This window comes from Klebsiella sp. K5-306, from assembly GCF_051835185.1.
GTDB lineage: Bacteria > Pseudomonadota > Gammaproteobacteria > Enterobacterales > Enterobacteriaceae > Klebsiella > Klebsiella oxytoca.
Genome location: NZ_JAIFJY010000030.1, coordinates 1 through 43,553, shown reverse-complemented (window position 1 = coordinate 43,553; position 43,553 = coordinate 1). Strand labels below are relative to the sequence as shown.

Annotated in this window: 40 protein-coding genes, 1 tRNA gene and 2 rRNA genes; 18 read left to right on the top strand and 25 right to left on the bottom strand. The window is 53.4% G+C overall.

Annotation, left to right across the window (positions count from 1 at the left end; translation table 11 throughout):
* The 8 genes from oadA to mdh all read right to left on the bottom strand — a co-directional run.
* On the bottom strand, window positions 1-1,276 hold a 1,276-nt coding region (gene oadA, locus K2184_RS27625), incomplete at its 3' end, for a sodium-extruding oxaloacetate decarboxylase subunit alpha (protein ID WP_439237808.1).
* A gap of 15 nt (window positions 1,277-1,291) precedes the next feature.
* Window positions 1,292-1,546 (bottom strand): oxaloacetate decarboxylase subunit gamma, encoded by a 255-nt coding sequence (locus K2184_RS27620; protein ID WP_004106216.1) that lies wholly within the window; start codon window positions 1,544-1,546, stop codon window positions 1,292-1,294.
* Window positions 1,547-1,819: 273 nt separating this feature from the next.
* On the bottom strand, window positions 1,820-2,437 hold the full coding sequence (gene ttdB / locus K2184_RS27615) for a L(+)-tartrate dehydratase subunit beta (RefSeq protein WP_004106218.1): 618 nt from the start codon (window positions 2,435-2,437) through the stop codon (window positions 1,820-1,822).
* Window positions 2,437-3,336: a L(+)-tartrate dehydratase subunit alpha gene (ttdA, locus tag K2184_RS27610; RefSeq protein WP_004106220.1), complete on the bottom strand. Its 900-nt coding sequence runs from the start codon at window positions 3,334-3,336 to the stop codon at window positions 2,437-2,439. Before ttdA ends, ttdB begins: the two co-directional genes overlap by 1 nt.
* A 32-nt stretch (window positions 3,337-3,368) precedes the next feature.
* Window positions 3,369-4,637 (bottom strand): SLC13 family permease, encoded by a 1,269-nt coding sequence (locus tag K2184_RS27605; RefSeq protein WP_017145340.1) that lies wholly within the window; start codon window positions 4,635-4,637, stop codon window positions 3,369-3,371.
* Between the two features lie 207 nt (window positions 4,638-4,844).
* Complete coding sequence (locus tag K2184_RS27600) at window positions 4,845-5,510, bottom strand: GntR family transcriptional regulator (protein WP_004106222.1); 666 nt, start codon at window positions 5,508-5,510, stop codon at window positions 4,845-4,847.
* Window positions 5,482-6,126, bottom strand: coding sequence for a GntR family transcriptional regulator (locus K2184_RS27595; protein ID WP_004106223.1), 645 nt, complete (start codon window positions 6,124-6,126; stop codon window positions 5,482-5,484). The genes K2184_RS27600 and K2184_RS27595 overlap by 29 nt, the downstream gene beginning before the upstream one ends.
* A gap of 132 nt (window positions 6,127-6,258) precedes the next feature.
* The gene (gene mdh / locus K2184_RS27590; RefSeq protein ID WP_004106224.1) at window positions 6,259-7,197 is read right to left on the bottom strand and encodes a malate dehydrogenase; all 939 of its coding nucleotides are present in this window, start codon (window positions 7,195-7,197) and stop codon (window positions 6,259-6,261) included.
* Window positions 7,198-7,608: 411 nt separating this feature from the next.
* On the opposite strand from mdh, the gene argR reads away from it, so the two are divergent.
* The 3 genes from argR to yhcN-B all read left to right on the top strand — a co-directional run bounded on the left by argR (window position 7,609) and on the right by yhcN-B (window position 9,066).
* Window positions 7,609-8,079, top strand: coding sequence for a transcriptional regulator ArgR (gene argR, locus K2184_RS27585; protein ID WP_004106225.1), 471 nt, complete (start codon window positions 7,609-7,611; stop codon window positions 8,077-8,079).
* A gap of 354 nt (window positions 8,080-8,433) precedes the next feature.
* Entirely contained in the window at window positions 8,434-8,697 is a 264-nt protein-coding gene (gene yhcN, locus K2184_RS27580; RefSeq protein WP_004106226.1) for a peroxide/acid stress response protein YhcN, read from the top strand.
* A 102-nt stretch (window positions 8,698-8,799) separates the two neighbouring features.
* A complete protein-coding gene (yhcN-B, locus tag K2184_RS27575) occupies window positions 8,800-9,066 on the top strand; it encodes a DUF1471 family stress response protein YhcN-B (protein ID WP_004106229.1) in 267 nt (88 codons plus the stop codon).
* A 50-nt stretch (window positions 9,067-9,116) separates the two neighbouring features.
* On the opposite strand, the gene K2184_RS27570 is transcribed toward yhcN-B, so the two are convergent.
* The 4 genes from K2184_RS27570 to aaeX all read right to left on the bottom strand — a co-directional run bounded on the left by K2184_RS27570 (window position 9,117) and on the right by aaeX (window position 12,651).
* Window positions 9,117-9,395 carry a barstar family protein gene (locus tag K2184_RS27570; protein ID WP_004106231.1) on the bottom strand — a complete coding sequence of 93 codons (279 nt, stop codon included), beginning with the start codon at window positions 9,393-9,395 and terminating at the stop codon, window positions 9,117-9,119.
* Between the two features lie 139 nt (window positions 9,396-9,534).
* Window positions 9,535-11,502, bottom strand: a complete 1,968-nt coding sequence (aaeB, locus tag K2184_RS27565) for a p-hydroxybenzoic acid efflux pump subunit AaeB (RefSeq protein WP_004106233.1) — start codon at window positions 11,500-11,502, stop codon at window positions 9,535-9,537.
* Between the two features lie 5 nt (window positions 11,503-11,507).
* Window positions 11,508-12,440: a p-hydroxybenzoic acid efflux pump subunit AaeA gene (gene aaeA / locus K2184_RS27560; RefSeq protein WP_049591501.1), complete on the bottom strand. Its 933-nt coding sequence runs from the start codon at window positions 12,438-12,440 to the stop codon at window positions 11,508-11,510.
* Window positions 12,441-12,447: 7 nt separating this feature from the next.
* Window positions 12,448-12,651, bottom strand: a complete 204-nt coding sequence (gene aaeX, locus K2184_RS27555) for a p-hydroxybenzoic acid efflux pump operon protein AaeX (protein WP_016808195.1) — start codon at window positions 12,649-12,651, stop codon at window positions 12,448-12,450.
* Window positions 12,652-12,782: 131 nt separating this feature from the next.
* Between aaeX and aaeR the strand changes: the two genes are divergently transcribed.
* A complete protein-coding gene (aaeR, locus tag K2184_RS27550; RefSeq protein WP_004106239.1) occupies window positions 12,783-13,712 on the top strand; it encodes an HTH-type transcriptional activator AaeR in 930 nt (309 codons plus the stop codon).
* Here aaeR and fucR read toward each other — a convergent pair.
* The 9 genes from fucR to csrD form a co-directional block, all read right to left on the bottom strand.
* On the bottom strand, window positions 13,709-14,455 hold the full coding sequence (gene fucR / locus K2184_RS27545; RefSeq protein ID WP_049591500.1) for an L-fucose operon activator: 747 nt from the start codon (window positions 14,453-14,455) through the stop codon (window positions 13,709-13,711). The two genes, aaeR and fucR, sit on opposite strands and share 4 nt — an antisense overlap.
* Window positions 14,456-14,513: 58 nt before the next feature.
* On the bottom strand, window positions 14,514-15,959 hold the full coding sequence (gene tldD, locus K2184_RS27540; RefSeq protein WP_016808194.1) for a metalloprotease TldD: 1,446 nt from the start codon (window positions 15,957-15,959) through the stop codon (window positions 14,514-14,516).
* A gap of 88 nt (window positions 15,960-16,047) precedes the next feature.
* Window positions 16,048-19,845, bottom strand: coding sequence for an AsmA2 domain-containing protein YhdP (gene yhdP, locus K2184_RS27535; RefSeq protein ID WP_064356511.1), 3,798 nt, complete (start codon window positions 19,843-19,845; stop codon window positions 16,048-16,050).
* A gap of 78 nt (window positions 19,846-19,923) precedes the next feature.
* Window positions 19,924-21,393, bottom strand: a complete 1,470-nt coding sequence (gene rng / locus K2184_RS27530; protein ID WP_004106246.1) for a ribonuclease G — start codon at window positions 21,391-21,393, stop codon at window positions 19,924-19,926.
* A gap of 2 nt (window positions 21,394-21,395) precedes the next feature.
* On the bottom strand, window positions 21,396-21,977 hold the full coding sequence (locus tag K2184_RS27525; protein ID WP_004106247.1) for a Maf family protein: 582 nt from the start codon (window positions 21,975-21,977) through the stop codon (window positions 21,396-21,398).
* A 7-nt stretch (window positions 21,978-21,984) separates the two neighbouring features.
* A complete protein-coding gene (gene mreD, locus K2184_RS27520; RefSeq protein WP_004106250.1) occupies window positions 21,985-22,473 on the bottom strand; it encodes a rod shape-determining protein MreD in 489 nt (162 codons plus the stop codon).
* The gene (gene mreC, locus K2184_RS27515) at window positions 22,473-23,459 is read right to left on the bottom strand and encodes a rod shape-determining protein MreC (RefSeq protein ID WP_004106252.1); all 987 of its coding nucleotides are present in this window, start codon (window positions 23,457-23,459) and stop codon (window positions 22,473-22,475) included. Before mreC ends, mreD begins: the two co-directional genes overlap by 1 nt.
* Window positions 23,460-23,529: 70 nt before the next feature.
* Window positions 23,530-24,573 (bottom strand): rod shape-determining protein MreB, encoded by a 1,044-nt coding sequence (gene mreB / locus K2184_RS27510; protein ID WP_002918653.1) that lies wholly within the window; start codon window positions 24,571-24,573, stop codon window positions 23,530-23,532.
* Between the two features lie 305 nt (window positions 24,574-24,878).
* On the bottom strand, window positions 24,879-26,819 hold the full coding sequence (gene csrD, locus K2184_RS27505; RefSeq protein ID WP_024274767.1) for an RNase E specificity factor CsrD: 1,941 nt from the start codon (window positions 26,817-26,819) through the stop codon (window positions 24,879-24,881).
* Window positions 26,820-27,038: 219 nt separating this feature from the next.
* Between csrD and acuI the strand changes: the two genes are divergently transcribed.
* The 11 genes from acuI to fis all read left to right on the top strand — a co-directional run bounded on the left by acuI (window position 27,039) and on the right by fis (window position 37,100).
* Window positions 27,039-28,013 carry an acrylyl-CoA reductase (NADPH) gene (gene acuI / locus K2184_RS27500; protein ID WP_004106258.1) on the top strand — a complete coding sequence of 325 codons (975 nt, stop codon included), beginning with the start codon at window positions 27,039-27,041 and terminating at the stop codon, window positions 28,011-28,013.
* A 78-nt stretch (window positions 28,014-28,091) separates the two neighbouring features.
* A complete protein-coding gene (gene msrP / locus K2184_RS27495; protein ID WP_004106261.1) occupies window positions 28,092-29,093 on the top strand; it encodes a protein-methionine-sulfoxide reductase catalytic subunit MsrP in 1,002 nt (333 codons plus the stop codon).
* Window positions 29,093-29,692: a protein-methionine-sulfoxide reductase heme-binding subunit MsrQ gene (gene msrQ / locus K2184_RS27490; RefSeq protein WP_004106263.1), complete on the top strand. Its 600-nt coding sequence runs from the start codon at window positions 29,093-29,095 to the stop codon at window positions 29,690-29,692. Before msrP ends, msrQ begins: the two co-directional genes overlap by 1 nt.
* Before the next feature lie 393 nt (window positions 29,693-30,085).
* Window positions 30,086-30,559 carry an acetyl-CoA carboxylase biotin carboxyl carrier protein gene (gene accB / locus K2184_RS27485; RefSeq protein WP_004106265.1) on the top strand — a complete coding sequence of 158 codons (474 nt, stop codon included), beginning with the start codon at window positions 30,086-30,088 and terminating at the stop codon, window positions 30,557-30,559.
* A gap of 10 nt (window positions 30,560-30,569) precedes the next feature.
* Window positions 30,570-31,919: an acetyl-CoA carboxylase biotin carboxylase subunit gene (accC, locus tag K2184_RS27480; protein ID WP_163524808.1), complete on the top strand. Its 1,350-nt coding sequence runs from the start codon at window positions 30,570-30,572 to the stop codon at window positions 31,917-31,919.
* Window positions 31,920-32,029: 110 nt separating this feature from the next.
* On the top strand, window positions 32,030-32,272 hold the full coding sequence (locus tag K2184_RS27475; RefSeq protein WP_004106269.1) for a YhdT family protein: 243 nt from the start codon (window positions 32,030-32,032) through the stop codon (window positions 32,270-32,272).
* Window positions 32,262-33,713 (top strand): sodium/pantothenate symporter, encoded by a 1,452-nt coding sequence (panF, locus tag K2184_RS27470; RefSeq protein ID WP_064371336.1) that lies wholly within the window; start codon window positions 32,262-32,264, stop codon window positions 33,711-33,713. The genes K2184_RS27475 and panF overlap by 11 nt, the downstream gene beginning before the upstream one ends.
* Before the next feature lie 11 nt (window positions 33,714-33,724).
* Window positions 33,725-34,606 (top strand): 50S ribosomal protein L11 methyltransferase, encoded by an 882-nt coding sequence (gene prmA / locus K2184_RS27465; RefSeq protein WP_004115921.1) that lies wholly within the window; start codon window positions 33,725-33,727, stop codon window positions 34,604-34,606.
* 138 nt (window positions 34,607-34,744) lie between these two features.
* Window positions 34,745-35,485, top strand: coding sequence for a carbonic anhydrase (locus K2184_RS27460; protein WP_064371337.1), 741 nt, complete (start codon window positions 34,745-34,747; stop codon window positions 35,483-35,485).
* 328 nt (window positions 35,486-35,813) lie between these two features.
* A complete protein-coding gene (dusB, locus tag K2184_RS27455) occupies window positions 35,814-36,779 on the top strand; it encodes a tRNA dihydrouridine synthase DusB (RefSeq protein ID WP_017145334.1) in 966 nt (321 codons plus the stop codon).
* A gap of 24 nt (window positions 36,780-36,803) precedes the next feature.
* Entirely contained in the window at window positions 36,804-37,100 is a 297-nt protein-coding gene (gene fis / locus K2184_RS27450) for a DNA-binding transcriptional regulator Fis (protein WP_000462905.1), read from the top strand.
* Window positions 37,101-37,173: 73 nt separating this feature from the next.
* Here fis and envR read toward each other — a convergent pair whose 3' ends face one another.
* Window positions 37,174-37,815, bottom strand: coding sequence for an acrEF/envCD operon transcriptional regulator (envR, locus tag K2184_RS27445; protein ID WP_023321697.1), 642 nt, complete (start codon window positions 37,813-37,815; stop codon window positions 37,174-37,176).
* A 378-nt stretch (window positions 37,816-38,193) separates the two neighbouring features.
* Here envR and K2184_RS27440 point away from each other — a divergent pair, with 378 nt between their 5' ends.
* From K2184_RS27440 to K2184_RS27430, 3 genes are all read left to right on the top strand, one after another.
* Entirely contained in the window at window positions 38,194-39,333 is a 1,140-nt protein-coding gene (locus K2184_RS27440) for an efflux RND transporter periplasmic adaptor subunit (protein ID WP_196557186.1), read from the top strand.
* Window positions 39,334-39,346: 13 nt separating this feature from the next.
* Window positions 39,347-42,457, top strand: coding sequence for an efflux RND transporter permease subunit (locus K2184_RS27435; RefSeq protein WP_163524813.1), 3,111 nt, complete (start codon window positions 39,347-39,349; stop codon window positions 42,455-42,457).
* Between the two features lie 281 nt (window positions 42,458-42,738).
* Window positions 42,739-42,960 carry a membrane protein gene (locus K2184_RS27430; RefSeq protein WP_004106283.1) on the top strand — a complete coding sequence of 74 codons (222 nt, stop codon included), beginning with the start codon at window positions 42,739-42,741 and terminating at the stop codon, window positions 42,958-42,960.
* A 234-nt stretch (window positions 42,961-43,194) separates the two neighbouring features.
* Here K2184_RS27430 and rrf (K2184_RS27425) read toward each other — a convergent pair.
* The 3 genes from rrf (K2184_RS27425) to rrf (K2184_RS27415) all read right to left on the bottom strand — a co-directional run bounded on the left by rrf (K2184_RS27425) (window position 43,195) and on the right by rrf (K2184_RS27415) (window position 43,553).
* A 5S ribosomal RNA gene (gene rrf / locus K2184_RS27425) occupies window positions 43,195-43,310 on the bottom strand.
* Window positions 43,311-43,348: 38 nt separating this feature from the next.
* Window positions 43,349-43,424, bottom strand: a tRNA-Thr gene (locus tag K2184_RS27420).
* A 14-nt stretch (window positions 43,425-43,438) separates the two neighbouring features.
* Window positions 43,439-43,553: ribosomal RNA gene (gene rrf / locus K2184_RS27415) — 5S ribosomal RNA — on the bottom strand.

Below are 43,553 nucleotides of genomic sequence, written 5' to 3'. Positions count from 1 at the left end.
CCGCCAGAACGATGCCCTTCTCCTGCGCCTGACGTTTAACATCGGCTTCCAGCTGCGCCAGCTCCGGCTTCAGCAGGTCCGCCGGGCGGCAGGTGATGGCTTCTGCGCCGTCGAGCACGCGGGCCTGTAAGGCAGCGTTGACCGGGACCGGAGTGTGGCCGTATTCGCCCTTCAGAATCCCGGCAGTCTCCTTCGCGATGGTTTTGTAGCGCTCGCCGGTCAGCACGTTCAGCACCGCCTGGGTGCCGACAATCTGCGAGGTCGGGGTGACCAGCGGGATGAAGCCGAGGTCCTCGCGCACGCGGGGGATTTCCGCCAGCACCTCATCCAGACGGTGGGCGGCGTTCTGCTGCTTCAGCTGGCCCTCGAGGTTGGTGAGCATCCCGCCCGGCACCTGGGCCACGAGGATACGGCTGTCGGTGCCCTTCAGCTGGCCTTCAAAGGCGTGGTATTTCCTGCGCACCTCGCGGAAGTACGCCGCGATGCTTTCGAGCTTCAGGATATCCAGCCCGGTGTCGTGCTCAGTACCCGCCAGGGTGGCGACCAGCGCCTCGGTGGCCGGGTGGCCGTAGGTGGCGCTCATGGAAGAGATGGCGGTATCAACGCCGTCGACGCCCGCCTCGATGGCCTTCAGCAGGGCCATCTCCGCCATCCCGGTGGTGGCATGAGCATGCAGATGCAGGCGCACGTCATAGCGCTTCTTGATTTCGCTGACCAGCGCAAAGGCGGCCCCCGGGGTGAGAATGCCCGACATGTCTTTAATCGCGATGGAGTCGACGCCGGTCTCCAGCAGCTGTTCGGTCAGGTCAAGCCAGGTCTGCAGGGTGTGGGCCGGACTGGTGGTGTAGGAGAGCGTGCCCTGGGCATGAGCGCCGTGGCTGCGCACCGCCTGCAGGGCGGCTTTCATGTTGCGCGGGTCGTTCATGGCGTCGAAGACGCGGAACACGTCCATGCCGTTTTTGACGGCGCGCTCAGTGAAGCGCTCCACCACGTCATCGGCGTAGTGGCGGTAGCCGAGGAGGTTCTGGCCGCGGAGCAGCATCTGCAGGGGGGTCTTCGGCATGGCCTTTTTGAGCTCGCGCAGGCGGACCCAGGGGTCCTCGCCGAGGAAGCGGATGCAGGCGTCAAAGGTGGCGCCGCCCCAGCATTCAAGGGACCAGTAGCCCGCGTCGTCGAGCTGAGCGGCAACCGGCAGCATATCGTCGAGGCGCAGGCGGGTGGCGAAAAGGGACTGGTGGGCGTCGCGCAGGACGACCTCGGTAATGGCAACGGTCATGGATTCCTCCGAGAATTAAGGGTTAAGTCGGCGATGGTGGTGGAGAGCGGCGGCAATCACCGGCTTTAAGCGGGCGAAATCGTCAGCGTGCGCGGCGGCGGGCGCAGGTGCCGCCTTCGGCGCGACAGCCGGTTCGGGGAAAAAGCGGTTGACGGCGGCGGACATGCCCTGGATGGCGAAAATCAGCAGAAACAGAAACGCCAGCACGAACCCCATGCCGAGGAACATCAGGGTGAAGCCTTCGCCTAATAGCAGTGCTGCATCAGTCATAGAATAGCCTTCGAGCAGGAGGCACGATAATGATGTTATTTATCCCCGTCGTCTTTCAAGTTGCTTCTTTGTTGGCCAGGTTCATTCACCCCAGTCACTTACTTGAGTAAGCTCCTGGGATTCTCTCTTGCCACCTCAAAGCAACTCAAAATCCATGGGGTATATAACGAAAATAATAAGGGTGGATTTCCCTGAACCGCCCCGGTCAGAGTCCCTCTTTATTACCGTCATAAACATAACGCCATCATTATCGTGCGAATGATATAAATCAGATTATTTGATAAAACTTACGTTCTGGCATATTTCATCAGCGACAATCTCTTTACGTTGATTGAAAATAACTTTGTTCTGTTCAAACAGGTTATTACCATGCGTATCAATAGAAACAATTAACGGGCCAAACTCTTTCACCCGGCATACCCACAGCGTTTCCGGCATTCCCAGATCGCGCCACTGCGCATCTTCAATCTCTTCCACGCATACTGCCGCCACTACCGCACAGCCTGCCGGGAATACGCAGTGCAGCGCTTTATGCTCCGCACAGCCCTCTTCGGTGCCTTTCCCCATTCCGCCTTTACCAACGATTAATTTCACACCCGTTTTGGCAATGAATTCTTTTTCGAATTTTTCCATGCGCATACTGGTGGTTGGACCAACGGAGACCATTTCAAACTTATCGTCTTCGCCTTTAATTGGGCGGACGATTGGACCAGCGTGCAAAATAGCGCCACCGTTAACGTCTACGGGTAATTCGCGGCCACCTTCAATTAAGCGACGGTGCGCCACATCGCGACAGGTAACAATATGGCCATTGAGGTAAATAATATCGCCAGCTTTAATATCGGCTAAATCTTCATCTTTAATTGGCGTGGTAAGAATTTTTTTAGTCATCAGAAATTCACTCCGCTGTGAGACGTAATGGTGTAGTTCAAGTCTTTATCAAAAACGATATGCCCTTTACGGTGCGACCAGCAGCCGACGTTCACCGCCACTCCGATGGTGGATGGATGGCGCGCGGTGTTTTCAATATTCACGCCCATAACGGAAGTATTACCGGACATGCCCTGCGGCCCGAGGCCAATTTTATTGATGCCGTCTTCAAGCATTTTTTCCAGCGAAGCCGCACGCTCATTCTCATTATGCGAACCAATCGGACGCATCAGCGCTTTTTTCGACAGCAGCGCCGCCGTTTCAACGGAAGTCGCCACGCCCACGCCCACCAGCAGCGGCGGACACGCGTTCAGGCCATAGCTGGTCATCACATCGAGGACAAAGCGAGTGACGCCTTCATAACCCGCGCCCGGCATCAGCACCATCGCTTTCCCCGGCAGGGAGCAGCCGCCGCCCGCCATATAGGTATAAATGCTGCACTGGTCGGAATCCGGGACAATCTCCCAGAATACCGTCGGCGTCCCTTTACCCACGTTTTTGCCGGTATTGTATTCATCAAAAGTTTCGACGCTGTTATGGCGCAGCGGAGAATCGACGGTCGCTTTGATCACCGCTTCACGCAGCAGCGCTTCCAGTTCGCCGATCAGCGGGAAGTTCGCCCCGCACTCCACCAGAAACTGAATCACCCCGGTATCCTGGCAGGAAGGACGATCGAGCTCTTTCGCCAGGCGCTGGTTCTCAATCATGGTCGTAAAGATGACGTCGGCCAGTTTACTGGTCTCTTTTTTATGCAAATCTTCCAGTTTTGCAGTGACGTCATCGGGCAAGACTTTGCCGGTGTATCCCACAAACTTGGCCATAATATTGGTCATATGGGATATCTGTTCACTTTTGCTCATAAATGCTCCTTAGTCAGAACAGCTTCCGTGAGTTACGGATGAAACGGGAAAAGGATTGGCAGCAGAATCAGGCTGACAATAGTGGAAACGATAATCAGAGGGATGCCGGATTTGGCATAGTCGACAAACTTATATCCACCCGCCGACAGCACCATCATGTTGGCAGGCATACCGATTGGGGTGGCATAGGCGCAGGAACTGCCAATCACCGTGGCCATCAGCACGGCGCGCGGATCGGCCCCCATACCGGCAGCAATCGACAGGCTCACCGGTACCAAAAGCGCAACGGTCGCAGTATTGGACATAAAGTTGGTCATAACGACGGATAGTGCGAAAACCACCACCAGCAGCATGAATGGCGAAGAGTTGTTCCCCAGCATGCCGATAACCTGATCGGCAACCAGCTTTCCGGCACCGGTCATTTCCAGCGCTTTTGCTAACGCCAGGGTGCCGCCGAAGATAAAAATAGTTTGTGAATCAATGGCTTTATAGGCCTGCTTTTCGCTCAGCACCCCGGTGACTACCAGCACCAGCGCGCCAATACAGCCCGCTACCGCCAGGCTAATACCGGTCTGTTTTTCGAAAATCATGCCCAGGATCGTGGCAATCAAAACGACCAGCGACAGGATCTGCTTCCAGCGCGGAACGTGGCTGTAATCGCGCTGTTCACCGATGCTGCCGACTTCGCTGCTATTCGGGTTATTGGGCAGAAACTTATAGCCAATCGTCAGGAAATAAATGATGCCGCAAACCAGCATCGGTAGACCCACTTTGGCATATTCAAAAAATCCGAAACCGCTGCCGATATTCTGCAACGCCGATTGTGCAATCAGATTGCCCGGCGCGCCGATCAGCGACAGGTTGCCGCCAAGCGCTGCGGCAAAAACCAGCGGCATCAGCAGACGAGAACGGGTAAAGCCGGATTTCGCCGCCACGCCGATGACGACGGGGATCAATACTGCGGCAGTACCGGTATTTGAAAGAAAGCCGGACATCACGCCGACCACCACCATAATCGTGAAAATCAGCTGCTTTTCAGTTTTGGCGAAGTGCGTAATCACACCGCCAACTTTATTCGCCATCCCGGTTTCAAATAGCGCGCCGCCGACGATGAACATAGCGACGAAAAGAATAACGTTGGTGTCGATAAAGCCGGAAAAAGCCTGTTTGAGGTCAAGTACGCCGGTGAGAACCAGCGCTACGCAAACCACCATCGAAGTGACCGCAAGGGGTATTTTCTCCCACACGAACATGGCGATAGCAAACACCAGCAAACATAGAGTAATGGTAATCGGTTCCATATTTATAATTGCCCCATCAATGATATATGATATTGTATCCAATATTGACGAGAGGGAAATTATTCCCATGCAAAGAGTAAGTCAATGCGTTTTTCAGGAAAGCGTCAGGAGTGCGATCTTTATCAAAATATCGCAAAAGCAGTCACTTAGCGTAATTAATTGAGCAGATAAATAAGATGCCTGTAGCGATCGTACAGGCGGGGGGCGTCAAGCGCCGGGATCGTCAACGTAGCGCGTCAGCATATTCTCCATCGAACGGATAATATGTTCGCGCATTCGCAGGCGCGCCAGCTCTTCATCATGCTGCTCCAGGGCCTGTAAAATGCCCTTGTGCTCGCGTATCGAAATGGAAGCGTACTCTTCCTCAGTGACCTTATGTCCCATCGACAGCCCGTTCCACATATTGCTGAGCAAGAGCTTCATTTTAGCATTTCCGGCCGCATTCCATATCTCCATATGAAAGGCCTGATTCATGTCGGAATATTCAGCCGAGTTATTTTCGGCCAGCGCTTTTTCTGCTGAGTAGTGCACTTCGGCAATTCGCGAAATATCCGTCCCGGGACGAGAGGCTTTAGCGACCGCTTCACTCTCCAGCAGCGCGCGAATCTCATAATGCTCGCGAATCGTTTGTTCGTTAATCCCCAGCACAACCGCCCCTTTATTGGGCCGGACTTTAATCAGCCCATCCGCGGCCAGGATCTGAAATGCTTCACGCACGGGCATACTGGAGACGCCGACCATGCTGGCGATCCCTTCAAGGGTAATTTCTTGCCCTTCAACTAAATCGCGCGACAGTATAGCTTTACGTAATACTGCCGCGACCTGCTCTTTCGCTGAAAGAAGCTTAATTTTCCCTAATCGAGGCTTCTGCACTTTCCCAATCCTTCATGTGTTGACGCATTATTTCTGCCAGAGAGAGGAAATAACGCTGCGTTTCCTGCGCGATCTCATCACCATCGCCCCGACGGATAGCGTCCATCAGAGAGCTGAGTATCTGCGCCGACTCCTGATTATCCTCTTTCAGATACAGAATGACATAGCTGATATAGCCATCCAAAAACTGCTGATAAATCTTTTGCAGATAGCGGTTATCAATATATGAAATTAGCGTCTGGTGGAACGCCAACTCCCGCGACCGCTCACCCGGATGCGCCAGCGCGCGCGCGCGCGCAGCGAGCGATTCGCCTGCCGCCGCGGGCACCAATAAAAAAAGCTCCGTGGCCATCACCGCAATTGCCCGAAAAATGTGGCTGACATGGTCAGGCTCCAGTTTTGCGACCTGCATATGGCGGTTTGGCAAGCGCACCAGAAACCCTTCCTGCTCAAGGGCCTGTAGCGCTTCCCGAACCGGCATACGAGAGAGCCCCAGCTGTTCCGCAATACTTTCCTGCGCAAGCTCCTCTCCGGGTTTCATCCCACCGGAAAGGATCTCATAACGGATCATCTGAGTAATGTGGTCCCTGGTCTGCTTTCTTTCAATTTTTTTCACGATGTCCTCATTTGTTGCCGCTTAAGACGCGGGGGAGTTTAGCAGATTTACCAGGCGGGAGAGTCATTCAGAGGCAGGAGAAAACCATAAAAAAGCCGGAACCCAGGTCCCGGCTTCTCTTTTTATGCCAGATTATTTATTCACAAAATCTTCGCCAAGGGCGATATCTTTCTGCAACGTATCCAGCATCCCTTCAAGCGCCTGTTGCTCAAACGCACTGAGTTTGCCAATAGGCTGACGCTGCTCTACGCCATTTTTCCCCAGCAGTAGCGGCTGAGAGAAGAACCGGGCATATTGACCATCACCTTCCACGTAGGCGCATTCCACCACCCCTTTCTCTCCCTGCATGGCGCGAACTAAAGAGAGACCAAATCGGGCTGCGGCCTGACCCATCGACAGGGTTGCTGAGCCGCCGCCAGCTTTGGCTTCAACGACTTCAGTACCGGCGTTTTGAATACGTTTAGTCAGATCCGCCACTTCCTGCTCGCTGAAGCTCACGCCTGGAATTTGTGATAATAAAGGAAGAATAGTTACGCCTGAGTGGCCGCCGATTACCGGAACCTCAACATCGGATGAAGATTTGCCTTTCAGTTCCGCCACAAAGGTATTCGAGCGGATAATATCCAGCGTGGTTACGCCAAACAGCTTGTTCTTGTCGTAAACGCCGGCTTTTTTCAGCACTTCTGCGGCAATCGCCACGGTGGTATTCACCGGGTTGGTGATAATCCCGACGCAGGCCTGCGGGCAGGTTTTAGCAATTTGCTGAACCAGATTTTTCACAATACCGGCGTTAACGTTAAATAAATCGGAGCGATCCATACCGGGCTTACGCGCTACGCCCGCGGATATCAGCACCACATCCGCGCCTTCGAGTGCAGGGGTGGCGTCTTCGCCGGAAAAACCTTTGATTTTTACATCGGTAGGGATATGGCTAAGATCAACCGCCACGCCCGGAGTTACCGGAGCGATGTCGTACAACGAGAGTTCTGAACCTGAAGGCAGTTGGGTCTTAAGTAGTAGGGCAAGCGCCTGGCCAATTCCACCAGCGGCGCCGAGGACTGCAACTTTCATCCTAAACTCCTTATTATGGTTAAAATAATCTTTCGTTACTCCGTCGCCTGGACCTTAATTCACAAGATGAACAATTACAATAAGTATGGCTGAAGAATGCGTGGTCGTGCGCAGCGATGCAGCAGCTTCGCATTTTCCTCCCTGAGACTGACCATCCAGCAAAGTAGTACCGGATCGACTATTGGTTACAATACACCCAGCGTATTGAGCAGAACAACATCATTTAATAACATTTCATTTACTTTTGTAGCAACTCACACGCCGTGACGAAGGCATGTTCCTTATTAGAGTTTTTTGCTAAAATATGCGCCCTTCATAACATTATTTACGCTTCTCCCCTGTGGATTATTTGCATAAAAATGCATTGTTATGCATAATGATGTTGTTTTTACCACCATAATTGGGTGACTTATGCGAAGTTCGGCAAAACAAGAAGAACTGGTTAAAGCGTTTAAAGCGCTGCTTAAAGAAGAAAAATTCAGCTCTCAAGGTGAAATCGTCCAGGCACTACAGGAAGAAGGCTTCGATAATATCAACCAATCGAAAGTCTCACGTATGCTCACCAAATTTGGCGCTGTACGCACGCGCAACGCCAAAATGGAAATGGTTTACTGCCTGCCCGCCGAGCTTGGCGTCCCGACGACCTCCAGCCCGCTGAAAAATCTGGTGCTGGATATCGATTATAACGATTCAGTCGTGGTCATTCACACCAGCCCTGGCGCGGCACAGCTTATCGCCCGGCTTCTCGACTCGCTTGGCAAGGCTGAAGGCATCCTCGGGAGTATTGCTGGTGATGACACCATCTTTACCACCCCCGCCAGAGGTTTTACCGTTAAAGAGCTGCATGACGCCATTCTTGTTCTGTTTGAGCAAGAACTCTGATCCCCTCCCCTCAGGTTAACGCCAGAGGGGAACCCTTCAAAAAATTATCATTCCTTTAACATTTTGTGTGTTTTTCCGCTTCTATACATTCATTTACTTGATGAAATTAACGTAAGCGCACAAAAGATCAAATTATCCTATCTTCATGATTTAAAAAGCTATAAAAGCAATCCATGTCGAAAAAATGACATTTCTAATACTTATACGTTATAAAAACGACGTTTCTTTGTAATTATTTACACGAACAACAATTAGCAAGGTATTAATATTTTCAGTTATTAGTGTATACTTGATTTTGTGATGAGGGTCACGAAACAAAAGACCCCAACAAAAAGATTCGACGAGGTGAACATCATGAAAATCAAAACCACTGTAGCAGCATTGAGCATCCTTTCCGTTCTGTCCTTTGGCGCCTTTGCCGCTGACTCTATCAACAGCGAACAGGCTCAGGGCCGTCAGGCAATCGGCACCGTTTCCGTCGGCGCGGTAAGTTCTTCCCCGATGGATATGCATGAAATGCTGAACAAAAAAGCGCAGGAAGAAGGTGCTTCTTCTTATCGCATTATTGAAGCACGTACCGGTGACCACTGGCACGCAACGGCTGAACTGTATAAATAAGATTTAACGATTGTCGGTCATTAACTAAACAGAATCTCTTCAGCGGCCTCAAGTTGATTACAACTTTCCGCCGCTGAAAATATGAAGGTTGGAGAAAAGATTATGAAAAGCGCAATTATTATCGCATCCCTGGGTCTGGCTTCCGTTCTCTCTTTCGGTGCAAACGCCGCCGTTAACCAAGTGAACGCAGAACAGGCGCAAAATCTACAGTCCATGGGCACCGTTTCCGTTTCTCAGGTAGGCAGCGCACCGATGGATATGCGTCAGGAGCTGGCGGCTAAAGCTGAAAAAGAAGGCGCCAGCAGCTACCGCATCATTGAAGCCCGTACCGGCGATAACTGGCACGCTACGGCTGAACTGTACAAATAAACCCTCGTCGTCTTATCCGACGACTTGCCCCCGCTCTGTCGGGGGCTTTTTTATGAATGCCGCACATTAAAACGAAGCTCTCCTTCCAGCTCCTCTTCCGCCTCATCAAAAAGCAGAATTAATGCGCCGAATCGGCGTCGCTGATTATCGCTTAAATGAATAAATTCAATCTCCAGCGGTAGCGGCAGCAACCCGGCGATCACCGCATCCCATAATGAATCAAGGTTGTTCACTTTCTCACGCTCTAAGTGAAAAGTACGTGAAAACTCGCGATAAAAATCCTGCTGCTCAGCTATTTCGTCAAAATCAAAGGTATAGGTAGTCGTCATTGCCCGCATCCTGTCCACACCTGCAGCTCGTCTTAGCCCGATATTCCGGCGTATCGTCCCACTCTGCTGGAGGAATTCGTTTTCTGACGATTAAGTATAGCGATAAAAAAACCGACGCTTCAGGCGTCGGTTATGGATGCTAACTGTTGGTGAGTACGTGCTGATACTTATGCAGCATATCCACCAGCCTTCGTACCGGCTCGGTCACCTGGGAAGAGGCTTCCCAGTGCTGTAATTTTTGCTGATAGATATCCAGTTCATCAAGCAAACGGGCAAAATAGTAGCGACGCTTATCATCGCTCTTCGCGGAAATGACGCGATCCGCCGTGCGACGCAGCTGCCGGTGAAAGGCGGACAGATCGTCGTTTATCGGTACCGGTGCATCGCGCAGGCGCTGATGGGCAATAATCAGGGTTAATGCCAGACGAAAGCGCGCGATGTCGCCAGGAAACTTATTCAGCAATAAAAAAAGCTGACGATACAGAGCGGGCAAATGGTTCTCTTTACGTCGCGCCGTATTGGTGGTCAACGATGATACCGCTGCCGAGACAAACTGGTTAAGCAGCACGCGTCCGGTGCGAGCCTGGGAGTTATCACGCACCAGCAGGATCACCATCAGCGCGAGGAAGCATCCTACGATCTGACCTAAGGCGCTATCAAGAAACTGGTTGAATTCAAACTTCATCGGGTTGTCGAGCACCAGGATATTAATCGTGCTGGCCAGCGCGCCCAACGACCCCAGGCGCCGCTTCTGTACCTCGATGCCGATAAAAAATGCCATCACCGCAAGGCTAATGCACAGCAGCAGCATACTTTGCTGCGTCGCAGGCATAATCACCAGGAAAAACAGCGCGCCCAGAGGTAAAGCCGCCAGCGTGCCGTAAAGGAAATCAATAGCCACCATCCGCGGATTTGGCAAACGCATCGCTAAGGCCGTAACAACCGCAATCATCACCATCGCCCCGCTTCCCGAGGTCCAGCCGGTCCATAGCCAGAACAACGTACCGAGGATACAAGAGATAGAAGTTCGCCAAAAGTTCACCATCGCATGATGGCGCTCGGCGGATTCCGCCTTCACCACCACTTCGCCCTGCAGTACTTCCTCTTCAATACGGCTGATTTTGGTATTGCCGACCACGCCCCGCTTCAAAAGCAGATAGCGCGTCGCAGCACCTACCCAGCTGTAGATCGTCACCGGCGTATTATGCTCCCCCTTCCAGGTCAAAAAGCGGCGCATACGTTTTAGCTGACGGTGCACGTCCTGCACGGTCTCAACCGGTTCAGCAAAGAGCTCCCGATAATCATCCGTCACTATCTCAGGCCGGGTGTTCTGAATCAGAAAGGTTTCACAGGCCTGAGTAATCAGGGTCAAAGAGAGGGTGTTGATCGCCTTCAGGCGTTGATTCACTTTAGCCCAGCGCGAAGACTCCATGATCAGGTTGGCGCGCATCCCCTCCAGCCCGTTGGTACGGCGTACCAGGGCGCTCCAGGCCTTATCGACCTCATCTTTATCGCCATGGGCCACGCAAAGCTGCATCAGGCGATATTGATCGATCAGCAGGTTATCCAGCTCAAGATCGATCTCTTTTTTTATCGATCGCGGAGAAAACAGCAGATCGGCCACAATGGCGCTGACGATACCGATGACAATCTCACTGCATCGTTCGACGGCGAACTGCGGCGCCAGCATCGGCTCTTCGTGAATAGTGATAATAATGATGAGCGCGGTATAACCCGCCAGACCCCACGCATAGGAGTTCTCAACCCGCACCAGCGAGGAGATCCAGGTACAGAAGCCCGCCCACAGGCAGCAGACCAGTACCATCAACAGCGGGGCGCGGATCATCAGGATGATAATCGCCAGTGCGGCGATACAGCCGATAAAGGTGCCGACGATACGCAGCATCCCGCGATAGCGAATGGCGCCGGAGTAAGGCTCCCCGCCTGCGGCAAATGCCGGACCGGCAGCAACGATCGCTGCGGTGAGCACCGCCCAGCGTGGAGTTTCCAGCTGAAAATGAAAACCGACGAATAACGCCAGCACCACCGCGCAGGCTAACTTAACGGCGAAGCGGAGATGCCGGAGTTCGATGGTGAAGATCCCCATGGCGATTAACCGAACTCACGCAGGCGCATCGCCAGTTTCTGGAAGAAGTTTGCCTGACTGGTATCGCGATCCTCTTTACCCGTGATCACCACCGTCGCCGTGGTGCCCGCTGGCCAGAGATTGCCCTGCTGCTGATCAAGGCGAATACGTACCGGTACCCGCTGCGCCAGGCGCACCCACTCAAGATTAGAATCAATAGAGGCCAGCCCTTTTGAATCGCTGCTGCTGCTGGCATTGGTGACGCCAGCAGCGATGCTGTCGACGGTCCCCCTGAGGGTATGTACGCTTCCCAGAGGGGTAATTTCAGCACGAAACCCGGGGCGCACGCCTTCAAGCTTGGTCTCTTCAAGATAGGCCATGACATAGAAGGTATTTTGCTTCACCAGCGCAACCGCGGTGGAACCTCGGGTGATAAACTCGCCGCGGTACACGTTCAGGTTGGTCACCCAGCCATCGGCCGGAGCGCGAATCACCGTCCGTTCAAGGTCAAGCTTCGCCAGATCGCGACTCGCCGTCGCTTTGGCTAATTGATGTTCAACGGTTTGCAGGACGTTATTCGCCTGGTCTATCTCTTCCCGGGACATGGCCTGGACGCCAAGACGGTTACGACGGCCGGCTTCCACGCGCTTCTCCTGCGCCAGAGTCTGGTAATAGGAGACATCGGCTTCGGCCTCTGCTAACGCTTTCTGGTAACGCGGTTGGTCAATGACGAACAAAATCTGGTCTTTCTTAACCAGTTGGTTATCCTTGATATTCACCTGCGAAATCAGGCCGGAAACATCGGGGGCAATGGCCACAATATCCGCACTAAAGCGCGCATCGCGCGTCCAGGGCGATGCGGTGTAGTACACCCATGCGCGAAAAATCGCCATAAATGCAAGGATAACCAGTATCACAGTGATTGCGGTACGGAGGATATTTCTTGTTAGTGTTTTCACATCAACCTCAAACGAACAAACGTGATATCAGATAAAACAAGCAGCAATATAGCGCGGTATTGAACAGGGCCGGGTGCCAGACAAAATCATAGATGCCCGTTGGAACCAGCAGGCGGTGCGCCAGCCAGAAGACGGCGAGCGACAACAGCAACTCAAAGAAGATCGGCGGAAACGACAAGCCGAAAATCACAATGACAGGAAACAGACTCATGATGACCTTGATAAGAAGCGTGCAGGTGATATGCGCAATGCGTTTATTATTTAGCTAACTATATAGTACCGTAACAATTGCAGCCTTATCTACAATGTGTGATCTAAATCACTTTTAAGCCAGAGTGAATAATGGAACGATTAAAACGCATGTCCGTTTTTGCCAGAGTGGTCGAATTAGGGTCATTTACCGCCGCGGCTCGCCAGCTCCAGATGAGCGTTTCTTCCATCAGCCAGACGGTAGCCAAACTGGAAGATGAGCTGCAGGTTAAGCTGCTCAACCGCAGTACGCGTAGCCTTGGCTTAACAGAAGCGGGAAAAATCTACTATCAGGGCTGTCGGCGAATGCTGTTCGAAGTCCAGGATGTCCATGAACAGTTGTACGCGTTTAACAATACGCCCATCGGTACCCTGCGCATCGGCTGTTCTTCAACTATGGCACAGAATGTCCTGGCGCGCATAACGGCGGACATGCTTAAAGAGCACCCCGGACTATCGATAAATCTGGTCACGGGCATCCCCGCTCCGGACCTGATTGCGGACGGTCTGGATGTGGTTATTCGCGTGGGGGCGCTGCAGGATTCCAGCCTCTTTTCCCGCCGCCTGGGTTCGATGCCGATGGTGCTGTGCGCGGCGAAAAGCTATCTCCAGCATGCCGGCTGTCCGGAAAAACCAGCAGATCTCGCCAGCCACTCCTGGCTGGAATACAGCGTCCGGCCGGATAACGAATTTGAAATCATCGCCCCGGAAGGGATCTCAACCAAACTGATCCCTCAGGGCCGATTTGTCACTAACGATCCAATGACGCTGGTCCGCTGGCTGACGGCAGGCGTCGGCGTGGCTTATGTTCCGCTGATGTGGGCGATCGACGAGATCAACCGCGGCGAACTGGAGATCCTGCTGCCGAGCTACCAGTCCGATCCGCGCCCGGTTTACGCGCTGTATACCGAGAAAGATAAGCTGCCTCTGAAAGTACAGGTATGCATTAATTATCTGACGGAGTATTTCGTCGGGGTGGCAAAAATTTATCAGGGCATGCACGGTCGGGGGATTGCCCGCTAGCCGTCCGAATCAGCCAAAGAGGGCATTAACTCATTATCAGGTCCGGCATCGGAAATGATTTGCGTCACTTCGCTGAGATTTCCGATGCGCACCTCGCCGGCACGATGAAATTTACTTTTGTCGATAAGCAATAGCGACTGCGCCGCCCGTTTCAGGAGCAAGGATTTGTACGCGGCATTGTTAACGCTGGAATCCCAGAGTACGCCATCGTTATCGATCCCTTCGCAGGAAAAAATAAACAGATCGATCTCCAGCGATTTGACCTGCGATAACAGCGCGGGGTTAACGTAATAGCCATATTGACGCAGAAGCTGACCACCGGCGCTAATTAACTGGATCCGCTCGCGGCGGCCAAGTTCAACGCAGACCGGGTGGCTATTGGTAAATACCGTCAGGTTAATATCCGGCAGCTGACGCGCCAGAAACCAACAGGTTGAGCTGGCATCCAGCGCGATCGTCATGCCTGCATCAATCCACGCCAGCGCCGTACGCGCAATATCGGATTTATGGGCATAGTGGCTTTTCACGCGACGATGAAAAGGCTTCTCGCAGTGATGATTATCGCGTTGAAGAACTCGCGCCCGCCCGTGACTACGCTGAATGCTCCCCTGCCTCTGTAGCTCACTCAAATCGCGGCGAATGGTCTCAATGCTGACCTGCAGAAGATGGGACAACGCTTCGGTGGTTAAAGTGTGATGCTGATTGAGTAACTCAACTATCTGCTGCTGACGCGCGGCTTTCATCGCGACCCCGCGGAGGTAATTTGCGCTTTCGCGGAATGCGAAAGCGCATGATGAGGGATCAGGCGGTGCCGCCGACGGTGAGTTTATCCACTTTCAGCGTGGGCTGACCGACGCCAACCGGCACGCTCTGGCCCTCTTTACCGCAAACGCCGACGCCGCTATCCAGCTTCAGATCGTTCCCCACCATCGAAATCTGCTGCATCGCTTCAATGCCGGAGCCGATAAGCGTTGCCCCCTTCACCGCTTTGGTCACTTTCCCTTTCTCGATCAGGTAGGCTTCCGAGGTAGAGAAAACGAATTTCCCGGAAGTGATATCTACCTGGCCGCCGCCGAAGTTCGGCGCATAGATACCGTAATCGACCGATGCGATAATTTCCTGCGGCGTGGATTTACCCGCCAGCATGTAGGTGTTGGTCATACGCGGCATAGGCAGATGCGCATAGGATTCGCGGCGACCGTTACCGGTTGGCGCCACGCCCATCAGCCTGGCGTTGAGCTTGTCCTGCATATAACCTTTCAGAATCCCGTTTTCGATCAGCACGTTATACTGCCCAGGCGTACCTTCATCGTCAATGGCGACGGAGCCGCGACGGTTGGCCATGGTGCCGTCATCCACAACGGTACATAGCTCAGAGGCCACCAGTTCCCCCATATGACCGCTGAACACCGAGGTTCCGCGACGGTTAAAATCGCCTTCCAGGCCGTGACCAACGGCTTCATGCAGCAGCACGCCAGGCCAGCCAGCACCCAGAACAACCGGCAACATCCCGGCAGGCGCTGCGACGGCGGTCAGGTTGACCAGCGCCATACGCACGGCTTCTCTCGCCCAAACATCAGCGCGCACTTCTCCCTCCAGCGAGGCCAGGAAATAGTCGTAGCCAAAGCGGCCGCCGCCGCCGCTGGCGCCGCGCTCGCGTTTGCCGTTTTCTTCCACCAGCACGCTGACGGAAAGACGAACCAGCGGACGAACGTCAGCCGCTAGCGTGCCGTCGGTGGCGGCAACAAGAATTAACTCATAGACACCGGTCAGACTGGCGGACACTTCCTGCACGCGTTTATCGGCCGCGCGGGCGGTTTTATCGACCCGGCGCAGAATATCCAGCTTCTCTTCGCGGCTCATGCTCTGCAGCGGGTCAATGCTGGTATAGAGGGAGCTGTACTCCACCGCTCCAAGGGTATGAACTTTACCATCACCGCGATCGCGCACGATGGTGCGTGCCGCCTGCGCGCTCTGTTCCAGCGCCAGCCGGCTAATCTGATCAGCGTACGCAAAGCCGGTTTTTTCCCCGCTCACCGCGCGAACGCCGACGCCCTGGTCGATATTGTACGAACCATCTTTTATGATGCTGTCTTCCAGAACCCAGGACTCGTGATAGCTCGACTGAAAATAGAGATCGCCGTAATCCAGACGACGCTCGGCCAGCTGGCCAAGAATGGTAAACAGATCCTGATGATTCAGGCCGTTTGCCGACAGTAATTGTTCACTTACCAGGTTCAGACTCATCGTTATGCTACTCGTTTGTTGCCGCCTCTCGGGCGGAAATAAAAAACGCTATCTATTGAGAGTGCGGTAATTCCCCGCAATCGTCAAATCATTGCTTTTTGTCGCTCCGCGCCTGGCGCAGCACTTCGTTAATTTGCGGCTGATCGATAGGACCGGTGATGCGATAGCGCAAAATAGAGACCTTATTCCATAGCGGTCCCAGCACCTTACTGGCGGCAAAGACCGCAGCACCGATTATCGGGTTCACGGCAAAGGCCGCCGCAACGCCTACGGTCGCGGAGATTTCCGGCGCAACCACGGCCTGCATATCCAGCTGGCGGCGAACAAGATCCACCGAGCCTTTCATTGCGATATCCGCTTCCAGACCATCGACCAGGGTATCATCGGTATGCAGAACGCCGTCTTTAATCCATGCCGTGCTGCGAATCGAATCGAAATAGAACCCTTCGCTGAACGTATCGCTAAAGTCGAAGCGCAGCTTGCGCAGCAGCGCGTCAACGCTCAGCAGGCGCAGAAGCTGGCCGGCGTGTCCGGTGCTGATATCGGTAAACTCTCCCTTCCCGAGACGGCTTTTAAGAATGCCGTTAAGCGAAGCAACGTCCGGTTGCCACGGCGGCGCGCGCCAGTGTAGATCGTAATCAATATCGAACGACGATCCTTTTACCGGTGTGGACACGCCGAAGAAGTTTACAAAATCATCGGTTTTATTCCCGTGCAGCTTACCTTTTAATGAGGTCCGTACGCCGCTCGGGGCGCTAACCCATACGCCATCGCTCGTCAGACGGCCAAAACCGGTATCCACCAGCCCGTTCGCCAGGGTCAGGGTATCGCCGCTGATCGTAAAATCGCCGTCGATACGACCATATTTTTGCCCCCACAGCCAGCACTCTGCGCAGCGAAGCTGGAGATCGGGCCAGCCGTGGAAATCTACTTTTGTCTCGGTCAGCGGAGCGCTGCTATTTTCCGTCCCGCTGCTTTTCGCCGAAGTTGGGTTGTAATAGAGGTAGCGAATGGCCGCCAGCCACGGGGCATTTTTGCGCATCGTCAGGGTAGCGTTGACTTCACGCCCCTGAGCTTCAATCTTCGTTCCACCTGCATCGGGCCGGGAGACCAGGCTGACGTTATTCCAGCTCTGACCCGCCATCGTTAACGTCGGCGTACGCAGCGTGACCTGCTGCGGGAAGACAATACTACTGCTGACGTCAGTTGCCGCACCGCGCTGGAACAGCGCCAGCCACTGCGCGCCATCCATCGGCGGCATATTCAGCTCGACGCCTGACTGCGCAGGCAGCGGAGATACGGCTTTACTGTCAGAAGTTAAAATCGCGCGATCTAGTGTGAGCTTATTGCCCAGCAGCCAGCGGCTATTAATGTGATTCTTCGTCCCCATGGAGCCGGTCAAATTAAAGCTGCTTAATCCGCCATCAACCTTAATTTTTACCGGTAAAGGCTCACCGGCCTGCTTATCAACCGGAGCAGGTAAGTGACTACTTACGTTTTTCAGCTCACCGTTAATATCGACTTTATAATTTGCGCTGCCGCGGTACGGAAGCTCAATCGCCACTTTACCGTCCCAGGGCACGCTGCCGCTCAGGCTGTTCTCCAGCGCTTTCGGCAACAGACCGGTACGCGCAGGCTCCCAGTTGGCGTTCATCCCGACGTTAACCAGGAACGCTTTCTCGCCCTCGGTGGTCGAGAAATCAACGTTCAGCGGCTGATTAAACCAGGTCGCGCTCATCGGTTCGCTTTTCAGATCGCCGTTTACAAAGCTGAATTTACCGCTCAGGTTTTGCAGCGTGGTATCGATAGGCTTGATAAACAGACTATTATTCTTCAGCTGGACGTCTCCTTTGGCGGTGGTCATCTCGCCGTCCAGCGGGATGTTCAAATGTAAGCGAGCGCTCACATCCCCATCCAACTGAAGCTCGTCCAGCGCCGCGCCCAGCGTCTCTTTCAACGGCGTCTCGTTAAAGTAAGGACCAACCTCTTTACCCGGGCCGTTAACATCGGCATCAATCAGCAGTTTTTCTCGCGAGTAGTCCGGTATCACCGCGTCCAGATTACTGGCCGTCACTTTGCCGAGCATCGCCTTATCGGCCTTCATCCACAGCCCGTCATTGATAAAGTTAAGATCGATATTCAGGCCGGTGAGCGCTGGCCAGTCAGGCTGAAAGGCGAAGGTGGCGTTTTTTAGCGGCACCGAGACCTGAAACTGACCTTCATTGTGCTTGTAAGGGAACAGATGGGGATTACCGCCGTAAGCCAGCGTGGCGTCGGTGGCCTGGCCGCCTTTAATCGCCCCGCTAAGATAATCCACCAGCTCTTTACCCATCAGATTTTCAGGGAAGTAGCGCCATGCCTGACCGCCATCATTGGTACTGATACCGGCCAGAATACCGAGCCAGGGTTCATCACCCTGCGGTTGCAGATAGCGGAAGCCGCCGCGGGCGCGAACGCCGGTAGCCTGCACGTCAATATCGCGACCGTCGAGCATAAAACCTTTGTCGTTCTTTATCCAACTGAGCGTCGCATCGCCTTTAGCGATCTCCAGCGGCGCGCGAAATACCGTCTCATAAGGCATTTTTGCCTGCTTTATGCTGGCATGCAGGATACCGTTCTCCACGCTCCCGGCAATGCTGCCGGAAAAATGCTCCGCGCCGGGCAACAGCTTCCACTGCTTCCAGGACATGTCGCTCCAGTCCGCTTTGAAACGCGTTTTCTCCGCCATCTGGAGAGGAATATCGAGCGCCAGAAGATTGATCTTGCCATCCGGCTGCGTTGTACGCCAGATTTCACCCAGCGACGGCGCCAGTTTATCCGCCATCGGCTGCAGCCCGGTCAGGCCGCTAAGATTAAGGTTGCTGGCGCGTATGCGCAGCTCATCGCTGCGTTGAGCATTTGTTCCGCCGACATCCTGGGCAGGTATCCACGCCATCGCCAGCGCGCCGCGCGGCCAGGGTTTATCATCCATGGAGATACGCGTGTCCGGGATGCGAAAGCCCCAGCTGTGGTTATCGCGATAGATGTGCGCGGTCAGATTATCGACCGACAGATGATGCTTATCTTTATCGCCCTGCCAGCTGGCGCCGCCTTTTTTCAGCCACACATCGCCACTGGCGACATCGCCTTTATCGATAGTCATCCAGCCTTCCAGGCTAAACTTCGCGCTCTGTAGGGCGATGTTGTCCTGCATCCAGCGTCCAAGCCAGGGCTTAACGTCGATATCATCGGCCTGAAGCCAGACACGCCCCTTATTGAGCAAACCGTCTTCGTCGCGCAGATCCATTCGCACCTGCATCACGCCATGCTGGCCGGTCAGGCTGCTGAGGCTAAGCTGTCCTTCCGCGCGATGGCGATTTTTACCGTTCAGCCAGGTAAGCTGCGGAATCGTAAGTTCTGCCCGCTGACCGGAAATCGTCAGGAAGCTCAGATGACTATCGCGAAGGGTAAAGTGATCGAACTGGCGGAGGAAAAGATCGCTGATGCGGTCAGTTTTCAGACCTTCGCCGCTGTTATTGGTTTGGATCGGCGTGTTGGTATGAACCTGTAGCTGCCAGAAGGTCAGGTCGCGAAACTGCCAGCGCATATGCAGCAGACTTTGCCATACGTCGAGCGCCAGAGTGACGCGTTTGACGGAAAGCTCACCGCCGTCGCTCAGGCCTGCCTTGATATCACGGACATCAAGCGTCGGGCCAAACGTCTGCCAGCTGGCGGTAATTTGTGAGGCATCGACCGGTACGCCGGCAATCGCCGATACTTTTTCCAGCACCTGCGGACGCCAACTGTTCAACTGCGGCAGTACGAGACGCAGACCGCTCACCAGCAGTGCGACGACAACAATCACTGTTGCCGCGGTGAGCAGTAAAATCCCGGGCAGTCGCCTCACGCATCTCTCCTTGTCAGCCTTTTACGCGCCATCCTTTTACCTGCCCCTGTCCTGAAGTGAGCCAGGCAAAACGGATGATTACATCATAACTACATCAAACTGCTCTTGATTATAGAGCGGTTCAATTTGTACTTTGACCTGCTTACCGACAAAGATCTCGACTTCCGCCAGCGCATGCGACTCTTCCCCTTTCAGCGTTTCCGCTACCGCAGGAGAAGCATAGACCAGGAATCGGTCGGAATCGTAGGCGTGGTGTACGCGCACGATTTCACGCATGATTTCGTAGCACACCGTTTCTACCGTTTTCACCGTGCCGCGGCCGTGGCAGGTCGGGCACTCATTGCACAGCACGTGCTCCACGCTTTCGCGGGTGCGCTTGCGGGTCATCTCCACCAGCCCAAGCTGAGAGAAGCCGTTTATGCTGGTTTTTACCCGATCCTTGCTCAGCGCCTGTTCCAGCGAATGCAGCACCCGCCGACGGTGATCCTCATTATTCATATCAATGAAATCAATGATGATAATACCGCCAAGATTGCGCAGACGCAGCTGACGGGCAATGGCCTGGGTCGCCTCAATATTGGTATTAAAAATAGTATCGTCAAGATTACGGTGACCGACGAATGCTCCGGTATTGATATCGACGGTAGTCATCGCTTCCGTCTGGTCGATGATCAGATAACCGCCTGATTTCAGTTCAACTTTACGCTCCAGCGCGCGCTGGATTTCGTTTTCCACGTCAAAGAGATCGAAAATCGGCTGGCGGCCGCTGTAGTGCTCCAGCTTGCTGGTCATCTCCGGAATATATTCGGCGGTAAACTCAAGCAGCGATTCGTAGGTCAGACGGGAGTCTACGCGAATACGGTCAAGATGCGCATCGGCGAAATCACGTAGCACGCGCTGCGCCAGGGCCAGTTCACCGTACAGTTGATAACGCGTCTGCTGGCGCTTTTTGCGCTCCATGACTTTTGTCCAGACGCGCTTGAGGTAGGCGGCATCTGCGGCCATCTCCTGCTCATGTACCCCTTCAGCCGCGGTACGAATAATGAAACCGCCCTGTTCGTCACAGTATTCAGACACCACTTTTTTCAGGCGCTCACGTTCCGCTTCGCTTTCAATACGCTGAGAGACGCCGACGTGCGAAGCGCCTGGCATAAAGACCAGATAGCGAGAAGGAATGGTGATATCGGTGGTGAGACGGGCGCCTTTGGTACCCAGCGGGTCTTTCACCACCTGCACCATTAAATCCTGCCCCTGGCGCACCAGTTCGGAAATATCGCGAACGGTGAACTGTTTTTGCTCTTCGCCTGCCACGCATTCGGTGTGCGGCATAATATCGGAAGCGTGCAGAAACGCGGCTTTATCGAGGCCAATATCTACAAAAGCCGCCTGCATTCCCGGCAGCACCCGACTGACACGACCTTTGTAGATATTGCCTACTATTCCGCGTCGCGCTTCACGCTCAATATGAATTTCCTGAAGAATACCGCCATCAATATAAGCGACGCGCGTTTCCGATGGCGTTACGTTAACTAATAATTCAGCAGTCATCTTTATCCCTTTTCTTCACGCAGTGAGTTAAAGTTACTCAGCAACTCATACGTTTCCACCAGCGGTAAGCCCACTACGGCGTGATAGCTGCCATTTATCTTCCTGACAAAACAGCCACCCAACCCCTGAATACCGTATGCACCTGCTTTATCTAAAGGTTCGCCGCTGGCAACATAATCGGCGATATCCTGTACTGAGAGCACACGGAAAGTGACCTCCGTGACCACCAGGCAATCCAACGTCTGCTGCTTATCGGCCAGGGCCACGGCGGTCATCACCTGATGGGTTTTCCCGGAAAGCATACGCAGCATTTCGGCGGCGTGGCCGGCATCGCGCGGCTTCTCCAGCACTTCACCATTAAGGATGACAATGGTATCCGCTCCCAGTACGGGGAGATCAAGCGGCGCTAACGCCACTCCAGCCTGAGCCTTCTCACGCGCCAGACGTACAACATACTGCTGCGCGCTCTCCTGGGGACGGCGCTGTTCCTCAATACCGGGAATCACGCGTTCAAAAGAGAGACCGAGCTGAGTCAGCAGTTCCTGCCGACGGGGAGAGCCTGAAGCCAGATACAGAGTCGTCATATCAACCTTATTGCACCGCAAACTGCTGACGCACTTTACGCATTAGCAGGAAAATCCATGGCCAGAGCACACCGTTTACTACACTACTCCAGAACACTTCCGGGCGGAAAGAGACGTTGATCACTAAAAACTCTGCCCAGAAAACAATGATATCCACGGCGAGGGATAACATGACTACCACCAGCGCCTGTTGCCAGAGCGCCAGATTGCGGAACAGCTGATATTTCAGCGCAACCAGATAAGCCACAATACTTAATGATAGTGCGCGAACGCCAAGCGTCGAACCGCTAATGAGATCGAGGATTGCGCCCATCACAAAGCCTGTGCCGACGTTAACCCGATGGGGCAACGCAAGAATCCAGTACAACAGGATGAGAAATACCCAGTTTGGCCGGTAAACGCTAATGTCCGCCGGCCAGGGCATAATCTGCAACAAGAGTGCAATAAGGAACGAGAGCCAGATAACCCAGCGTCCCTGGCTACGGTAGCTTGCCACTATTGCCCCCCTGCAGGCAGAGGCTGCTGTGGCATACCGGTTGCTGGCGCCGGCATCTGCGGCCCCATCGCATCCGGCGCAGGCAGAACCTGCGGCATCATCTGCATCAGGCGCTCGTTCGCTACGCGATGAACCTCTTCCGGCGTCATGGGATTAGCTCCGTTGCGATCGGCGCCCCACAGCAGCAGCAGATAGCGTAAGCGCTGCAGACCGGCGGTCGGACGGGCCTGAATCACCGTGTACGCGCGCTGCGTATCCAGCTTAACGGAAGAGACCACGCCCACCGGATACCCTTCCGGGAAGCGGCCGCCGAGCCCCGAAGTCACAAGGACGTCGCCGACGCGAATATCAGTATTGGCCGGCAGATGTTCCAGCTGCAGATCGTCAGTACAACCGTTGCCTGCCGCAATCACGCGAATATCGTTACGCAGCACCTGAATCGGTAACGCATGAGTGGCATCGCAAATCAGCAGCACGCGGCTGGTCAGCTTCGCCACCGCGACCACCTGGCCGACGACGCCTTTATCGCTGATGACCGGCTGACCTTCGTATACGCCGTTAACGCTGCCTTTATCGATAACAACCTGATCGCTGTATGGGTCGTTAACCGTTGAGATGACCTGGGTCACCATTTTTTGCTCGTCCTGCCGCAGCGGAGAGCCCAGCAGCTCGCGCAGACGCGCGTTCTCCTGTTTATACTGACCCAGCATCAATAGATCGCTGTTTTTTAACAGCAGTTCCTGGCGCAGCGCGCGGTTTTCCAGTTCGAGCTGGTCGCGGGTGGCCAGCGTTTGCGAAACGCTATCCAGCAGTTCCCGGGGACCATTAGAGACAAAGTAGAAAGGGCTGACGGCAGTATCCATGTACGTTCGAATCTGGCTGAACGTACCCAGGCGGCTGTCGGCGATTATCACGCCAAGCGCCACCAAAACCGCCAGAATAAGGCGAATCTGTAGCGACGGGCCACGGCTAAAAATTGGCTTCATAGGCTATGCGTATTCTCGTGTCAGTTAAGACCGGGGCAGCCGTAAGCCAGCTACCCGGATCTCAGGCTGACTACTCTTCGCTGAACAAGTCGCCGCCGTGCATATCGATCATTTCCAGTGCCTTGCCGCCGCCACGAGCGACGCAGGTCAGTGGATCTTCTGCAACTACGACAGGAATTCCTGTCTCTTCCATTAACAGGCGGTCAAGGTTGCGCAGCAGCGCGCCGCCGCCGGTCAGAACCATACCGCGTTCGGAGATATCGGAAGCCAGTTCCGGCGGGCACTGCTCCAGCGCGACCATCACCGCGCTAACGATGCCGGTCAGCGGCTCCTGCAGCGCTTCGAGGATTTCATTGGAATTCAGCGTAAAGCCGCGTGGTACGCCTTCAGCAAGGTTGCGCCCGCGAACTTCGATTTCGCGAACTTCATCACCCGGATAAGCGGAACCGATCTCGTGTTTGATACGTTCTGCGGTCGCTTCGCCGATCAGGGAGCCATAGTTACGACGCACATAATTAATCACCGCTTCGTCAAAACGGTCGCCGCCGATACGTACGGAAGAGGAGTAGACCACGCCGTTCAGGGAGATGACCGCCACTTCAGTCGTCCCGCCACCGATATCCACAACCATCGAACCGGTTGCCTCGGAGACCGGCAGGCCTGCGCCGATCGCAGCCGCCATCGGCTCTTCAATCAGGAAAACTTCACGGGCGCCAGCGCCCTGTGCGGATTCACGAATCGCGCGACGTTCAACCTGAGTCGCGCCAACCGGCACGCACACCAGCACGCGCGGGCTCGGACGCATAAAGCTGTTGCTGTGCACCTGTTTAATAAAGTGCTGAAGCATTTTTTCGGTAACGAAGAAGTCGGCAATAACGCCGTCTTTCATTGGGCGAATAGCTGCAATGTTGCCCGGTGTACGCCCAAGCATCTGCTTCGCTTCATGACCCACCGCTGCGACGCTTTTCGGCGATCCGGCACGATCCTGACGAATGGCCACCACGGAAGGCTCATTCAATACGATGCCTTGTCCTTTTACATAAATCAGGGTATTCGCGGTACCCAGGTCAATGGACAGGTCATTGGAAAACATGCCACGAAATTTTTTTAACATACTAAGGGATAATCCTGAAAGCTGGGGCGGAAAACAAAATCCGCTTACTTTACCAACCACGCGCAGCAGCGACAAGGCGCAAAAATCATCTGCTGCGGTGAAAATTAGTGCAGTTCGTTACCTTTGTTACAAATTTGACTGAGTCCGTCCGATGCCGAAATCTTCAGCAGCGCTCCGCGCTTGAATCTGCAACCTGTCAAAGGTCATTCACTGGCATTTACATTGCGACAATCCGGCAGGTAGACAAGCACACCCCCATCACTATGGCGCGCATTATTCTACGTGAAATCACGCTAAACGGCAGATCAAACAGAGTATCTTTGCGAATATTTTTTCACATTTGTGTCAAGTGGCTGTGAGGCGGCAAAAAATTCCCCCTGACCGCCGGTGACACCGCATTGAGACAGCACCTGCCACTCGCTACGGCTGAGCACGCCGGTTGCGAAAACCTGAACCGGCATTCCCTTACAGGCTTCAACCAGACTCTGCACCAGCAGCTGATTCTCACTGCGTTTTTCTATATTGCGCGATAACCCCGAATGCAGCTTGATAACCTCAACGTCGAGCTGCTTAATCCAGCTGGTTCCAACCAGCGTCAGACCAGCCTGAACTACGGCAACTCGAACACCCAAAGCGTTAACCAACCGCATAACCGGCTGCAGGCGGCCGATATATTGACAAACATCCGCCTCTGCAAGTTCAAAAATAATACGCCGACGTTGCGATTTTTCGCATTGCATCAAAGTATCGCGCAGCCAGCGCTGGAAGCGGGGGCGAATTAATGACTCAACCGTCACCTGTAGCGCGAGATTTTCTTCCGGCCAGAAGCCTAAAAACGGCAGCAACCGGGTGATTTGCAGGCGGTCATACTCTTCCGCCAGACCGAACTGCAGTACCATCGGCATATATTCCGCCGCGATAACTTCTTCCTTGCCATCGTAAAGACGACACATTAGCTCGCGGTGGTGTACGCGACCGTCACGCGTTACGGCAGGTTTCTGGTAGAGACGCGGTCCGCCGCGGCTGAGCATTTGCTCGATAAGCGTGCGCCAGCGGACGTTGCCGCGCCCCTTTTCCGGGAGAGAGTCATCGTAGACGGCCCAGCTGTTGCTACCCTGCAATACCGCATTGCGCGTTGCCGCTTCCGCATGCTCCATCACCTGGGCTGCCGTTTGTCCGCTACGGAAGGCGCAGATCCCGATATGCATCATGTCGTCACGATCGAGAATTCGCGTTGGCGGCAGGGCATCCATAGCCTTCAATAGCAATCCGGCGATGCTATCCGCCTCTTTTAACGTGCGATGAGGGAGCAGAACGGCAAAATCGCTTCGGTGATAGCGGGCCAGCAGCGCGCCGGGATAACGCATAATAAAGGTGGAAAGCATGTTGATCAGCGTAAAGTAATGCTCTTCAGTCGCTGTACGCCCCCAGTTATCGCGCAGCAGGTCGAAATCCGGCAGGCGGATCATCATAACAATACCGTACGACCCCACCTTCTCCTGATCTTCAAGCAGCGTCGACAGCTGATTATCAAAGAACAATCGGTTACTGAGTCCGGTTTTTGAATCCTGCGCAACGTAAGAACGAATCAGGGTATCCATGCGGCTTCGCTGATCGCTGGCAAACTGCAGTTCTGATAGCAGCGTATCTAACGCACTGCTGGTGTTGACTGGCCATTCGTGTACCGACCCGCGCACCTGCGGGCCGCGTTCGCCGTTAAGAATACGCACAGAGCGAAGCTCCAGTAGCTCCTGGCCCGCCAGCTGACGACGGATCCAGCGCACGGAAAAAAAGATAATCAGCACCATGAAACCAATGGCGATGGAAAGCGGCGCGGTAACGTGCAGCGAACGGAAATAATTGGCCATCGGATCCAGATAAACCAGATGGATAACCATGCCCGGGTGCTTGAGCGACGGCACGGTGATACTACGGAACTGATTGCTGCTGCCTAACGGACGATAGTTATCGTTGCGGGAATGGCTATAGACTGATTTGCCATTAAGCTGAAAATCAACGTGCACGACTTCGACCGGCGTCATCAGCTCATCCATCTGCGGTTCTAACTGGTCAAAAGATATAGAGACCAGGCGGTTATCCAGCATCGTTGCCACCGCCTGAACGCGGTTGGTCATTTTTAGCTGAATACCGTTATAAAAACTCAGCGAAGCGCCAATCAGCGTGACAAAGATAGTCAGGCTGGTGAGTAACGTGACAAAGGCTGAGAATTTCGTCGTTAATCGCATCCCTGTGTTAACTCCGCGAGTGAATGAGTGCCCGATAAACATCCGGGCTCCAGTGCTGGCGCCTAAACTAAAGTAAGCACTAACTTTCTAAAGAGCGACGCATACTACCAAAGCTGGCGTATCTGGCAATTTATTGCGTTACATCGGTGTAATAATGCCGTTAGCGAGTATAGTCTGCAGAAAAATTTTTCCAATCATCCAACCTACGAGGACCGGAGCATGCAGGCTTTAATCTTAGAACAGCAGGATGGCAAAACTCTCTCTTCGGTGCAAACCATTGACGCCAGCCAGCTGCCGCAGGGCGATGTGACAGTGGATATCGAGTGGTCCAGCCTTAACTATAAAGATGCGCTGGCGATCACCGGTAAAGGAAAAATCATCCGCAACTTTCCGATGATTCCTGGCATCGATTTTGCCGGTTCGGTCCACAGCAGCGAAGATCCTCGCTTTCATGCGGGCCAGCAGGTGCTGCTCACCGGATGGGGCGTTGGCGAAAACCACTGGGGCGGTCTGGCGGAACGCGCTCGCGTTAAAGGCGACTGGCTGGTAGCAATGCCTCAAGGACTGAATGGGCGTAAAGCCATGACCATTGGTACCGCGGGCTTCACCGCCATGCTGTGCGTGATGGCGCTGGAAGATGCCGGAATTCGTCCTGAAGATGGCGAAATTGTAGTTACCGGGGCCAGCGGCGGCGTCGGCAGCACCGCAGTCGCTTTGCTGCATCAGCTGGGGTACAAGGTAGCGGCGGTTTCCGGGCGCGAAAGCACCCATGAATATTTGAAAGCCCTCGGCGCGCAGCGCATCCTTGGCCGAGATGAGTTCGCCGAAACCCGCCCGCTGGAAAAGCAGCTGTGGGCCGGCGCTGTTGACACGGTTGGCGATAAAGTACTGGCAAAAGTACTGGCGCAAATGAACTACGGCGGCTGCGTTGCAGCCTGCGGCCTCGCTGGCGGATTTGCGCTGCCGACCACCGTGATGCCGTTTATTCTGCGCAATGTACGCCTGCAGGGCGTTGACTCGGTGATGACCCCGCCCGCCCGCCGGGCTGAAGCCTGGCAAAGGCTGGTTCGCGATCTGCCGGAATCGTTCTATGCGCACAGCGCAACCGAAATCACCCTCGCCGAAGCCCCTGAGTTTGCTGAAAAGATTATGACCAATAAGATTCAGGGCCGCACGCTGGTTAAAATCGCCTAATCTGCAATTTTTCGTGACATATTCGCAATAACGCCTCGCCTCCGTCATGCTTAGAAAAAACGCATGACGGAGGATGCTATGAAACCCAAAAAACTGACAGAAGCCGACGTTACGGCAGAATCCGTTTTTATGCTGCAACGTCGCCAGGTCCTGAAAATGCTGGGCATCAGCGCGACCGCCCTTTCCCTTACCCCCTCCGCGCAAGCCGATCTGTTGGATTGGTTTAAAGGCAACGATCGCCCGCCGGCCCCGGCGGGCAAAGCGCTAACGTTCGAAAAACCGGCGCAATGGCAAAATAACCTGCCGCTCACGCCGGAGGATAAAGTTGCTGGTTACAACAACTTTTATGAGTTCGGTCTGGATAAAGCCGATCCGGCGGCGAATGCCGGCAGCCTGCGCACCGATCCCTGGACGCTGACGATCGGTGGCGAAGTGGCAAAACCGCTCACGCTCGATCATGACGACCTGACCAGCCGATTCCCGCTGGAAGAACGAATTTATCGAATGCGCTGCGTAGAAGCCTGGTCGATGGTGGTTCCGTGGGTCGGTTTCCCGCTCCATAAGCTGCTGTCGCTGGTCGAACCCACCAGCAATGCTCGCTACGTTGCATTTAAAACGCTTTATGCTCCTGAGCAGATGCCGGGTCAAAAGGACCGTTTTATCGGCGGCGGTCTGGCGTATCCCTACGTTGAAGGACTGCGGCTCGATGAAGCAATGCATCCTCTGACGCTGCTCAGCGTGGGCGTGTATGGCAAGGCGCTGCCCCCGCAGAACGGTGCGCCGGTTCGGCTCACCGTGCCCTGGAAGTACGGCTTCAAAGGGATTAAGTCCATCGTCAGTATTGAGCTCACCCGTGAGCGTCCGCCCACCACCTGGAATCTGGCCGGGCCCGAAGAGTATGGCTTCTACGCCAACGTTAATCCGCATGTCGATCATCCCCGCTGGTCGCAGGCGACTGAGCGTTTTATCGGCGCCGGCGGCGTACTCGACGTTAAACGCCAGCCAACGCTGCTGTTCAACGGCTATGCCGAAGAAGTGGCGTCGCTCTATCGGGGCCTGAATTTGCGGGAGAACTACTAGTGCGCCTGAATGTAAAGCAGATAACCTGGCTGAAAGTGCTTCTCCATCTGGCTGGCTTTTTGCCCGTTGTCTGGCTGTTCTGGGCCGGGCAGCAGGGCTATTTCAGCGCCGACCCGGCAAAGGATATTCAGCACTTTACCGGTAGGATGGCTCTTAAATTCCTGCTGGCTACCTTGCTTGTTTCGCCGCTGGCGCGCTACGCTAAACAGCCGTTATTGATACGCACCCGGCGCTTACTTGGCTTATGGTGCTTTGCCTGGGCAACGCTGCATTTAACCAGCTATACGCTGCTCGAACTCGGGATTAACAATCTGGCGCTTTTGGGTTCAGAAGTTATCAGCAGGCCTTACCTGACGCTGGGTTTACTCAGCTGGCTGATTCTGCTGGCGCTGGCGGCGACCTCCACCCAGGCGATGCAGCGGAAATTAGGCCGCCGTTGGCAAACATTGCATAACTTCGTCTATGTTGTCGCGATCCTTGCGCCGATTCACTACCTGTGGTCAGTGAAGATTTTATCCCCGCAGCCGATCATTTATGCGCTGCTGGCACTGCTGCTTTTAGCATGGCGATACAAGAAGTTTCGCCAGTGGTGGCGCTGATTCCGGATATGTGCAGTTTCCCGCAGTTCTTTTATCAACCGCCCCACTTTACACGATAGCGGTTGATAATCTTCCCTGATAAGACCAGTATTTAGCTGCCAAATGCTACGAAATCGTTATAATGTGCGACTTTGGTTTTCCTTACGGGCTTTTTGAGTCCCGAAAAGGTGACAATCGCGTATCGAAGGTATATTTTGTTTTTTACCCGAGAATGGCAGAAGATGGCCGCATGTTGGCCGGTAAGTTTCGCTTTTTGCTTTCGGGCAGCCGGAGCGTAACCTGTCGACTTATGCCCAATGGCGGCGTCATGAATCAGCAGTAATTCATATGCTTTACAGACGGTGCTAACACGCCTGTCACAATCACACTAAACAAAGAGTACGGAACCCACTCATGGATATTCGTAAGATTAAAAAACTGATCGAGCTGGTTGAAGAATCAGGTATCTCCGAACTGGAAATTTCTGAAGGCGAAGAGTCGGTACGCATTAGCCGTGCCGCGCCAAACGCAGGTTTCCCGGTGATGCAACAGGCTTATGCCGCACCGATGATGCAGCAACAGCCGGCTCTGTCTAACGCAGTCGCAACTGCGGCCACTCCAGCAATGGAAGCCCCTGCGGCAGCGGAAATCAGTGGTCACATCGTACGTTCCCCAATGGTTGGTACTTTCTACCGCACCCCGAGCCCGGACGCGAAAGCCTTCATCGAAATCGGTCAGAAAGTTAACGCGGGCGATACCCTGTGCATCGTTGAAGCCATGAAAATGATGAACCAGATCGAAGCCGATAAATCCGGCGTGGTGAAAGCCATTCTGGTCGAAAGTGGTCAACCGGTAGAATTTGACGAGCCACTGGTCGTCATCGAATAACGAGGCGAACATGCTGGATAAAATTGTTATCGCCAACCGCGGCGAGATTGCATTGCGTATCCTGCGTGCCTGTAAAGAACTGGGCATCAAGACCGTTGCTGTGCACTCAACGGCGGATCGCGATTTAAAACACGTATTGTTAGCGGATGAGACGGTCTGTATTGGCCCGGCTCCGTCCGTAAAAAGTTACCTCAATATCCCGGCTATCATTAGCGCAGCTGAAATCACCGGCGCGGTGGCTATTCACCCGGGTTATGGTTTTCTGTCCGAAAACGCTAACTTCGCTGAGCAGGTTGAGCGTTCCGGCTTTATCTTTATCGGTCCGAAAGCAGACACTATCCGCCTGATGGGCGACAAAGTCTCTGCCATTACCGCAATGAAGAAAGCGGGCGTTCCAACCGTACCGGGCTCTGACGGCCCGCTGGGTGAAGATATGGACGTTAACCGCGCCCATGCCAAACGCATTGGCTACCCGGTGATTATCAAAGCCTCCGGCGGCGGCGGCGGTCGCGGTATGCGCGTCGTGCGCAGCGATGCTGAGCTGGCTCAATCCATCTCCATGACCAAAGCGGAAGCAAAAGCCGCTTTTAACAACGACATGGTGTATATGGAGAAATACCTGGAGAATCCTCGCCACATCGAGATCCAGGTACTGGCTGACGGTCAGGGCAACGCTATCTATCTGGCTGAGCGCGACTGCTCCATGCAGCGTCGTCACCAGAAGGTCGTCGAAGAGGCACCGGCGCCGGGCATTACTCCGGAACTGCGTCGCTATATCGGCGAGCGTTGCTCCAAAGCGTGCGTCGATATCGGCTATCGCGGGGCGGGTACTTTTGAGTTCCTGTTCGAAAACGGCGAGTTCTATTTCATCGAAATGAACACCCGTATTCAGGTAGAACACCCGGTAACCGAGATGATCACCGGCGTCGATCTGATTAAAGAACAGCTGCGCATCGCTGCTGGTCAGCCGCTGTCCATCAAGCAGGAAGAAGTTATGGTTAAAGGCCATGCGGTGGAATGCCGTATCAACGCCGAAGACCCGAACACCTTCCTGCCGAGCCCGGGTAAAATTACCCGCTTCCACGCGCCGGGCGGTTTTGGCGTACGCTGGGAGTCTCATATCTACGCAGGCTACACCGTACCTCCGTACTATGACTCAATGATCGGCAAGCTGATCTGCTATGGTGAAAACCGTGATGTCGCGATTGCCCGCATGAAAAATGCGCTGCAGGAGCTGATTATCGATGGCATCAAAACCAACATAGATCTGCAGATCCGCATCATGAACGACGAACATTTCCAGAATGGTGGCACCAATATCCACTATCTGGAGAAAAAACTCGGATTGCAGGAGAAGTAATTCTCTTACTGCTGCAAAAGGCCGGATAATCCGGCCTTTTTTCTTTTTCTCTCCTCTCCGCTTTTCCATGCGGTACAATCCCCGCTTTCTTCATCCTCAAGGGACAAAAAATGGACAAACGTTTTGTTCAGGCCCATAAAGAGGCGCGCTGGGCGCTGTGGCTAACCCTTCTTTATCTTGCGGCCTGGCTGGCTGCCGCCTATTTGCCGGGCGTCGGTATTGGCATAACCGGCCTGCCGCACTGGTTTGAAATGGCCTGCCTGCTGGTACCGCTGGTGTTTATCCTGCTGTGCTGGGCAATGGTAAAACTGATTTATCGCGATATTCCTCTGGAGGATGACGATGCAGCTTGAAGTCATACTGCCGCTTGTCGCCTACCTGCTGGTGGTGTTTGCTCTCTCCATCTATGCGATGCGTAAGCGCGTAACGGGTTCCTTCCTGAACGAATATTTCCTCGGTAGCCGCTCGATGGGCGGCATTGTATTAGCCATGACGCTTACGGCTACCTATATCAGCGCAAGCTCGTTTATAGGCGGCCCCGGCGCGGCCTATAAATATGGTCTCGGCTGGGTACTGCTGGCGATGATCCAGCTTCCTGCTATCTGGCTCTCGCTGGGAATTTTGGGTAAGAAATTCGCCATTCTGGCGCGACGTTATAATGCCGTAACGCTGAACGATATGCTCTTTGCCCGCTATCAAAGCCGCCTGCTGGTCTGGCTCGCGAGCCTGAGCCTACTGGTTGCTTTTGTTGGGGCAATGACGGTGCAGTTCATCGGCGGGGCGCGCCTGCTGGAAACCGCGGCGGGCATCCCCTACGAAACCGGCCTGCTGATTTTTGGCGTCAGTATCGCACTTTATACCGCGTTCGGCGGTTTTCGTGCCAGCGTCCTCAATGACACCCTCCAGGGGATGGTAATGCTGATAGGAACGATTGTTCTGCTGGTTGGCGTCGTGCATGCGGCTGGCGGGCTACATAATGCGGTAGAAACGCTGCAAACTATCGATCCTAAGCTGGTCTCTCCGCAGGGGGCTGATGATATTCTTTCTCCCACCTTTATGACCTCTTTTTGGGTGCTGGTCTGCTTCGGGGTGATTGGCCTTCCGCACACCGCCGTTCGCTGCATCTCCTATAAAGACAGCAAAGCGGTTCACCGGGGAATTATCATTGGCACAGTAGTCGTCGCGATCCTGATGTTTGGTATGCACCTTGCTGGAGCGCTCGGCCGCGCGGTGATCCCGGATCTGACGGTGCCGGATCTGGTCATCCCTACCCTCATGGTGAAAGTATTGCCGCCATTTGCCGCCGGGATCTTCCTCGCTGCGCCAATGGCCGCCATTATGTCGACGATCAACGCTCAACTGCTGCAAAGTTCCGCTACGATCATTAAAGATCTGTATCTGAATCTGCGCCCCGAGCAGATAACAAATGAAACCCGGTTGAAGCGGATGTCGGCAACGATCACCCTGCTGTTGGGCGCTTTACTGCTGCTGGCAGCCTGGCGTCCGCCTGAGATGATTATCTGGCTCAACCTGCTGGCGTTCGGCGGCCTGGAGGCCGTGTTCTTATGGCCGCTGGTGCTGGGCCTGTACTGGGAACGAGCGAACGCGAAAGGCGCATTGAGCGCGATGATCGTCGGCGGCGTACTCTATGCCATACTCGCCACTTTTAATCTTCAGTACCTGGGCTTCCATCCGATAGTGCCCTCGTTACTGTTAAGTTTATTGGCTTTCCTGGTCGGAAACCGCTTCGGAACCTCCGCCCCGCAAGCCGCCGTATTGACTATTGATAAATAAAGAGTTTTGCCATGCCATGGATCCAACTGAAACTGAACACTACCGGCGCGAACGCGGAAGAACTGAGCGATGCGCTGATGGAAGCGGGTTCCGTTTCCATTACTTTCCAGGATACGCACGACACGCCGGTATTCGAACCTCTGCCGGGCGAGACCCGTCTGTGGGGCGATACTGATGTTATCGGCCTGTTTGACGCTGAAACAGACATGCAAGAAGTGGTCGCGATTCTGGAGCAGCATCCGCTGCTGGGCGCCGGTTTCGTGCATAAAATCGAACAACTGGAAGATAAAGACTGGGAGCGCGAATGGATGGATAACTTCCACCCTATGTGCTTCGGTAAACGCCTGTGGATCTGCCCGAGCTGGCGGGATGTGCCGGATGAAAACGCCGTTAACGTGATGCTCGATCCGGGCCTGGCGTTTGGTACCGGTACGCATCCCACAACGGCAATGTGCCTCGAATGGCTGGATGGACTCGATCTCGCAGGCAAAACGATCATCGATTTTGGCTGCGGCTCAGGCATTCTGGCCATTGCGGCCTTAAAGCTGGGCGCAGCGAAAGCGATTGGTATTGATATCGATCCGCAGGCGATTCAGGCCAGCCGCGATAACGCCGAGCGCAACGGGGTCTCTGAACGTCTGGAACTGTATCTGCCTAAAGATCAGCCAGAGGCGATGAAAGCCGATGTCGTGGTCGCAAACATTCTGGCTGGCCCATTACGCGAGCTAGCCCCGCTTATCAGCGTGCTGCCGGTTACAGGCGGTCTGCTGGGGCTTTCCGGCATCCTTGCCAGCCAGGCGGAAAGCGTTTGTGAGGCATACGCCGACCTCTTTAATCTCGATCCCGTCGTGGAGAAAGAGGAGTGGTGCCGGATTACCGGTATTAAAAAGTAATCTCTCCTTGTGGCCTCATCGCAGGCCACAAATTTTCGCGTTTTCTGTACAAAATCATTCGCCCAATAAGAATAAGATGATGCGGTAACATATTGTAGTTACCAATAAAATCATCAACTTATTCATTGGACGAATTATATGAAAACATCTTTAGGCAAGGCGGCATTGTTGGTGTTAAGCATGATGCCCATTACGGTTTTTGCTTCCCATTGGGGCTATGAAGGCGAAGGTTCGCCGGAGCACTGGGGAGCGCTCAGTGAAGAGTACAAAACCTGCCAGAGCGGCATGAACCAATCTCCCATCAACATCGATACCACGTTCAAAGCGCACCTGTCATCGTTGGAAACCCACTATATTGATGGCCCAATTACGCTCATCAACAATGGTCACACCATTCAGGCCGGGTTAAAAACTACCACAGCGGACACCATTACAATTGACGGTACGCCATTTACCCTTCAGCAGTTCCATTTCCATGCCCCGAGCGAAAATACCGTTCACGGTAAGCACTATGCGATGGAGATGCACCTGGTCCATACCAACGCTCAAGGAGCCATCACTGTCGTAGCGGTGATGTTTGACCAGGGGGCGGAAAATAGTGAGCTGAACAAACTGTGGGCCACTATGCCGGAAAAAGCGGAGCAGAATGCGAAGATCAGCACGCAAATGGACCTCAACGCCCTGCTTCCTGCGGACAAGACATACTGGCGATTCAGCGGCTCTCTGACTACTCCGCCCTGCTCTGAAGGGGTAACCTGGATTGTCCTTAAGCATCCGCTAACGTTGTCTGCCGCGCAGCTGGCAAAATTTAGCCACACCATGCATCACGATAATAATCGTCCGGTGCAGCCGCTGAATGGTCGCGTCGTCATTGAGTAAACATCAGATACGCTTCACGATCATGTTCTGAAATGAGAGCTAACTCACATAAAGCCAAGATAATTTGCTGATTAATTCAGCAGATTATCTTGTCCACACCCCAGGCCGGGAAGAAAAAATGAGAAGTTATGCAAAAATATATGTGTAGATAAATTCATCACATATTTTTAATGCAATGATTTATAAAGCTAATTATTCATGAGCGCCGACCTGGACGGCGATTCTTTGATCCACCTCAGTGGATTGCTCAAAGTTTGGCCTTTCATCTCGTGCAAAAAATGCGTAATATACGCCGCCTTGCAGTCACAGTATGGTCATTTCTTAACTCATGCGCATCGGACACTACCAGCTCAGAAATCGACTTATCGCAGCGCCTATGGCTGGCATTACTGACAGACCATTCCGGACGCTGTGTTACGAGATGGGAGCAGGGTTGACCGTATCCGAGATGATGTCCTCCAACCCGCAGGTCTGGGAGAGCGACAAGTCCCGCTTACGGATGGTGCACGTTGATGAGCCCGGTATTCGTACCGTGCAAATCGCCGGCAGCGTGCCGGAAGAGATGGCTGCAGCCGCCCGTATTAACGTGGAAAGCGGCGCCCAAGTTATTGATATCAATATGGGGTGTCCGGCTAAAAAAGTGAATCGTAAGCTTGCAGGTTCAGCCCTCTTGCAGTACCCCGACCAGGTGAAGTCGATCCTGACGGCGGTCGTCAAAGCAGTGGACGTTCCCGTAACTCTCAAGATTCGCACCGGTTGGGAACCGGAACACCGTAACTGTGTAGAAATTGCCCAACTGGCTGAAGAATGTGGCATTCAGGCTCTGACTATTCACGGACGCACCCGCGCCTGCTTGTTTAACGGAGACGCTGAGTACGACAGTATTCGGGCAGTTAAGCAGAAAGTTTCCATTCCGGTTATCGCGAATGGCGACATTACTGACCCGCTTAAAGCCAGAGCCGTACTCGACTATACGGGGGCTGATGCCCTTATGATAGGCCGTGCGGCTCAGGGAAGACCCTGGATCTTTCGGGAAATCCAGCACTATCTGGACACTGGAGAGCTGCTGCCCCCGCTGCCCCTGGCAGAGGTTAAGCGCTTGCTTTGTGCACACGTTCGGGAACTGCATGGCTTTTACGGCCACGCAAAAGGGTACCGAATCGCACGCAAACACGTATCCTGGTATCTGCAGGAACACGCTCCAGATGACCAGTTTCGGCGCACATTCAACGCCATAGAAGATTCCAGCGAACAGCTGGAGGCGTTGGAGGCATACTTCGAAAATTTTGCGTAATAGAAATAAAGAGCTGACAGAACTATGTTCGAACAACGCGTAAATTCTGACGTACTGACCGTTTCTACCGTTAACTCTCAGGATCAGGTAACTCAAAAGCCCCTGCGTGACTCGGTTAAACAGGCACTGAAGAACTATTTTGCTCAACTGAACGGTCAGGATGTTAATGACCTGTATGAGCTGGTACTGGCTGAAGTAGAACAGCCCCTGTTGGACATGGTGATGCAATACACCCGCGGTAACCAGACCCGTGCTGCCCTGATGATGGGCATCAACCGTGGTACTCTGCGTAAAAAGCTGAAAAAATACGGCATGAACTGATACTAATCAGTTAAGTGTTTGATATAAAAGGCGCTCTTCGGCATGGGGAAGCGCCTTTTTTATTGCATCCGTTTTAATGATTGACTATCGCCTGTAGCCCGCGGGTTCCGCAAAGGACCGACATAATATTATCAACCAAAGCGGGAGCCTGATGATACAGGTCGAATTTTCCGGGCTCTACGAGCCAGTTTTTAATAATACCGACAAATGCGCTATGTAATACAATTAATGAAATTTCAACGTTGGTTTCCTCTGGTAATAATCCGTTACGAATGCACAGCTGTAAAACACTGCGAATAATGGGATAGCTAAAACCAATTTTTTTGCGAATCTCAGCCTCGGATATCATCTCGCTGGAAAACTCACACTTCTGATACAGAATTTGCATTAGCGCACGTTGACGGGGATTAATGGCGATATATTGCAGACCGATAATAAATTTTTCTCGTAGCCTGCTGAGCGGGTCCTGAGCGTGTGAAGAGGTAAATTCATGTTTAAGCAGATCACGTAACGGAAGCTGCTGTTGCCACATTTCATTAAAGAGTTCCGCTTTGCTGGAAAAGTGCCAGTAGACTGCTCCCCGCGTCACGCCAGCAGCATCAGCGATATCGGCTAACGTTGTACCGGTCACGCCGCGTAGGGCAAACTGTTGAATGGCTGACTCAATCAAAAGCTGCCGCGTCTTTAACGCATCTTCTTTCGTTCTTCTAGGCATACGGTGCTCCGCTCTACGCCAGATTAAGAGTGTGGGAAATAAGTGAATACGTATAAACCTAACATCTGACAATGAATATTGTTTAGCAAAAATACAGATAAGTTAAATCTCAAGTGAAATGCAAATAAATACACCACAAGAATAATTAAAAGAAATTTATTCACCGATTAAATATCAGTGTAAGCAAATTTTAAATTGAGATCATTCTCAAAACATAATCACCGATATTTTGTTTTTGCGTGCCTTGCTGATGGCTAAAAAATAACTATTTCTTACATCCACCGTTTTTTATTTGTAGGATACCAAACCGCATTTTAATTCATTATTTCTTGCACAGATTCGTGGCCAAGCCTGGCTCAAAATCTATAAGGAACAGCAATGACACGTCACGTCAGGGTTACACTTTTATCCAGCCTCATCATCCCGGCCCTCCTGCTCAGCGGCTGTGATGATTCAGGCGATCGGCAACCGCATGCGCAGATACCTCAGGTCTCCGTTTATGTGGTGAACAGCGCGCCGCTGTCCGTGACCACGGAGCTACCTGGCCGGACATCAGCTTACCGCGTAGCGGAAGTTCGCCCGCAGGTTAGCGGCATTATCCTGCATCGTAACTTTGTCGAAGGTAGCGATGTCGCCGCTGGACAGTCTCTCTATCAAATCGATCCGGCGACCTATCAGGCAGCTTATAACAGCGCAAAGGGGGATGAAGCGAAAGCAGAGGCCGCAGCGGCTATCGCCCATTTAACGGTCAAACGTTATGCGCCTCTTCTCGGCACAAAATATATCAGCCAGCAGGAATACGATCAGGCAGTAGCGACTGCCCGCCAGGCGGATGCCGATGTTATCGCAACAAAAGCCGCCGTTGAAAGCGCGCGCATTGATTTGGCGTACACCAAAGTGACTTCACCTATCGGCGGTCGCATCGGCAAATCCAGCGTAACCGAAGGCGCACTGGTGACAAATGGTCAGGCTGATGCAATGGCGACGGTACAGCAGCTCGATCCTATTTATGTTGATGTTACCGAATCCAGTAATGATTTCATGCGCCTGAAGCAGGAGAGTCTGCAGCAGGGCAGTGGCACTAAAAGCGTGCAGCTGATTATGGAAAACGGTCAACCTTATGCGCTGCGGGGCACTTTGCAGTTCTCCGATGTTACGGTAGATGAGAGCACCGGCTCTATTACGCTGCGCGCGATCTTCCCCAACCCACAGCATGCTCTGCTGCCAGGAATGTTTGTTCGCGCTCGCATCAACGAAGGTATTTCACCAGACGCTATTCTCGTTCCTCAGCAGGGGGTAACCCGTACGCCGCGCGGCGATGCCAGCGTGATGCTCGTCAATGACAAAAACCAGGTTGAAACGCGGCCAGTCACCGCCTCGCAGGCAATTGGCGATAAGTGGTTAATTACGAGCGGTCTGAAAGCCGGTGAAAAGGTCATCGTCAGCGGTCTGCAGAAAGTGCGTCCCGGCGTCACGGTGAAGGCCGAAGAGGATACCGCGACGACTGTCGCGCAATAAGGTAAGAATCCCTATGTCTAAGTTTTTTATCCATCGCCCGGTTTTCGCCTGGGTGCTGGCAATCATCATGATGATTGCCGGCGGCCTCGCGATCATGCAGCTCCCGATAGCACAATACCCGACCATCGCACCGCCTGCGGTCGCTATCTCCGCCACCTACCCTGGCGCGGATGCCCAAACCGTACAGGATACGGTGACTCAGGTTATCGAACAGAACATGAACGGTATTGATAACCTGATGTATATGTCCTCAACCAGCGATTCCGCCGGCGGCGTGACCATTACGCTGACCTTTACCTCGGGTACGGATCCGGATATTGCGCAAGTTCAGGTACAGAATAAACTCCAGCTGGCAACGCCGCTACTGCCTCAGGAAGTACAGCAGCAGGGGATTAGCGTCGAGAAATCAAGCAGTAGCTTCTTAATGGTCGCTGGTTTCATCTCCGATAACCCCAGCACCACTCAGGATGATATCTCTGACTATGTGGCCTCGAACGTCAAAGATACTATCAGCCGCCTTAACGGCGTGGGTGATGTACAGCTCTTCGGCGCACAGTATGCAATGCGCATCTGGCTGGATGGAAACCTGCTGAATAAGTACAATTTGACGCCTGTTGACGTCATTAACCAGCTTAAAATCCAAAACGATCAGATTGCTGCAGGGCAGCTTGGCGGCACTCCGGCCCTTAAAGGCCAGCAGCTAAATGCATCCATCATTGCCCAGACGCGATTGAAGGACCCCGCAGAATTTGGCAAAGTAACTCTGCGAGTGAACGCCGACGGGTCAGTCGTGCATCTGAAAGATGTGGCACGCATTGAGCTGGGCGGAGAAAACTATAACGTCGTCGCAAGAATCAATGGCAAGCCAGCTTCAGGCCTGGGAATTAAACTTGCGACCGGCGCTAATGCCCTTGATACCGCCGCGGCGATAAAAGCGAAGCTTGCCGAACTGCAGCCGTACTTCCCACAGGGGATGAAGGTCGTCTATCCTTACGACACCACGCCGTTTGTGAAAATCTCTATCCACGAGGTGGTGAAGACGCTATTTGAAGCCATCATCCTCGTCTTCCTTGTGATGTATCTGTTCTTACAGAATATCCGGGCTACTCTGATCCCCACTATCGCGGTTCCGGTCGTTCTGCTTGGCACCTTTGCCGTGCTGGCAACATTCGGTTACTCCATCAATACGCTAACGATGTTTGGCATGGTGCTGGCAATAGGCCTGCTGGTCGACGATGCTATCGTGGTAGTGGAAAACGTCGAACGCGTGATGGTAGAAGAGAAGCTCTCCCCAAAAGAGGCGACGGAAAAATCGATGTCGCAAATCCAGGGGGCATTGGTGGGTATTGCCATGGTGCTATCGGCGGTGTTTGTCCCCATGGCCTTCTTTGGCGGCTCTACGGGGGCGATTTATCGGCAGTTTTCTATCACCATCGTCTCCGCGATGGCGCTGTCCGTACTGGTGGCGCTGATCCTGACCCCAGCGCTTTGTGCCACCTTACTGAAACCCGCATCAGCCGATCATCATGAGAAAAAAGGATTTTTTGGCTGGTTTAATGCGAAATTCGATCGTAGCGTAAATCACTACACCAACAGCGTGAGTGGGATCCTGCGCTGTACCGGGCGCTATCTAATCATCTATTTGCTAATCGTTGTGGGTATGGCGGTATTGTTTATGCGCCTGCCCACCTCTTTCTTGCCGGATGAGGATCAGGGGGTATTTATGACCATGATCCAGCTCCCTTCAGGCGCAACGCAGGAACGCACGCAGAAGGTTCTTGATACGGTTACCGATTACTATCTGCATAAAGAGAAGGCGAACGTTGAAAGCGTCTTTACCGTTAACGGCTTTAGCTTTAGCGGCCAGGGCCAAAACTCCGGTATGGCGTTTGTCAGCCTGAATCCATGGGAAGAGCGCAGCGGCGCAGAGAATGGCGTTGAGGCAATCATCAAACGGGCTACCGTTGCCTTTAGTCAGATTAAAGATGCTATGGTCTTTCCTTTCAACCTGCCGGCAATTATCGAGCTGGGTACGGCTACCGGTTTTGATTTTGAGCTTATCGATCAGGGTAACCTGGGCCATAGCGCATTAACCCAGGCCCGTAATCAACTTCTGGGTATGGTGAGAGAATACCCTGACCAGCTGGTACGCGTTCGCCCCAACGGGCTCGAAGACACGCCGCAATTCAAGCTTGATGTCGATCAGGAGAAAGCTCAGGCTCTGGGTATTTCGCTATCCGATATCAATGAGACCATTTCCGCGGCGCTAGGGGGCTACTACGTTAACGACTTTATTGACCATGGACGCGTGAAAAAAGTCTACGTTCAGGCCGATGCTAAATTCCGTATGCTGCCGAGCGATATCAATAATATGTACGTTCGCAGCGCGAACGGCGAGATGGTCCCGTTCTCCGCATTCGTGACCTCGCGCTGGGTTTATGGTTCACCGCGCCTGGAGCGCTACAATGGTTTACCCTCTATGGAAGTTTTGGGGGAAGCGGCACCGGGGAAAAGTACCGGTGATGCGATGATTTTAATGGAACAGCTAGCCAGCAAGCTTCCTGCCGGTATTGGTTACGACTGGACGGGAATGTCCTATCAAGAACGTTTATCGGGTAATCAGGCGCCAGCCCTGTATGCCATTTCGCTGATTGTCGTCTTTCTGTGTCTTGCGGCGCTTTATGAAAGCTGGTCGATTCCCTTCTCTGTCATGCTCGTCGTACCATTAGGCGTTGTTGGAGCATTACTCGCGGCGTCGTTACGCGGGCTTAATAATGACGTTTATTTCCAGGTAGGTTTATTAACCACTATTGGCCTCTCTGCGAAAAACGCGATTCTTATCGTTGAGTTTGCCAAAGACCTGATGGATAAAGAAGGCAAGGGCATTATCGAAGCCACACTGGAAGCATCCCGTATGCGTCTACGTCCTATCCTGATGACTTCCCTTGCTTTTATTTTGGGTGTTCTGCCTCTGGTTATTAGCCATGGCGCAGGCAGCGGAGCTCAAAATGCAGTAGGTACCGGAGTTATGGGCGGAATGTTGACGGCAACATTGCTGGCTATATTCTTTGTCCCGGTCTTCTTTGTGGTAGTAAGGCGGCGCTTTACCAGGCACATAGACTAAATATTCTTTCCAGGGCACCCATCCGGTGCCTTTTTTCTTGCCTGAAAAATAAATACCTATCTCACTGATATTAAATATATTTATTATTCTTTAACCTACCCTCGCCCCGCAACCCACATTATTTACTCATAATCATCTGTCTTTCTTAATAATATTTACGTTAGTCATAAATTGAGATTATTTACTCTGGCGGCCAACTATATTTCTGATGATAAAATAAGCTGTTCCGTATGTACGTGGGTTCGCCACTACAGCGAAGCGGATTATTTAGAGGTAACATCATGAACAAATTTATTATAGTGGCATTGCTGGCTACGCTACTTGCCGGCTGTGCACATGACTCTCCGTGCGTACCGGTTTATGACTCTGAAGGTAGACTCGTCCATACCAATACTTGTGTGAAAGGAACAACTCAGGATAACTGGGAAACCGCTGGCGCGATTGCCGGCGGCGCAGCCGCGGTAGCTGGCCTGACGCTCGGTATTGTAGCTTTAACCCGTTAACGCCTTCTCTTCTCTGCCATAAAAGGTACCGGAGGGTTATCCGGTACCGCTTCCCCGAAGGTAAGTTCCGCGATGCTTAACGGTATCACCCGCGACTAAAGGCCGGGCAAAGCCCCTCCCCTCAGATAACGTCAAACGGATAAATTGCCATTACCAGCCAGGAAAAAGGATATTTACGCAGGAGCGAAAACGCAAAAAGCCCATCCTGACGGATGGGCTTTTTACTTGTTTGATGCCTGGCAATGCCCTACTCTCACATGGGGAGACCCCACACTACCATCGGCGCTACGGCGTTTCACTTCTGAGTTCGGCATGGGGTCAGGTGGGACCACCGCGCTATCGTTGCCAGGCAAATTCTTTTCAAATCGCCGAACTTTAACCTAAAAACTGGTGCTGATACCCAGAGTCGAACTGGGGACCTCACCCTTACCAAGGGTGCGCTCTACCAACTGAGCCATATCAGCACACTTAATTTGATGCCTGGCAGTTCCCTACTCTCACATGGGGAGACCCCACACTACCATCGGCGCTACGGCGTTTCACTTCTGAGTTCGGCATGGGGTCAGGTGGGACCACCGCGCTAGTGCCGCCAG

Excerpts from the sequence above, each read along its gene's own strand:
- K2184_RS27570 (WP_004106231.1), bottom strand. The coding sequence starts at position 9,395 with ATGACGACTACCTATACCTTTGATTTTGACGAAATAGCTGAGCAGCAG.
- ttdA (WP_004106220.1), bottom strand. The coding sequence starts at position 3,336 with ATGAGCAAAAGTGAACAGATATCCCATATGACCAATATTATGGCCAAG.
- K2184_RS27430 (WP_004106283.1), top strand. The coding sequence starts at position 42,739 with ATGAACAAATTTATTATAGTGGCATTGCTGGCTACGCTACTTGCCGGC.
- csrD (WP_024274767.1), bottom strand. The coding sequence starts at position 26,819 with ATGCGATTAACGACGAAATTCTCAGCCTTTGTCACGTTACTCACCAGC.
- acuI (WP_004106258.1), top strand. The coding sequence starts at position 27,039 with ATGCAGGCTTTAATCTTAGAACAGCAGGATGGCAAAACTCTCTCTTCG.
- fucR (WP_049591500.1), bottom strand. The coding sequence starts at position 14,455 with ATGAAAGCCGCGCGTCAGCAGCAGATAGTTGAGTTACTCAATCAGCAT.
- argR (WP_004106225.1), top strand. The coding sequence starts at position 7,609 with ATGCGAAGTTCGGCAAAACAAGAAGAACTGGTTAAAGCGTTTAAAGCG.
- mreB (WP_002918653.1), bottom strand. The coding sequence starts at position 24,573 with ATGTTAAAAAAATTTCGTGGCATGTTTTCCAATGACCTGTCCATTGAC.
- envR (WP_023321697.1), bottom strand. The coding sequence starts at position 37,815 with ATGCCTAGAAGAACGAAAGAAGATGCGTTAAAGACGCGGCAGCTTTTG.
- prmA (WP_004115921.1), top strand. The coding sequence starts at position 33,725 with ATGCCATGGATCCAACTGAAACTGAACACTACCGGCGCGAACGCGGAA.
- mdh (WP_004106224.1), bottom strand. The coding sequence starts at position 7,197 with ATGAAAGTTGCAGTCCTCGGCGCCGCTGGTGGAATTGGCCAGGCGCTT.
- aaeX (WP_016808195.1), bottom strand. The coding sequence starts at position 12,651 with ATGAGTCTGTTTCCTGTCATTGTGATTTTCGGCTTGTCGTTTCCGCCG.
- K2184_RS27620 (WP_004106216.1), bottom strand. The coding sequence starts at position 1,546 with ATGACTGATGCAGCACTGCTATTAGGCGAAGGCTTCACCCTGATGTTC.
- dusB (WP_017145334.1), top strand. The coding sequence starts at position 35,814 with ATGCGCATCGGACACTACCAGCTCAGAAATCGACTTATCGCAGCGCCT.
- K2184_RS27435 (WP_163524813.1), top strand. The coding sequence starts at position 39,347 with ATGTCTAAGTTTTTTATCCATCGCCCGGTTTTCGCCTGGGTGCTGGCA.
- tldD (WP_016808194.1), bottom strand. The coding sequence starts at position 15,959 with ATGAGTCTGAACCTGGTAAGTGAACAATTACTGTCGGCAAACGGCCTG.
- K2184_RS27475 (WP_004106269.1), top strand. The coding sequence starts at position 32,030 with ATGGACAAACGTTTTGTTCAGGCCCATAAAGAGGCGCGCTGGGCGCTG.
- msrP (WP_004106261.1), top strand. The coding sequence starts at position 28,092 with ATGAAACCCAAAAAACTGACAGAAGCCGACGTTACGGCAGAATCCGTT.
- accB (WP_004106265.1), top strand. The coding sequence starts at position 30,086 with ATGGATATTCGTAAGATTAAAAAACTGATCGAGCTGGTTGAAGAATCA.
- aaeB (WP_004106233.1), bottom strand. The coding sequence starts at position 11,502 with ATGGGGATCTTCACCATCGAACTCCGGCATCTCCGCTTCGCCGTTAAG.
- panF (WP_064371336.1), top strand. The coding sequence starts at position 32,262 with ATGCAGCTTGAAGTCATACTGCCGCTTGTCGCCTACCTGCTGGTGGTG.
- accC (WP_163524808.1), top strand. The coding sequence starts at position 30,570 with ATGCTGGATAAAATTGTTATCGCCAACCGCGGCGAGATTGCATTGCGT.
- K2184_RS27460 (WP_064371337.1), top strand. The coding sequence starts at position 34,745 with ATGAAAACATCTTTAGGCAAGGCGGCATTGTTGGTGTTAAGCATGATG.
- yhcN-B (WP_004106229.1), top strand. The coding sequence starts at position 8,800 with ATGAAAAGCGCAATTATTATCGCATCCCTGGGTCTGGCTTCCGTTCTC.
- ttdB (WP_004106218.1), bottom strand. The coding sequence starts at position 2,437 with ATGACTAAAAAAATTCTTACCACGCCAATTAAAGATGAAGATTTAGCC.
- rng (WP_004106246.1), bottom strand. The coding sequence starts at position 21,393 with ATGACTGCTGAATTATTAGTTAACGTAACGCCATCGGAAACGCGCGTC.
- aaeR (WP_004106239.1), top strand. The coding sequence starts at position 12,783 with ATGGAACGATTAAAACGCATGTCCGTTTTTGCCAGAGTGGTCGAATTA.
- yhcN (WP_004106226.1), top strand. The coding sequence starts at position 8,434 with ATGAAAATCAAAACCACTGTAGCAGCATTGAGCATCCTTTCCGTTCTG.
- mreC (WP_004106252.1), bottom strand. The coding sequence starts at position 23,459 with ATGAAGCCAATTTTTAGCCGTGGCCCGTCGCTACAGATTCGCCTTATT.
- K2184_RS27440 (WP_196557186.1), top strand. The coding sequence starts at position 38,194 with ATGACACGTCACGTCAGGGTTACACTTTTATCCAGCCTCATCATCCCG.
- K2184_RS27525 (WP_004106247.1), bottom strand. The coding sequence starts at position 21,977 with ATGACGACTCTGTATCTGGCTTCAGGCTCTCCCCGTCGGCAGGAACTG.
- fis (WP_000462905.1), top strand. The coding sequence starts at position 36,804 with ATGTTCGAACAACGCGTAAATTCTGACGTACTGACCGTTTCTACCGTT.
- K2184_RS27605 (WP_017145340.1), bottom strand. The coding sequence starts at position 4,637 with ATGGAACCGATTACCATTACTCTATGTTTGCTGGTGTTTGCTATCGCC.